Origin of the sequence: Pseudomonas sp. MWU13-2100, assembly GCF_023242365.1 — a bacterium.
In the GTDB taxonomy this organism is placed as follows: Bacteria; Pseudomonadota; Gammaproteobacteria; order Pseudomonadales; family Pseudomonadaceae; genus Aquipseudomonas.
In genome coordinates this window covers 1-57,230 of sequence record NZ_JALLIX010000038.1, presented here as the reverse complement: position 1 = coordinate 57,230, position 57,230 = coordinate 1, and the positions used below count along the sequence as shown (strand labels likewise).

Below are 57,230 nucleotides of genomic sequence, written 5' to 3'. Positions count from 1 at the left end.
GGCGTTCTTCAGCAGGTAGCCGTGGGCCCCCAGTTGCAGGCACTTCATCACGAAGTGGCTGTCGGTGTGCATCGACAGCATCAGCACCTTGCTGCACGGCGCGCGTAGCGACAGTTCCTTGAGCGCCGCCACGCTGTTCATGCGCTCCATGGACATGTCCAACAACACGATATCCGGCTTGAGCCGTGAGGCCAACTCGATCGCCGCCTGGCCATCGCCCGCTTCACCGACGACTTCGTATTCTTGTTGTTTCTCCAGCAGTGCCTTCATGCCCGCGCGAAACAGCGGGTAATCGTCGGCAAGCAGTATTCGACAAAGCATAAGCTCAAGCCCAATGACGCAAAGGGAAGGGCGCAGCCGCCTTGGCGGCGCTGCGGTGGTTTATGTCGGGTTCAAGGGCCGGATGCCTTGTATCTGGCTACTGAGCGAAACAACACGTCCACCGATGGCGAGTGCCGGTTGACTGGCGGGCCGTCGAGTGCCTTTCCGGCAGATGTTGAACGATGACAATTTCCAGGCCGTCATGCGATAGCGGTTGAGTCGGCTACTCACGCGACCTTCGCGTCGGCTACGGCCGCCGCCGGCGGGGCGTGGAAACAGCGGTGGCTTCATAGGCGTTCGTAGACCGCGGGGTCGAGCAGCCGCAGCGGTACGTCGAAGCCGTGGATGTTTTCCGCATGACCGATGAACAGCAGTCCGCCGGGACGCAATCGTTTGACCAAGCGTTGCACGATGCGCTGCTTTTCGTCGTTGTTGAAGTAGATCAGTACATTGCGCAGAAAGATCACGTCGAACAGCCCCAGGTCATCGGGCAGCGGCCGGACGAGGTTGATCTCGCGCAGTCTGACCCGTTCGCGCAGGGCGCCCTGGACCCGGAAGTGTCCGCCCATGTCACCCGTGCCGCCAAGGCAATGGCGGTGCAGCCAGTCCCGGGGAAAGTACTTGGCCTGCGCCATGTCGTAGATAGCGGCGGCGGCCTTCTCCAGCATGCTTTGGCTCAGGTCGCTGGCGAGGACCGACCAGTCGCTGTTGTGCAAATGCTCCTTGGCGACCATGGCCAGGCTGTAGGGTTCTTCGCCGGAAGAGCACGCCGCGCTCCAGAGTTTCAGCGGACCCTGCTGACCGGCCAGCCAGCTGCCGAGATAGTCGAAGTGCGGATGCTCACGGAAGAAATAGGTTTCGTTACTGATCAACAGTTCCACCAGCCGCCGCCGCTCCTCGACGTTTCGCGGTTGGTCGAGTAGGGACAGGTAGTCGGCGTAACTGTCGAATCGGTAATGCTGCAGGCGCACAAGCAGGCGTTCGGCCATCATCGGTCTTTTGGTCGGCGCCAGGATGATACCCGAGGCGTTGGCCATAAGCTTTTGCAGCTGGCGGAAGTCGCTGTCGTCCAGGGTGGGCAGCCTGAGCTCGCGGGACATTTCAGCAACTCCGGGCTTCGAACTGCACGGCGAGTAACGGTGCCAGATGCGCTGTGTCGGCGCCCGGCACACTGCGGAAGCCTGACAGGGGCAGATTCCATTGTTCGCCACTGCGCATCGCTCAGTCCTCGTCCGGGGCGGCGGGGTAGAGCGATTCCAGATTCAGCAGGATCAGCTGTTCGTGCACCCCGGGCGCGACCCGCGACACGGTGGTGGGTTGGTCGATGGACGACAGGCCCCGTTGGATCGCCAGGAGCAGTTGCGCGCCAGCGCAGTCCAGTTCGTTCAGGTCACTCAGATCCAGTTGCCAGGGGCCCGTCGGCAGCGGCAGCAGGGCGAGCAGTTGAGCGCGGGCCTGGTCGACCTCATTCAAGGTCAGTTCCCCCGTCAGCTTCAGTTGTGCGGGGATATCGCCCCTGGCGGATATCAGTGAAAACATGGCGTGGTCATCCGGACAACCCTTCCATGGCTACCGACCGTGGCTGTGGTCGGAGAAGGGACTGACTGACGAACAACCCGATACTACTCAGCCCGATGCCTAGCCAGACTCCAAAATAAATCCGCATCTCCTGCTTCCATTGCATAGCTCAAGGACAGCGGATCATATCGGTAGCATATTGATATCAATATCGGGATAACCCTTAATCCCAAGGGACCGAAGGCCCGGTTTTCGGGGATGTGGCCGGGGTTTGAAACGGGCTGCCGGGGTAGGTGCTAGAGCCGTCATTCAGCAACGGCGCTGGCTGCTGAGGGAATGGCGCAAAGGCTCTGATCGGCGGCTTCTAGGAATTAGGCTTAAGGTGCGGTATCGGAAAAGATGTAATGGAATGTAATTCCTTGGCTGTGTCACGGCCAGCCAGATAATCGCCGACACGCCGAGGCCCTTGGCGCCGAGACCTTCGCCGGCCCATGACGACATCGTCGACAGGCCCAGCCCAGCCCAGCCCAGCCCAGCCCGGCACCGAGCATGAGCCGCAGCAGGGAGAGAGCCGCGGCGACGGCAGCTACCCCTGAGTGAGTCGACGCATCGTGGCGGATGGCAGGTGGGGATTGAGTGTGCTCGATCATTGTTGCTCATGCTCCATGAATGAAAGACAGACAGCTTTCACGCAGAACAGAGCAGAGCGCATGCCAACCCGTTTTATGACTGAATTACCAGTGTTATCAACGGGTTGGATTTTTGAGAGGGTCTGAAGCCCATGCAAACTGCATGATCGGGCGCAGGCTGACGGGCTTCATGCATTGGCAGGACGGTCAGTCATCCCAATGCCGGCGATGCTTGCGATGACCGTAGCCATGGCCGCGATGCTCGCCGCGGTAGTCACGGCGATCGCCACGGTAATAACGACCTTCGCGTTCGCTGGAGTTGCCCATGTAGTTGCCCAGCGCGCCGCCCGCGCCACCGCCGGCCGCCGCGCCGAGCAGGGCGCCGTTGGTCCCGCCCATGTTGCGACCGACAACGTTGCCGCCGGCCGCGCCCAGGGCACCACCGATGGCGGCTTCGCCGCGGCTGTGTCTATTCGCGCCGACCGCGCTGCCGCCTGCGCCGCCGAGGGCGGCACCGATGGTCGAACCGGTGTTGCCGCCCAGCGACTGACCGACCGCCGAACCGAGTACCCCGCCCAATGCGCCACCGATACCGGCTTCGGCGGTACCACCGGCTGAGGCGAAGCCGCTGGCCAGGCTCAGGGACAACAAAAGAATCGACGAGAACTTCATGTGAGAAGAGCCTCCAAGGGATGACGGCGCGATCCTGAGGCTTGTGTAGGAATAGTTACAATGGAAATCCGACGAATAACATGGGTGGTATACAAAATCATAACTTACTGTTTTTACTGGGGAACTTAGTCGAGTTTAGTCAGTCTTAGTTCGCTTGAATCCGCCCGTTTTGCCTGTCCTGCGCTGCTGAAAAAGATTTTTCCGGACCTAGCGCCGGCTCCAGAAAATCGATTCCTTCCAGCGTTTTTCCATCCCATAGAACTGCTGCCGGTTGTCCAGGTAAGCGGCATAGATCCGTGCCAGCAGATCGGCATAGCCAGGCAATGCTTGCACGTCGCCTTGCAGTGCGGCATGTACGGCCTGGGCACACTGCTGGCCGCAGTAAAGGGCGGTGGCGATGCCTTGCGAGGACAGCGGATCGAAGGACAAGGCGGCATCGCCGACAGCGGCCCAGCGTGCGCCGTGGAACAGTGAAAGCCGCGCGCTGCTGGCGTCCATGCCATGGACCGAGGTGCCGGGGCGGTAGTCGTGGGCTTGGCACAATCGCCATAGCAGGCGCGTCTGTGCCAACTGCCGCCACAGACCTTCGCTGCTCAGCAGTTGCTGGCGATCCAGCAGGTCGAGATCGCTGAGATAGGTCACCAAGCGTTCCCCCGACGGCAGCAGCACGCTGTACCACCAGCCGTGCTCGACCGCCTCGACCAGGGTTCGGCCGTCCTGGTCGGAGCCTTTTGAACTGTGCAGCAACAGATAGAACGCCACCAGCCGATCATCCGTCAGGCGCTGCGCACCCTGCTGGCGGGCGAGCACGGCCGGGCGGCCGCCGGCGTCGATCAGCCAGCGGCTGTGGGCCAGCTGTTCGTAGCCATCGCGGGACAGTTGCAGCTGGAAACCGTCTTCGGCAGCTGTCTGGCTCAGTCGTGTGGAGGGGTGAACCGACACCCCGCCCCGTCGCGCCGCCGCGCGCAGTTGCTGGTCGAAAGCCGCACGGTCCAACTGATAACCCTGGCCGTGGGTATGAAAAATAAAGTCGTCCATGCGTGGCTCGTCCGAGCCCCACACGGAGACATTGCCGTAGCTGGTGCGATGCCCGGCGCCGAGAAAACCGTCGAGCACCCCCAGGTCATTGAGCAGCGAACGCGCCGAAGGCGGAAAACCCTCGCCCACCCGAAAGCGCCCGGCGGGCGCCGAGTCGGCTAGCAGCACCCGCCAGCCCAGGCGACCGAGGGTAATGGCGGTCGCCGAGCCAGCCGGGCCGCCACCGATGATGGCGACGTCGTAGTGCTCCATCTAGACCGGACGGTTTCCGGGTTTGACGGCGTGAGGGGCCTGCAACGCTTCTTCCGGGCTGCTGAAGTTGGCGCCTTTGGGCGGGCGTGGGCCTGCGCTCGGCGGACTGCCCGCCGCGGCAAAATCGGCGGCCAACTGGGCACTGGCCAAGGTCTGTGCCTGGGGAATGGCCGGGCCATAGCTGGCGACCATCATGGTGTCCGGGTACTGCGGGTTGCCGGGGACACCCTGACGCACTTCCAGCAGGCCCATGGAGCCGAAAATATCGACCATGGTCTGCATCTGCACGGCGGTCGGGGTCTTTTTCGGATAGTTGATGTCCAGCGGTGCGTTCCAGTTGCTGCGCTCGGCAAAGGCGTCGCGGCGTTGCTCCGGCGCCACCGAGGGGTCGATGACCAGCTCGTAATCGGCATCGCTGAGGACCTGGTTGGGCACGCGGGCCGGCCAGAAAGTCGAGGTGAACGGGTTGTAGGCCTGGTCGTAGCCGCCACGGCAATAGGCGGTGTCGGCCTGCCAGGGCAGGCCCATCCAGCGGTTCAGGTCGCCGGGGGCTTGTCCGTACAGTGGCCCGCCGACGGCCAGCGCCTGGGTCTGGTCCAGGGTCGCTCCGTAGTCGGGCCGCGGGCTGCCCGCCGGGCGTTGGCGAATACGCCAGGGCTTGGCGTACAGCGGCAGGTGACGCATCGGCCAGGTCAGTTCGCAGCCGGGGTGGAAGGCATCGGCCAGGCAGAAGTCGAGGGCCGCGCGGTCGAGCATCGCCGGTTGTTCGGCCAGAGGCACCGAGTCGAGGTGACCCGGCAGCGGCTCGCTGCTCCAGTCGGATTCAAAGTCGCCGGCGGCCCAACTGCTGAGGGTCAGGTACTGGGTCTGGGTAATCGCCGAATTCTGCCGTGGGCTCGGGTTGGGCACCGAGCTCATGGCATCGCCGTAGATCCACGGCCAGGGCAACACATTGCCATCGGTCGGATCGGGCAGGCGGAAGCTGTTGAGAATCTGCCGACGGGTTTCGGCGAACAGGTCATAGTTGCCCGGCGCCGGTTTGCTCGCCAGTTGGGCGATAAAGGCCGGGTCCTCGAAGTTGTAGCGGCCGTTGTGGCCGAACTGGGTGGCGAAGCCCTGGTTGACCCATTGCAGGCCCGACAGGCGCTGCAGGATCGGATAGACGTCATTGCGGAACGACACCGAAGTGTTCGGCGTCAGCCAACCGGCCTGGATAAACAGGTCATAGGTCAGGTCGTACAGGGTGCGCACGGCCTTGACCTGCGGTGCGTAGTTGGGGGGCGCGGTGACGACCCAGGCCGACTCCACCGGGATCGAGCGTCCGCCGATGCTGACCTGGGCACTGACCGGGCCATCGGAGGTGTCGTCGAACCAGCCGTCGGCGTTGATGAAGCTGTTGCCGTCGGCCGGGTTGAAGATCGGCGTGCCTTTGGGCGAGGCCGAGATGCCACGCCCGCCGAGGAACAGCAGTCGCCCCTGGGCGTCGGTGCGCAGTTCGCCGAGGTTGACCGGGGTGTCTTCGTATTGGCCGTTGAATTCGACGCCGCTCTGGTTCGGCCCGCTGATGCTTTGCAGGCCGCCGTCGATGGTCAGGGCCGCGCGGGCCTTGGCGTCGGTGATCTGCGCGTTGCGCAGGGGCAGCACCACGGTGGCGGCTTCGGGGATGTCCATCGCCAGTTGCCACTGGTACCACTGCGCCTTGCTGTTGGCGACATGGGCCGACCAGATGATGTCGGCATTTTCCACGGTCAGTTCAGCGACCACCTCTCCGGCCAGGTTGTAGCCGTACAGCCGGAACTCGGCGGCCTGGCGCTTCAGCGCGCCCTGGGCATCGCGATAGAACCCCAGGGGTTCGGGTCGCGGGGAGGTGACCAGGGGGCCGACAAAGTATTCCGCCTCGCTGTTGCCGACCCGCGCCACGCCGATGGCGGGGTGGATCGCGGCGCTGACGATGCGATTGTCTTTGCTGGGGGAGGAAGGGGTGTCGCCGTGGTAATGCGTAGTATGACCGGGCGTGATCGACATGAATGCTCTCCGCAATCCGTGCTGGGAGGACAGGCCCGATGGGCGGGCAGGGTCCCTGGGCGGGTGCTGCCCATCGCATTCGAATGAGTGGATGAAGAGCACCGCCCGCAGACTCTAGTAAAGGGCCGGCGGTTTGTCGAATGGCCTTTTGCTATTGCCCGGGCGGCTATCCGAAGCCCTGGTTATAGAGCGCTTCACGGGGCGTCGATCAGCCCGCCTTGGCCATGATCAGCCCGCTTTCGCTGGCTTGCTCCAGGACAATAGCGACGAATTTGGACGTCGGGGTGTGGCTGCCGTCGCCGATGCTTTCCAGCGGTACCAGCGGGTTCACTTCCGGGTAGTAGGCGGCGGCCTGCCCGGCGGGGATATCGAACGCCAGCAGGGTGAAGCCCTGGACCCGGCGCTCGCGGCCGTCTTCCCAGAGCGAGACGATATCGGCTTTCTGGCCCGGCTTGAAACCCAGGCGGATGATGTCCGCTTCGTTGACGAACAACACGTCGCGCTGGCCCTTGACCCCACGGTAGCGGTCATCGAGGCCATAAATGGTGGTGTTGTACTGATCGTGGGAGCGCATCGATTGCATGATCAGATGCGGCACCTTGCCGGTGGCATGGATGCGTTCGTGGATCAGGTCGGCCGGCAGGCTGTTCGAGCGGAAGTTCGCCCGGCCCGACGGAGTGTGCCAGCGACGTGTGCCGGCGGCGTTGCCCAGGTGGAAACCGCCCGGGTTCTGAAGGCGCTGGTTGAAGTCCTTGAAGCCGGGAATGGTCTCGGCGATCAGGTCGCGGATGCGCCGATAGTCGGCCACCAGCCAGTGCCAGTCCACCGGTTTGGCGCCCAGGGTCGCGGCGGCGATGCCGGCGATGATCGCCGGCTCCGAGCGCATCTGTTTCGACTGTGGCTGCAACTGCCCGCTGGAAGCGTGGACCATGCTGAACGAGTCTTCGACGGTGATGGCTTGCGCGCCTTCGCTCTGGATGTCGATATCGGTGCGGCCCAGGCATGGCAGGATCAGCGCTTCCTTGCCGTGGGTCAGGTGGCTGCGGTTGAGTTTGGTGCTGATCTGCACGGTCAACTCGCAGTTGCGCAGGGCTTCGAAAGTCCGTGGGCTGTCCGGGGTCGCCTGGGCGAAGTTGCCGCCCAGGCCGATAAACACCTTGGCCCGGCCATCCAGCATGGCGTGGATGGCTTCGACCACGTTATGGCCGTTGCTGCGTGGCACCTTGAACTGGAAGCGGCGCTCCAGGGTATCGAGGAAGGCCACCGGCGGACACTCGTTGATACCCATGGTGCGGTCGCCTTGCACGTTGCTGTGGCCACGCACCGGGCACAGACCGGCGCCCGGGCGGCCGATATTACCGCGCAGCAGCATCAGGTTGGAGATTTCCTGGATGGTCGCGACCGAGTGCCGATGCTGGGTGATGCCCATGGCCCAGCACATGATGACGTTCTTGCCTTTGACGTACATCCGCGCCGCCTGCTCGATCTCCATCAGGGTCAGGCCCGACTGCGCGACGATCTGCTCCCACGGGGTCTCATCGATGGCAGCCAGGTAGTCGAGGACATTGGCGGTGTGTTCGTTGAGGAAGTCATGGTCGAACACCGACGGTTCGTTCGCCGCCTGGGCCTCGCGCTCCCATTGCAGCAAGAACTTGGCCATGCCGCGCAGCAGCGCCATGTCGCCGCCAAGGGCCGGGCGGAAATAGGCGGTGTTGGTCGGCTTGTCGCCGTTGGTGAGCATTTCCAGCGGGTGCTGTGGGTGTTGGAAACGTTCCAGGCCGCGCTCCTTGAGCGGGTTGATGCAGACCACCTGGCCGCCACGGTTGACCGCTTCACGCAGCGGTTCGAGCATCCGTGGGTGGTTGGTGCCGGGGTTCTGGCCCCAGACGAAAATCGCGTCGGCGTGTTCGAAATCGTCAAAGGCCACTGTGCCCTTGCCGACCCCGACACTCTGGGCCAGGGCCACGCCGCTGGCCTCGTGGCACATGTTCGAGCAATCGGGAAAGTTGTTGGTGCCGAAGGCCCGGACGAACAGTTGATACAGGTATGCCGCCTCGTTGCTGGCGCGGCCCGAGGTGTAGAACTCGGCCTGGTCGGGGCTGGTCAGGTTGAGCAGGTGCTTGGCCACCAGGGCGTAGGCGGCTTGCCAACTGATGGGCTGATAGCGGTCGGTGAGCGGGTTGTAGCTCATCGGCTCGGTCAGGCGGCCCTGGTATTCCAGCCAGTAGTCGCTCTGTTCGAACAGCGAAGTGACGCTGTGCTTGGCAAAGAATGCGGCATCCACCCGCCGTTTGGTGGCCTCCCAGTTGACCGCCTTGGCGCCGTTCTCGCAGAACTTGACCATGCCGCTTTCCGGCGAGTCGCCCCAGGCGCAGCCCGGGCAGTCGAAGCCGCCGTTCTGGTTGGTCTTGAGCATCATGCGCAGGTTCTTCAGCGCGTTGCCGCTGGTCAGCCAGGCCTGGGCGACGCTGATCAGCGCGCCCCAACCACCGGCCGCACCCTTGTAGGGTTTGTAGCGCGGGGTGGGGGTCTGGTCGGCTTGTTGATGCTTGCTCACGCGGGTTTCTCCATCGCAGGGCTATAGACCCGCGGCGCATTCTTTTGCGGCAGGTGGATGAGATTGAGGTGGTGTCGACGCGCCCACTGCAGGGCCAGGCCGGTGGGTGACGACAGGCTGACCAGGGTCTGGATGCCGGCGCGCAGGACTTTCTGGATCAATTCGAGACTGCAACGACTTGTAACAATTGCAAGGCCGCCGGCAGTCGGGATGTTTTGCCGGATCAGCGCGCCGATCAACTTGTCCAGGGCGTTGTGGCGGCCGATGTCTTCACGGCCCAGCAGCAGTTCACCCTGGTCGTTCATGAAGAGGGCGGCGTGCACGGCCCCGGAATATTGCCCCAGGGGCTGGAAGGCGCTGATGCGTTGGCGCAGGCCGTCGAGCCAGGCGGCCGGCGGCAAGGGCGCGCCAGGCAGCACCTGGAGCTCGGGCAGTGCCTGTTCCAGCGCTTCCACGCCACATAGGCCGCAGCCGCTGGTGCCGGCCAGCTGCCGGCGTTGCTGCTTGAGGTTCCAGAACGCACGACTGGCGATTTCCACCTGGGCGTACTGGGCCGAGCCGCTGCCGCTGAGTTTCAGGTCGTAGATTTCCGAGGCGTCGGCAATGATGCCGCTGCCGATGCTGAAGCCGACGATAAAGTCTTCGAGGTCCGTGGGAGTGACCAACATCACCGCCTGGCTGATGCCGTTGTAGGCAATCGCCAGGGCCACTTCTTCGGCAAGTGCTGTCTCAGCGGTTTCGCTGCGATCGAGGTCGCTGTACTGGTAGCTCTGACTGGCGGCGGGCACGGCTGTCGACGCGGCAGGGAGCGCGCAGGTGGGGTCCTTGGCGTTCATGGGGGCATTACCGGCGGAATATCCAGTGTCAAGATTAGGCGCGACAAAGGGTCGCGTCTAATCGCTAGTACTGATCTACTGATAGAGCTCATCGATCAAGCCCTATCCGGTGATCGTTGGTAGAGGGCGAAACAGGCTTCCGCCAATGCCGAACGCGGTGCCCCTCGGCGCATGATCAGGCCGAGGCGGGCCAGGGTCCTGGCCTCGGCGATGGGTTGCAGGCGCAGGTGCTCGGTCAGGCCTTCAAGGCCGCCGTGCAAGGGCATGATGGCGCAGCACAGGCCACCATGAACGGCTTGCAGCAGTTGATGAACGGCATCGGTTTGCAGCAGCGGTTGCGGGGTCAGGCCGCGGCTGTGGAAGTTGTGATCGATGGACTGGCGAAAGTGCATGCCGCTGGTGAGCATGCCCAGGGGCAGCTCGATCAGCGCTTCCCAGCTCAAAGGTTGCTCGCTGAAGCTGAAAAAGCGCTGGTCGTAGAGCAGGCCCATGGCGGTTTCGTCCAGGGCCAGGGCCTCGAAGCGCTCGGTGTCCAGGTGCTCCAGGTAGGACACGCCGAGGTCCAGGCGGTTGCTCGCCAGTTGTTCGAGGATCTGCTCGGAGCTCAAGGACGAGAGTTCGAAGCGCAGGCTCGGGTGTTGCGGGTGCAGGCGCTGCATCAGTTGCACCGGATCGAAACTGGACAACGGCACCACGCCCAGACGCAGGGTGCCGATCAGATTGCCGCGACAGGCGGCGGCTTCGGCTTGCAGGCCGTCACAGGCCGCCAGCACGGTACGGGCCCAGGCCAGGACCCGTTCGCCGGGGGCGGTGAACCCTTCGAAACGCTGGCCACGGTTGACCAGGGGCAGCTCGAGCTCCTCTTCCAGGCTGCGCAGGCGCATGGACAGCGTCGGCTGGGTGATATGGCAGCGCGCCGCCGCCTGACCGAAGTGCCGGGTCTCGTCCAGGGCAATCAGGAATTTCAGCTGCTTGATGTCCATCGTCGCTCCACGGGCTGTACAGCCGTGGATTCTAGCGCGCCTGGACTATGCTTGTTGATTGGTGGATCGGAACCTTGCCGGGCGTCACCGATCAGGTCTTTCGCGTCTTGGCGTTTACATCCAGGGAGAAAGAGCCATGAGCCTTTTAGATACGTTCAAGAAGATATTGAAGCCAGAGTCATCTGACGATAAGCATCAGCCCGATAGCCATGTGCAAGCCCCGCCGGTAGAGGATCCGCCCGCTTCGTCGGAGCCGCTGTTCGGTATCTATACGGTGCAGCCGGGCGATACGCTGAGCAAGATTGCCGAGCGCGAATTGCACGATGCCGGCAGGTGGCCGGAAATCGCCGAGGCCAACCGGGCGACCCTGCCGGACCCGGACAAGATTAAACCTGGGCAGCAGTTGAAGATTCCTCGTTAGTGTATGGAGTACACGGACTGTGGGAGCGGAGCTTGCCCGCGAAGCTTTTAGCGTTCTCAAGGGCCTTTTCGCGAGCAAGCTCGGCTCCCACAGGGACTGTGTTCAGCCATGGCCGACCAGCATGGGTTCGGGCCGGCTCAGGGCCTGCAATATTTTTGAAAACAGCTCTATTACAGGCCTTCGACCAATGTCCGGTAGTTGCCCACGGCGGCGAACTCCTCGGTGCCCTTGGGCCCCTTGCGGCTGTCCGGTTCGCTGACCGCGAGCAGATGCGCCACGCCGAAACGCCGGGCGCTGCGCAGGATCGGCAAGGTGTCGTCGATAAACAGGCTGCGGGCCGGGTCGAAGTCGATGTCGGCCTGCAAGGCGTCCCAGAACTGCGGGTCTTCCTTGGCGAAACCGTAGTCATGGGAACTGATCAGTCGTTCGAAATATGGCGCCAGCTCGATCCGCTCCAGCTTCAACGACAAGGAGTCGCGGTGGGCGTTGGTAATCAGGATGACCCGCTTGCCGGCCTGGCGGATGGCCGCCAGGAAGGTATCGGCATCCGGGCGCAGGGCGATCAGATGCGCCGTCTCCAGCTTCAACTCACGCACCGGCAGCTTCAGCTCGGCGCTCCAGAAGTCCAGGCAGTACCACTTCAACTGGCCGGCATGGCCCTTGAACAACGGCGTCAGCTCCTGCTCGGCCAGCTCCCGGCTGACACCATGCAGCTCGGCATAGCGCTGGGGCAGGTGCTCCATCCAGAAGTGGTTGTCGTAGTGCAGGTCCAGCAGGGTGCCGTCCATATCCAGCAGAACGGTGTCGATGTCGCGCCAGGGCAATGCGGGCATGGGAAACTTCTCGAACGGTAAAAAGATTGGAGGCAACAGACAATCGGAAAGCCACGGTATAGTAACCCGTTCACGCCCAGGAGCCGCCCCATGCGCCAGAAACCCACCGTCCTCGCCCGCGAAATCGTCGCCAGCAGCCGTTTGTTCCGTGTCGAAGAAGTGCAACTGCGCTTTTCCAACGGCGTTGAACGGACCTACGAGCGTCTGGTCGGTCGGGGCGCCGGTTACGGCGCGGTGATGATCGTGGCGATGATCGATGCCGAGAATGCCTTGTTGGTGGAGGAGTATTGCGGCGGCACCGACGAATACGAGCTGTCCCTGCCCAAGGGCCTGATCGAACCGGGCGAGGACGTGCTGGCGGCGGCCGAGCGTGAGCTCAAGGAAGAAGCGGGTTATGGCGCGCGGCAACTGGAGCACCTGACCGAACTGTCCTTGTCGCCCGGCTATATGAGCCAGAAGATCCAAGTGGTCCTGGCCACCGATCTGTATGAGGAGCGCCTGGAGGGCGACGAGCCGGAGCCGATGCGGGTCGAGCGCGTCAACCTGCGTGAGTTGTCCGCCCTGGTGCAGAACCCGCAGTTCAGCGAGGGCCGGGCCCTGGCGGCGTTGTACCTGGCGCGAGACCTGTTGACCCAGCGTGGAGTCTTTCAATCGTGAGTGAGTTTTTTTCGAATCTGCCGCACCCCTACCTGGCCCCGGTGATCGATCTGGCGCGCCGGGCCGGCGAGGTTATCCTGCCGTTCTGGCGGGCGAATGTGCAGGTCATGGACAAGGCCGATGCCTCGCCGGTGACCGCCGCCGATATCGCCGCCCATCACCTGATTCTCGATGGGTTGACGGCGCTGGACCCGAGCATCCCGGTGTTGTCCGAAGAGGACGCCGATATTGCCCTGGCGGTGCGTGCCGGTTGGCAGCGCTGGTGGCTGGTGGATCCGTTGGATGGGACCAAGGAATTTATTGCCGGTAGCGAAGAGTTCACCGTGAACATTGCCTTGATCGAGCAGGGCCGGGTGGTGTTCGGCGTGGTGTCGATGCCGACCAATGGTCGCTGCTATTTCGGTGGTGCCGGCTTGGGCGCCTGGCGTGCGGATGCCGATGCGGCGCCGCTGCCGATCCGGGTCCGTGACGTGCCGGCGGCGGGGGAGGCCTTTACCGTTGTCGCCAGTCGCCGGCATTCGAGCCCGGAGCAGGAGAAATTGCTGGCGGGGCTGAGTAGCAGCCTTGGCGAGCTGGCGTTGGCGAATATCGGCAGTTCGCTGAAGTTCTGCCTGTTGGCTGAAGGCGCCGCGGACTTTTATCCGCGCCTGGCGCCGACCTCGCAGTGGGATACGGCGGCGGCCCAGGGGGTGCTGGAAGGCGCGGGCGGCGAGGTGCTGGAGTTGAGCGGCGAACGCTTCAGCTATCCGCCGCGCGAGTCATTGCTCAATCCGTTTTTCCTGGCACTGCCGGCCAATGCGCAATGGCGTGGGCAGTTGCCGGACTTGCTGCGAACACCCTAGAGATTTTTTGCTGGCCTTTAGGGCCTCTTCGCGGGCAAGCTCCGCTCCCACAGGTTTTGTGATCGACCGCCAAACTGCGGCATGACATAGGTCTTGTGGGAGCGGAGCTTGTCGGATCGCGGCACCGCCGCGAAAGAGGTCAGGACAGGCACCGGGCCTCTTCGCGGGTAAGCTCCGCTCCCACATTATTGGATTTTGCGTCGTACACGAAGGATCGCACGACTCAGATCCTGTGGGAGCGGAGCTTGCCCGCGAAGGCGGTGGGGCCGGCGCCGCAAGGTCAACGGGGCAGCCCCGTTCTTCCTGTCAGCGGTGCAGCACGTACTGCCCGCTGAAGCGCACCGCCGTGTCCTCGCTGCCTTCGTTCACCACCCGCGTCTCCAGGGTCAACCGTGCCCGTCCATACCGCTGGTAGGTCGCGAGGAATTTCTTCCAGACCTTCTCCTGCGGCGCATCGCAGATCGCCTGAGCATCTCCGGTCACCGGCAACGGATAACCGATCTGCCCCTCCTGAATCACGATATGCCCCTCCTCGATGCCGACCTCGCGCAGGCTCAGGTGCAGCCAGCCCCAGCCGGCCAGTACCGCGCCGCAATAGAGGCTGCCGCCGAACATGGTGCTCTTGTGGTTGACGTTGGGCTCCAGCGGCAGGTGCAGGCGCAACTGCCCGGCCTGCCAGTCGAGGACCTTCAGTTTCATGTCACGGGTAAGCGGAATATCGTGATGGAGGACGGATTCCAGGTAACGAGTGTCGCGGTTCATGCACTGACCTCTTGGCGGTGATTCATTCGAGTTCGTCGCTGGCAGCGCTGCCGACGCTGTCGAAGCTCAAACCGTGTTTACGCAGCTTGTCGTGCAGGGTCTTGCGCGGAATACCCAAAGCTTCGGCCAGGCTGCGCAGCGAGCTGTGGGAGCGCGCCAGTTCGGCGGCGATCAGGGACTTCTCGAAGTGCTCCACCTGCTCGCTCAAGCTGCTGCCCGGATGACCGGCGATGCTCGTATCGAGATTTTCCGGCGTATTGTCCAGGGCCAGCTCCAGGCCGAGGGCGAAGCGCTCCGCGGCATTCTGCAGTTCGCGGACATTGCCCGGCCAGGCATGCCGCAACAACAGGCCGCGTTGCGCCGGTTGCAGGGTATGGGGCGGCAGGCCGTGGCGCGTGCTGGCTTCGTCGGCGAAGTGCTGGAACAGCATCAGCGCGTCCTCACCGCGTTCGCGCAACGGCGGAATCCGCAACGGCGCGACGTTCAGGCGGTAATACAAGTCGGCCCGGAAGCGTCCCTGGTCGGCCGCCTGGCGCAAGTCTTCCTTGGTGGCGGCGATCACGCGGATATCCAGGGGGATCTGCTGGTTGCCGCCAAGGCGTTCGACCACCCGCTCCTGCAACAGCCGCAGCAGCTTGACCTGCACGTCCAGGCTCATGCTTTCGATTTCGTCGAGGAACAGGGTGCCGCCGTTGGCGAATTCGAACTTGCCGATCCGGCGTTTCTGCGCCCCGGTAAAGGCCCCCGGCTCATGACCGAACAGTTCGCTTTCCACCACCGACTCGGCCAGCGCCCCGGCGTTTATGGCGACAAAAGGACCGTTACGCCGGTTCGACAGGTCGTGCAGCGCCCGCGCCACGACTTCCTTGCCGGCGCCAGTCTCGCCGAGGATCAGCACATCGGCGCGGGTCGCCGCCAGGGCACCGATCTGTTCGCGCAGGCGCAGCATCAGCGGCGAGTGCCCCAGCAGTCGCGCACTGAGTTCCTGGCGATCGCTCAACGCCAGCCGCAGGCTGCGGTTGTCCAGTACCAGGCGGCGCCAGGCCAGGGCCCGGCGCACGCTGTCGAGCAGGGCGTCACTGGCGAAGGGTTTCTCGAGGAAGTCATAGGCGCCGGCACGCATGGCCTCGACGGCCAGGGGCACATCGCCGTGACCGGTGATCAGCAGCACCGGCAGCTCCGGGTCCTGGTCATGCAGCTCCTTGAGCAGCTCCAGGCCATCCATGCCCGGCATGCGGATGTCGCTGACGATCACCCCCGGCCAGTCGCGCTCGATCTGTGCGGCCAGGCCCTGGGCTTCGGCCAGCGGCAGGATCTTCAGGCCGGCCAGCTCCAGGGTCTGGCTCAGGGCCTGGCGCAGGTGGGGATCGTCGTCGATCAGTACCACCTGGATCTGGTGGTCGATTTTCATACACTCGAGTCCTCGGGTGGTTGCAGGCTGACCCCGGGCGCGCCGGCACGCATCCGCAGGGTGATCAAGGCTCCGCCTTCGCGGTGGTTGGCAAACAGCAACTCACCACCGAAGGCGCGCATCAGCGAATCGCAGATGGCCAGGCCCAGGCCGAGGCCTTGGGTCCGCGTCTTGGTGGTGTAGAACGGCTCACCGGCGCGGTCCAGGGCCTCCAGGCAGAAGCCCGGGCCATTGTCGCGAATCGTCAGGCTGACGCCCTGTTCGGAAGCTTGCGCACTCAACCAGAGCTTACGCGGCGGACCCTTTTCGGTGAGGGCATCGAGGGCGTTCGCCAACAGATTGCCGAGTACCTGGCGCAGACGGGTTTCGCCGGCCTGGACCCACAGGGCCGCCGCCGGCAGGTCACGGATCAGTTCGACTTCCATGGCCCGCCGGCGCTTGGCCAGCAAGGCCAGGGCGTCGTCCAGCGCCGGTTGCAGGGCCACGCTTTCCGGGGCATGCCGGTCGCGGCGGGCGAAGGCGCGCAGGTGGGCGATGATCGAGGCCATGCGTCCGGTCAGTTCGCTGATCAGCTTGAGGTTGCCGCGGGCGTCATCGGTACGTTGGTGGTCGAGCAGCACTTCGGCGTTTTCCGCGTAGCTGCGGATCGCCGCCAGCGGCTGGTTGAGTTCGTGGCTGATGCTCGCCGACATGGTGCCCAGGGCCGAAAGCTTGCCGGCCTGGACCAGGTCATCCTGGGCGCGTACCAGTTCCTGTTGGGCATGTTCGCGCTCCAGCACTTCCTGTTTGAGGCGCCGGTTGAGGCCCTCCAGGTCGCTGGTCCGTTCGGCCACGCGCATTTCCAGTTCGCGCCGCGCCTTGGCCTCGAAGGCGATCCGCTCCAGGTAGTGGCGACGCCGTTGCATCATCAGGCCGAGCAGCAGCATCAGCACCAGCAGGGTCGCGCCGCCGACCGCGACGACGGTGCGCACCGGGCGATCGACCAGGGTCCGAGGCGCGAGGATGCTCACGTTCCAGCCGGTTTCCTCGATCTGCTGGGTCTGGGTCAGCCAGGCATCGGGATTGAGGGACAGCGGCTGGGGGTTGCGGGTCGGATAAGGTTGCACGGCGGTGATCGCATTGCGCTCCTGTTCGCTGAGCACGCGGGTCGAGCGGAAGCGCCATTCGGAGTTCGAGGTGAGAATGACCACGCCGTTCTGGTCGGTCATCATCAACTGTTCCGGCGTCTTGCCCCAGAGGCTTTCGGTGCGGTCCAGATCGACCTTGACCACCAGCACGCCGATGATCTTTTGCCCTTCATGCACGGCCGCGGCAAAGAAGTAGCCGCGCTTGCCCGAGGTGGTGCCGAGGCCGAAGAAACGCCCCAGGCGCCCGGCCATGGCTTCGGTGAAGTAGGGGCGGAAGGCGAAGTTGCGATTGACGAAGCTGTCGTGCTTGTCCCAGTTGGAGGCCGCCAGGGTCTTGCCGTTGGTGTCCATCAGGTACATGACTTCGGCGCCGGTCTGGGCGCAGATGCTTTGCAACAGGCTGTTGGCGTTGCTCAGGCGCAGGCTCTGGTTCGGCTCCGCCAGGGCGTCACGCAGGGCCGGCAGGTCGCCGAGGATCTGCGGCAGGACCTCGTAGCGGTGCAGGGTGCCCAGCAGGTTGGCGACATAGAGGTCGAGGGTCTGGCGGTTCTGGCTGACCAGTTCATTGCGGTAGTAGCTCTCGGCCAGGTGTTCCAGCGGCCACAGCAGCGGCGCCAGGCACAGGAACAGCAGGGCGAGGCTACGCCAGCGGGGTCTGCGGGGAAGGGTGGGGCTCGTGGTCATGAAGAGAATGCGCCGGTAGGGTCCGACGCATTATGTCTCAGCCCTGCTCTGCAAGACACTCGCGTAATGCGGTATGCCAGTCAGGCTGGGCAACCTGCCATTCGCGCAACAGGCGGCTGCAGTCCAGGCGCGAGTTCAACGGCCGGCTGGCGGGCGTCGGGTAGGCGCTGGAGGGAATGGCCTCGAGCAAGGCACAGGGCTTGTTCAGGGCCAGCAATTGCTCGCCGATGGCCTGGGCAAAACCGAACCAGGAGGTTTCACCGCTGGCAGTCAGGTGATAAGTGCCCCAGGCCCCGGCATGGCCGGCCTGCCAGCGTTCGATCAGGGCCCGGGTGCTGTTGGCGATGGTCCCGGCCCAGGTCGGCGCGCCGATCTGGTCGGCGACGATACGCAACTCCGGTTTTTCCTGCAGCAGCCGTTGCATGGTCAGCAGGAAATTGCGCCCGTGATTGGAGTAGACCCAACTGGTGCGCAGGATCAGGTGCTGACCCCGGGCCGCGGCGATGGCCCGCTCGCCGGTCAGCTTGCTGTCACCGTAGACGCTCAACGGGTGGGTCGGGTCGTCTTCGGTGTAGGGTTCTTCCTTGCTGCCGTCGAATACGTAGTCGGTGGAGTAGTGGATCAGCGGTACGCCCAGGTCGGCGGCTTCCTGGGCGAAGACCCCCGGCGCCGTGGCGTTGATGGCGAACACCAGGTCGGGTTCGCTTTCGGCCTGGTCGACGGCGGTGTAGGCCGCCGCGTTGATGATCAGGTCGGGGCGCCGGGCCCGGACCTGCTGACGAATCTGCTCCGGGTGCGCCAGGTCGAGCTCGTCGCGGCCCAGGACAATCAGCTCGCCCAGGTCTTTGATCCGCTGTTGCAGCGCACGGGAGACTTGGCCGTGCGCGCCGCTGATGAGGATTTTCAGGGGTGGAGTGCTCATTCGAACAGGTCGGCCTCGTGCAGGGATTTACCGTTCAGATCCTTGGCCGACAGTTGGGGAACGCCGGCGAATTCCCAGTCGATGGCCAGGGTCGGATCGTCCCAGCGAATGCAGCGTTCGGCGCTGGGGGTGTAGTAGTCGGTCGTCTTGTAGAGAAACTCGGCGGATTCGCTGAGGACCACGAACCCGTGGGCGAAACCCTCGGGTATCCACAGTTGGCGGTTGTTTTCTGCGGACAGGCGCACCGCCTCCCATTGGCCAAAATGGGGCGAGCTGCGACGAATATCCACGGCCACATCCAGCACTTCACCGGCAATCACCCGCACCAGCTTGCCCTGGGTGTTTTCCAACTGGTAGTGCAGTCCGCGCAAGACCCCTTGCTGCGAGCGCGAGTGGTTATCCTGGACAAACGCAACGTCGAGCCCGGTCGCTGCCTGGAAGGCCCGGGCATTGAAGCTTTCATAGAAAAAACCACGCTCGTCGCCAAAGACCTTGGGCTCGAGGATCAGCACGCCGGGCAGGCGTGTTGGTGTTGCTTTCATTGCTGTTCCCCCGCGACGGTGAACAGGTATTGCCCATAACCGGTCTTGCCGAAGTATTTGGCCCGTTCCAGCAGATGCTCGCGGTCGACCCAGGCGTTCTGGTAGGCGATCTCCTCCAGGCAGGCGACTTTCAGACCCTGGCGGTGTTCGATGGTCTGCACGTACTGCGAGGCTTCCAGCAGGCTGTCGTGGGTTCCGGTATCGAGCCAGGCAAAGCCGCGTCCGAAGCGTTCGACATGCAGGTCGCCGCGTTTGAGGTAGGCGTTGTTGACATCGGTGATCTCCAGCTCGCCGCGAGGCGAAGGCTTGACCGCCTTGGCAATCTGGATGACTGAGTTGTCGTAGAAATACAAGCCGGTCACCGCATAGCTGGATTTTGGCTTGGCCGGTTTTTCCTCGATGGAGAGCGCACGACCTTCGCTGTCGAAGTCGATGACACCGAAGCGTTCCGGGTCCTTTACCCAATAGCCGAAGACCGTCGCGCCGCTCGGCCGTCGCGCGGCGTGTTTCAGCTGATCGCCAAAATGCTGGCCGTGGAAGATGTTGTCACCGAGGATCAGGCACACCGGATCGTCGCCGATAAAGTCTTCGCCGATCAGGAAGGCCTGGGCCAGGCCGTCCGGGGACGGTTGTTCGGCGTAGCTGAAGCGGACCCCGAACTGGCTGCCGTCACCCAGCAGGTTGCGATATTGCGGCAGGTCCTGGGGGGTGGAGATCACCAGGATTTCGCGGATACCGGCCAGCATCAGCACCGAGATCGGGTAGTAGATCATCGGCTTGTCGTAGATCGGCAGCAGTTGCTTGGAAACACCGAGGGTAATCGGGTGCAGCCGGGTGCCCGAGCCTCCCGCGAGGACAATACCTTTCATCATGCCAACAGTTCCTTATGATCCAGCGCGCCGAGGCGCTCGCCTTGATAGCTGCCATCCTGGACGCGACGGCACCATTCCAGGTTCTCCAGATACCATTGCACGGTCTTGCGCAGGCCGCTTTCGAAGGTCTCCACCGGGGTCCAGCCCAGCTCGCGCTCGATCTTGCCGGCGTCGATGGCATAACGCAGGTCGTGGCCCGGGCGATCCTTGACGAAGGTGATCAGGTCGGTGAATTTTTCCACCCCGGCCGGACGCACGGGCGCCAGCTCTTCCAGCAGGCCGCAGATGCCACGTACCACATCGATATTCTTCTGCTCGTTATGGCCGCCGATGTTGTAGGTCTCGCCCACCACGCCGTCGCTCACCACCTTGAACAGGGCGCGGGCGTGGTCTTCGACGTACAGCCAATCACGCACTTGCAGGCCGTCGCCATACACCGGCAGCGGCTTGCCGGCCAGGGCATTGAGAATCACCAGCGGGATCAGCTTTTCCGGGAAGTGGAACGGGCCGTAGTTGTTCGAGCAGTTGGTCAGCAGCACCGGCAGGCCGTAGGTGCGGTGCCAGGCGCGGACCAGGTGATCGGACGCCGCCTTGCTCGCGGAGTACGGCGAGCTAGGGGCGTACGGGGTGGTTTCGCTGAACAGGTCATCGACACCGTGCAGGTCGCCATACACTTCGTCGGTGGAAATATGGTGGAAGCGGAACCTGCTTTTCTCGGGTTCGGCCAGCTTCGACCAGTAGCCGCGGGCGGCTTCCAGCAGGCTGTAGGTGCCGACGATATTGGTCTGGATAAAATCCGACGGACCGTCGATGGAGCGATCTACATGGGATTCCGCCGCCAGGTGCATGATTGCATGGGGCTCGAAGCGCGCCAGCACTGCGCTGACGGTGGCCTGGTCGGCGATATCGGCCTGGACGAACTCATAGCGGCTGTCGGTGGCGATGCTGGTCAGGGATTCCAGGTTGCCGGCGTAGGTGAGTTTGTCCAGGTTAAGGACTTCGTGCCCGGTATGGCGAATCAGGTGCCGAATCAGGGCAGAGCCAATAAAACCGGCGCCGCCGGTGACTAGAATACGCATATCGGTGTGCCTTCTTCCTTAAGCAGACTCAAGCTGAATGGAGCATAGCTTGTGGGTAGGCGTTCGGCGGTGCAAGTGCCACGGCGATGTATCCGCTTTCACACGGTCGACTTTAATGCCGCGCTTGCGTCTTGCCGGCACCAATGGCGATATAGGCAACCAATAAAAACTTCAGGGAGTCGTTCCATGTTGCTCGCCACGTTGATTCACCGCGCCAGTTTGCCCAGCCCGGATATCTCGGCGCAGCAGGCGCTGAACCTGCTTGAGGAGCACTACGGCCTCTCTGGAACGCTGCGGGTGTTGGGCAGCCAGCAGGACCTCAATTACCGCGTCGACAGCGACAAAGGCCGTTTTGTCCTGAAAATCTGCCACGGCGACTACGCCACGCTGGAATTGCAGGCCCAGCATGCCGGCCTGGCTCACCTGGAGGGGCGCGCCGGCTTGCGGGTGCCGCGGGTGATTGCCGCGCGCAACGGCCAGGACCTGCTGTCCCTGGTGCTGGACGGCACGCCCGTGCATGTGCGGTTGCTGGAGTACATCGAAGGCCAGTCGCTGACCCATCTCAAGCATCTGGGCCGTGACCTGGTGGTCGGCCTGGGGCACCTCTGCGCGCAAATGGACCTGGCCCTGGCCGACTTCCAGCACCCGGGGCTGACGCGCACCCTGCAATGGGATCCCCGCCATGCCACGGCGCTGATCGAACACTTGTTGCCGGTGCTCGGCGACGCGGATCGGCAAACGCGAGTGCGTGACGCCGCCGCACAGGCCCAGCGCCGCCTGCAGCCTCTGGTCGAGGCCTTGCCGATACAGGCCATTCATCTGGACATTACCGACGACAACGTGGTCTGGCGGCGCGACGCCCGGCGCCACTGGCAGTTGCAGGGGGTGATCGACTTCGGCGACCTGGTCCGGACCTGGCGCATCGCCGACCTGTCGGTGACCTGCGCGGCGCTGCTGCACCATGCCGAAGGCGACCCCTTTGTGATCCTGCCGGCGGTCCAGGCCTATCACGCGATCAACCCATTGCGGCGCGAAGAACTGCTCGCCCTCTGGCCGCTGATCGTGGCGCGGGCGGCGGTGCTGGTGCTCAGCGGTGAACAGCAGGTCGGCATCGACCCGGGCAATACCTACAGCCGCGTCAACCTGGCCCACGAGTGGGAAATTTTCCAAGTGGCGACCTCGGTGCCATTCGAACTGATGGAAGCGGCGATCCTCACGTCCGTCGAAGAGCAGCTGGCGCCGGTGGCCGGCGAAGGTTTCGCGCCCTTGCTGCCCGGGCTGGTGGGCCGCGAGTTCGCCTTGATCGACCTGGGCGTGCTCAGCCCGCACTTCGAGGCGGGAAACTGGGAGCAGAGCGGTATCGACGAACGCCTGCTGGCCGAGGCGGCCGCGGTCCATGGCCTGGCGGCCAGCCGCTACGGGCAATATCGCCTGTCACGCACTCGGCCCGACAGCGCCAGCGAGCCGGACACCTTTCCCCTGCACGTGGCCTTGCAGGTGCCGGCTGGCACCACCGTGGAGTCGCCGTTTGCCGGGACCTTGCGGCTTATGGCCGACGGCGCTCTGGAATTGGCCAGCGCGCAACTGAGTGTGCGGCTCTGGGGCGTGAAAGCATCCCTCAGGCCCGGCGCTGCGGTAGTCAAGGGACAGGTGCTGGGCGAGGCTGACGGTGCCTTGCGGGTGCAACTGTGTCGCCACGCCGATCTCACTCCGCCGCTGTTCTGCACGCCGTCGCGGGCCGCCGCCTGGCAGGCGCTGTGCCCGTCACCGGCGAGCTTGCTGGGACTGGCCTGCGACGCCGAGCCCGAGTTGGACGCGGCGCAACTGCTGGCCAGACGGAATGCCAGCTTCGCCCGCACGCAAAAACACTATTACCTCGACCCGCCGCGTATCGAGCGTGGCTGGCGCAACCACCTGATCGACATGCAAGGCCGCTCCTACCTGGACATGCTCAACAACGTCGCGGTACTGGGCCACGGTCATCCGCGCATGGCCGCCGAGGCGGCGCGGCAGTGGTCGCTGCTCAATACCAACTCGCGCTTTCACTACGCCGCCGTGACCGAGTTCTCCGAGCGCCTGCTGGCCCTGGCGCCGGACGCCATGGACCGGGTGTTCCTGGTCAACAGCGGCACCGAGGCCAATGACCTGGCGATCCGTCTGGCCTGGGCCTACAGCGGTGGGCGCGACATGCTCAGCGTGCTGGAGGCCTACCACGGCTGGTCGGTGGCGGCCGATGCGGTGTCCACCTCCATCGCCGACAACCCCAAGGCCTTGAGCAGCCGCCCGGACTGGGTGCACCCGGTGACCGCGCCCAACACCTATCGCGGGGCGTTCCGCGGCAGCGCCAGTGCGCCGGACTACGTGCGCAGCGTGGAACACAACCTGGCCAGGCTGGCGGAAGAAAATCGTCAGTTGGCAGGGTTTATCTGCGAGCCGGTGTATGGCAACGCCGGCGGTATCTCGTTGCCGCCGGGCTACTTGCAGCAGGTCTATGCGCTGGTCCGGGCCCGGGGCGGCGTGTGTATCGCCGATGAAATCCAGGTCGGCTACGGGCGCATGGGCAAGTTCTTCTGGGGGTTCGAGGAGCAGGGCGTGGTGCCGGACATCATCACCATGGCCAAGGGCATGGGCAACGGTCAGCCGCTGGGCGCGGTGATCACCCGCCGGGAGATCGCCGAGGCCCTGGAGGCCGAGGGTTATTTCTTCTCGTCCTCAGGCGGCAGCCCGGTCAGTTGCCGCATCGGTATCGCCGTGCTCGATGTGATGGCCGAGGAAAAGCTCTGGGAAAACGCCCGGGAGGTGGGCGGGTATTTCAAGGCGCGCCTGGAGGCGCTGATCGACCGCTATCCGCTGGTGGGCGCGGTGCACGGCTCCGGCTTCTATCTCGGCGCGGAGCTGATCCGCAACCGCGAAACCCTGGAACCGGCAACCGAAGAGACCGCGCTGCTGTGCGATCGGCTGCGCGAGCTGGGGATCTTCATGCAGCCGACCGGCGACTACCTCAACATTCTCAAGATCAAACCGCCGATGTGCACCAGCCGGCGCAGCGTGGATTTCTTTGTCGACATGCTGTCCAAGGTGCTGGACGAAGGTTTGTAACCCGCAAGGAGCCGGCTTGCCGGCGATAGCGATAGACCGGCCAGTATAAATATCGATTCTTATCGGCAAAACAGACATACATCACATCTGTTTTTCATTTTTTATCTTTAAAAGCCGATTTTTATCGGCTATAAAGTCGCTATCGTTCCGGCCGGGCCGACCACGCCCGGCTATTCTCAATCTGTCATCGGTCGATGCCTGGAATCGCCCAGCGCATTCGCCCAGGAGATGATCCATGAGTCGTATCGTTACCGTCGCCGCCACCCAGATGGCCTGTTCCTGGGATCTCGAAGCCAATCTCGACACCGCCGAGAAGCTGGTGCGCGAAGCGGCCGCCAGGGGTGCGCAGATCATCCTGATCCAGGAACTGTTCGAAACCCCGTACTTCTGCCAGAAGCCGAACCCGGACTACCTGCAACTGGCGACCCCGGTGGAAGACAACGTCGCCATCAAACACTTCCAGAAAGTCGCCAGGGAACTGCAAGTGGTGCTGCCCATCAGCTTCTTCGAACTGGCCGGCCGTGCGCGTTTCAACAGCATCGCGATCATCGACGCCGACGGCAGCAACCTCGGGATTTATCGGAAAAGCCATATCCCGGATGGCCCGGGCTACCACGAAAAGTACTACTTCAACCCGGGCGACACCGGTTTCAAGGTGTGGAACACCCGCTATGCGAAGATCGGCGTGGGCATCTGCTGGGACCAGTGGTTCCCCGAGTGCGCCCGCAGCATGGCCCTGCAAGGCGCGGAAATCCTTTTCTACCCGACCGCCATCGGCAGCGAGCCGCATGACAAGAGCATCTCTTCCCGCGATCACTGGCAGCGCGTGCAGCAAGGCCATGCCGGCGCCAACCTGATGCCGCTGGTCGCCAGCAACCGCATCGGTAACGAAGAGCAGGACGGCTACGACATCACCTTCTACGGCTCCTCGTTCATCGCCAATCAATTCGGCGAGAAAGTCGAAGAGCTCAACCAAACCGAAGAAGGCATCCTGGTCCACAGCTTCGACCTCGATGAACTGGAACACACACGCAGTGCCTGGGGTTCGTTCCGCGACCGCCGGCCGAACCTCTACGGCGCACTGAAAACCCTCGACGGATCCTTGGAGTCCTGATCGCCATGACCACTTTGCACAGCACACCGCGCGCCGACGGCTTCCATATGCCCGCCGAATGGGCACCACAAACCCAAGCCTGGATGATCTGGCCCGAGCGCCCGGACAACTGGCGCCTGGGCGGCAAGCCGGCGCAGGCGGCCCATGCCGCCGTGGCCCGGGCCATCGCGCGTTTTGAACCGGTAACGGTGGCGGTGTCCGCCGCGCAGTACGAAAATGCCCGGGCCCGCCTCGACGTGCCGAATATCCGCCTGGTGGAAATGTCCAGCGACGACGCCTGGGTCCGCGACAGCGGCCCGACCTTTGTCATCAACGACCAGGGTGAAGTGCGTGGCGTCAACTGGGACTTCAATGCCTGGGGCGGTTTCGATGGCGGCCTCTACGCCCCGTGGAACCGTGACGAACAGGTGGCCGGCAAGATCCTCGAAATCGAGCGCTGCCCGCGTTACCGGACCGAAGGTTTCGTGCTCGAAGGCGGCTCGATCCATGTCGATGGCGAAGGCACGGTGATCACCACCGAGGAATGCCTGCTCAATCGCAACCGCAACCCGCACCTGAGCCGCGAGGCCATCGAACAGGTGCTCGCCGAGCACCTGGCGGTGGACAAGGTAATCTGGCTGCCGGACGGCCTGTTCAACGACGAAACCGACGGCCATGTGGATAACTTCTGCTGCTACGTGCGTCCGGGCGAGGTGCTGTTGGCCTGGACCGACGATCCGCAAAACCCCAACTACCCACGCTGCCAGGCGGCCATGAAGGTGCTGGAAAGTAGCCGTGACGCCAAGGGCCGCCCCTTTGTAGTGCACAAAATGCCGATCCCCGGGCCGCTGTATGCCACCCAAGAAGAGTGCGCCGGCGTGGACGCGGTGGCGGGCAGTCAGGAACGCAACCCTTCGGTACGGCTGGCCGGTTCCTACGTGAACTTCCTGATCGTCAACGGTGGCATCATCGCGCCGAGCTTCGATGACCCGCAGGACAGCGTGGCCAGGGAAATCCTGCAGAACCTTTTCCCACAACACGAAGTGGTGATGGTGCCAGGGCGTGAGTTGTTACTGGGGGGCGGAAATATCCATTGCCTTACACAACAACAACCTGCGCCACACAAAGGTTGAGTGGAGTTGTAACAAAAGATGCAATGCTACAAATGATGGCGCTTTCACATCGCTGCTGAGTGACCCCTTATCAAACCCGCAGCCCTTATGGACTGCGGGTTTTTTTAGGGTTTTCGACTGCTGAACTGGCACTTTGGCATAGCTCTTGTATCGGCTTCTTTTATATGACGGAGCGTTTTCTACAATTCGACGTTCTGTCATAAACCTTAAGTAAGTTAGCCGCTCATGAATCAGGAGAGCGCTGAGATGAACGTAGCCAGTGAGCGGGTTTCGCACCCTCTATCGGTGACGAGCGAGTCGCTTCAAGTCCTGGCTCAGTGGTTGAAAAGCAATGGAACGCGTACCACCCGTGCTCAGGATCCTCGTCGGATGATTGCCGACCGTTACCCCGCAGGCTTGTTCAGCGAAGCTGAATTGGAGGCCTTGCTCGGGGTTTTACAGGGTTAAAAGGACTTTACACAAAAACGCCGCTGGCCGGAGCGATCCGGGCAGCGGCGTTTTTTTATGGCTGTTCCCTGGGCATCAGATCGGTTGATTCGACCGCTTTTCACAATAAACCAGGTGTCATTCCGGCGTTTTTCAATGGGCCCCGAGCGACTAGTCTGAAGGCATCGAACTCATTGCTACCTTCGGGAGATCTGCATGGCTGCCTCGAGCGTCCTTCACTACATCTACGATCCGCTGTGCGGCTGGTGCTACGGCGCCAAACCGTTGATCCAGGCCGCCCGGCAGGTGTTGCCCGTGGTCCTGCACGGCGGTGGCATGATGGCCGGCAACAACCGTCAATTCGTCTCTTCGAACCTGCGTGACTACGTCATGCCCCACGACCGGCGGATTGCCGAGTACACCGGCCAGCCGTTTGGCGAGGCCTATTTCGAGGGGCTGCTGCGGGATTCGTCGGTGATCTTCGACTCCACGCCGCCGACCCGGGCGGTCCTGGCGGCCGAACAACTGCAAGGGCGCGGGTTGGAGATGCTGGGTCGCCAGCAGACGGCGCACTACGTCGAGGGGCAGCGCCTGGCCGATATCGAAGTCCTGCTGGCGCTGGCCGTTGAGCTGGGCTTCGAAGCGGAAGCCTTCAAGGCCGCTTTTGAACAAAACAGCGCAGCGGCGGCGGCAGAGCACTTCAAACAAAGCCGCGCCTTGTTGTCCCGTGTCGGCGGGCAAGGTTTTCCGACCCTGGCGCTGGAGCGGGAGGGGCGTTTCAGCCTGATCGATATCGGTCCTTACCTGGGCAAACCCGAGGCGTTCGCCGCCTGGCTCGGTCAATCGCTGAGGGCCGCCACCCCGGCCGCCACCGGGCCGTCCTGTGGCCTGGACGGCTGCTCTTCCTGAAAAAAACTGAGCGATGGAGGCTTCCAAGGTCGACTTGCGACACCTTTGCTGTCGGTGGTAGGCATGCCGATTTTCGAGGTTTTCCCGGTAATCCCTTATATTCACTGAGATTTCACGAAATTGACACACTAGTAGTGTCGCGGATAGGATTCACCCCACGCCTGTGGCTATACGCCATACACCTAAAATAATAAAAGGCCCGCTGCATCCATTGCAGGCGGGCCTTTTTGTTTTGCGTGAAAACCAACACACAACGTTTCAGCTCTAAGCCGCAGGGCGTTTCATCCAGCGATAAGGAAAAAAACATGTTGAACAAACGGATCGGTCTGCTCGCGTTGGGCATCCTCGGCGCTACCCAGGCCATGGCCAGTGACCAATCGGACTCCAAGGGTTTCGTTGACGACAGCCACCTGAACGTCCTGCTGCGTAACGCCTACATCAACCGCGATTACAAAAGCGGCAACCCGGACAAGATCGAATGGGGCCAAGCGGCCATCGGTACCTTCCAGTCCGGTTTCACCCAGGGCACTGTAGGCGTAGGCGTTGACGCTTTCGGTCTGTATGCACTGCGTCTGGACGGCGGCCGCGGCGAAACCGGCGCGCAAGGCATCGACTTCTTCAAGAAGGACAACAACGGCGATCCAGCCAAGGACCTGGCCAAGGGCGGCGCCGCGGTGAAATTCCGCCTGTCCAACACCGTGCTGACCTACGGTGACCAGATGCCGGCCCTGCCGCTGCTGAACTACGACAACTCCCGTCTGCTGCCGGAAAGCTATACCGGTACCCTGATCACCTCCAAGGAAATCCAGGGCCTGGAACTGAACGCCGGTCACTTCACCGCCGAGTCGCGCAAGAGCGCCGACGGTCGTGACAGCGGTGGCCTGAAAGGCATCGATATCCTGGGTGGTAGCTACCAGTTCACCAAGGAGTTCAAGGCGGCGCTGTATGCCTCCGACGTCGACGAAGTGCTGAAGAAGCAGTACCTGAACCTGAACTACGTGTTCCCGATCGCCTCGGACCAGTCCCTGACCCTGGACTTCAACGGCTACCGTACCCAGTTGGACCGTGGCTATGCAGTGGAGCAGAAGTCCCAAGGTCGTGACAACCGCATCTGGAGCCTGGCTGCCACCTACGCCCTCGGCGCTCACTCCTTCACCCTCGCTCACCAGAGCAGCACCGGTTCCAGCCTGCTGGGCTACCCGTACGGTGGCTACCAGAAGGATCAGGGTCGTGTTGGCGATGGCGGCAACACCATCAACCTGGCGAACTCCTACTGGTCGGACTTCAACGCTGCCGACGAGCGCTCCTGGCAGCTGGGCTACGGCCTGGACTTCGGCGCCTTCGGCGTTCCGGGCCTGACCTACAACGTGGCCTACGTCCGTGGCGACAACATCACCACCTCCACCAGCACCGGCGGTACCGAGCGCGAGTTCTTCAACCAGGTCAAATATGTGGTCCAGAGCGGCCCGGCCAAGGACCTGAGCGTGAAGCTGCGTAGCTCGATCCTGCGTGTATCGGAGAAATCCAGCGAGTACAACGTCAGCGGTAACGAAGTACGCGTGTATGTCGACTACCCGATCAGCGTGTTCTGATCGAGCGACATGGTTGTAGCGACCTGATCCCAGGTTGAAAATAAAACGCCCCGACTGGTTCGGGGCGTTTTTGTTTGCGCGCGCGGTTGCGAGTAATCTTTGGGCTTTGTGCGCCACTATCGCGTTTCAACCTGGCCCCGTATGACGTTCCGGGTAAAAAAATGCGCAAACCCCAATAGACATTGCGTTCCGTGGATAAGGTACTAGCTTTATGCCTGCACGGATCGCTGCTGTTGGATACTCATGCCATTGCGCCTGCCTCCCGCCTCTTTCCTGTGCCCAAACCACGAAGTTCACGGTTGCTCCGCAGGAGAAACACCATGACAGGAATGCGCAAGGACAGGTCCCGTTATCCATACTCGCTGGGGCTGCTGGCCCTCACGGTAATGGGGGCCGCCACCACGGCACAGGCAGTGGAAGCCTCCCGGCTGTTCAACAACCCGCCGGCCCTGGAACAGCAGGCCCCTACGGCCAAAGTCGTGGAGGGCACGCTGTTGCTCAAGTCCAATGCGGCCTTCCAGGCGCCGCAGCCCCATGTCGGGCGTGAACGGCAGTTGGACCTGAGCATCAAGTACACCAAGAATCATATCCACGACCCGGCCACCAACGAAGACGTGCCGGTGTTGTTACGCAGCTACGTCGGTACCGGCGTCGACCCCAAGGCGCCGTTCATCGCGCCGACCATCGATGTCACGCCGGGCGACACCGTGCGCATCACCCTCAACAACCAGTTGCCGGCCGACCCCAGTTGCACCGCCCATGACAGCCAGCCGGATGTGCCGCACTGCTTCAACGGTACCAACCTGCATTCCCACGGGTTGTGGGTCAGCCCCACGGGCAACAGCGACAACGTGCTGCTGTCGATCAACCCCGGGGTCAGCTTCCAGTACGAATACAACATCCCGGCCGACCACCCGGCGGGGACTTTCTGGTATCACCCGCATCGTCATGGTTCCACCGCGATCCAGGTCGCCAGCGGCATGGCCGGGGCGCTGATCATCCATGGCGATCGCAAGCCGAGTCGCGACGCCAATGGCGATATCGACACCCTGCTCAAGGGCGCTGATGGCCGCTCGTTCAAGGAGCGTTTGCTGGTGTTCCAGCAAATTCCCTACGCATGCAAGGACCCGGCCGGCAACTTCCGCTACAAGCCCATGAAGGATAAGGACGGCAATATCGTCAAGGACAAGGATGGCAAGGACAAGATGACCCTGGACTGGACCTGCAAGCCGGGCGAAGTGGGGGTTGTCGAGTCGTTCGACCAACTGCAGCCCTCCAGCTGGACCGACTCGGGGCGCTACACCAGCGTCAACGGTCTGGTGCAGCCGATCTTCACGGATGCCCGGCCCGGTCAGGTCGAACGCTGGCGCCTGGTTCACGCGGGGATCCGCGACACCATCCGGCCGCTGTTCCGCAAGCTCAAGGACAACGCCAAGGCGGACAGTGACAAGGGCATCGCGGCGCTGGCCTCCGCCGACTTCATCAAGGAGAAATGCACCGGCCAACCGATCGACTACCAGGTGATCGCCTCGGATGGCCTGACCATGGAGCAGGCCCAGAGTCGTCAGGTCATCACCCTGCAGCCGGGCTATCGCAACGACCTGCTGATCATCTTTCCCGAGCCGGGACGCTACTGTGTGACCAATGAAGCTTCCACGGCCTCGGGCGGTGTCGGCCAGGAGGCCAGCGGTCTTCAACTGCTGGGCTTTGTCGATGTCGGACCTGGGCCGAAAGTGGCGGACACCAAGGCACGCCTGACCCAGGAACTGGTGGCGGCGGCGGAGCGCAATATGCCGGCGGACATCAAGGCCAGGGTGGTGGCGGACCTGAAAAAGGACCTGCGGTTTGACAAGTTCATCCCGCACCCGAGCATTACCGACAGCGAAATCAAGGGTGAGCAGAAACTGGTGTTCCTGATCGACTTCAAGGATCCGGACCACACCAAGTTCGCCGTGGGCACTACCGCGGAAAATGCCGTGCCTTATCAGCCGGGGGTGGTTGATCGTCATCTGAAGTTGGGGGACGCGCAAACCTGGGTTCTGCAGTCGGCGTTTGCCAGTCATCCGTTTCATATTCATGTGAACCCGTTCCAGGTCGAGAAAATCATCGGTCCGGATGGGGTGGATCTCAGTGAGCCTGGTGCGGTGGACAAGACCGACAAGAACGACGCGCAATATGCGGGGATGAAAGGGGTGTGGAAAGACACGCTGTTCGTCAAAGGCAAAACCGATAACAGCGGCGTGTACACCTTGTATGTGCGGACCCGCTACCAGCGCTATATCGGCGAGTTCGTGCTGCACTGCCACATTCTTGATCATGAGGATCAGGGGATGATGCAGAACGTGAGCATCGAGCTGCCGGACGGGGCGGGTGGGACTACGATGGGGGCGCATCATTGAGTCGAAAGAGATCAGCTTTTTCTGCTGGCTGAGACATGAAGTGATGGTCGATATCGGCCCTCCTCGCGGCGACGTAAGGAGGGTCGTATCATTGCCGGGCTTGCAATATGTGGAATTATGCCAATAATCATAATTATGTTTTTTTACATAATTCGGCATAACCATGACGCCTGACCGTCTCTACTTCCCTCGCGCGGTCCTTGCCCAGCAGGTATTGATGGGCTTCGAGAACCAGCTCCAGCAGGCCACGACGCTGTTTGCCCCACGTCGTAAAGGAAAAACGCAATTTTTGCTGCGCGACCTTGTCCCTCTGGCCGAAGCGCGCGGCTTTGTGGTGGCCTACGCGGATCTTTGGTCCAACAAGGACGATCCTGAACGGGTGATCTGCGCGGCGCTCGCCAAGGCGCTGCACGAAACCAGTCTGCTAACCCGGATTGAAACCTGGTGGGCCAGGCCAAAGCGTTCGCTCAAGGGCATGAAGGTCGGTTTGGGAATGGACTCTGCTTCTGCGGAAGCCGAGCTGGCGGAGGCCGGGATTCCTTCCATCCATGAGTTATTCGAACGCTTCAACATCGCGGGCAAGGGCAAGGCGTTGTTGATCGTTGACGAGGTGCAGCACCTGGCCACCCGCCCGGCCTTCGAAAACTTCACCGCCACACTCCGTTCCTTGCTGACGACCAGCCAAGGCAGCGTTTTCGCGGTGTTTACCGGTTCTTCCCAGGATGCTCTGACGAACATGTTCCGGCGCAGCAAAGCGCCGTTCTATCAGTTTGGTTCGCAACTGAACTTCCCTGATCTGGGCAGAGAGTTTTCGGAGCATTTCGGTCGGCTTTACCGGGAAACCACGGGCAAGGCTTGGGACGTGGAGCAGGCCTATCGCCTGTATGTCGCCCGGGGCATGACGCCGCATTATCTGCGTACGCTGTTTGCCACGAGCCTGACCCAGGGAATTCCGGTAAAGGAGGCCGACAAGATTGTCTGGGCGGGGATGGTGGACGAAGGCCAGTTCACGACATTGCTGCAAGACTTGCCGCCACTGGATCAATTGCTGCTCAGGGGCATTGTTACCGGGGAGTCGCTGTACGCCGATGAGTATCGACGCTCCCTGGCTGATGAGCTGCCGAGCGGGTTGGTACCGACTACGCAGCAGGTACAGGCCGGGTTGGAGCGGATGCGCAAGCGCGATCTGATTGCCAATCTTGGGCACGGGCAATGGTCGGTTGAAGAGCAGGCGCTGGAGAGTTTTTTGCGCGGGGTTTATCGAGGTGGGGAAGAGGAGTAATTGGGGGATGGCTCGTTCGCCTGTCTGTATCATCCAAGCCTCCCCCCTCTTTTCCTAGGCTATCTAGGGCTGTAAACGCCGCACCGCCCAGCCGTCGGGGGTGCGGTCATAGCGCAGCCGTTCGTGCAGGCGGTCCTGGCCGTTGCCCCAGAACTCCACCGACTCCAGGCGCAGCTCGAACAGGCAATAACCGTCCGGGCGTGGCAAGGGCGCCTGGGTGCCTGACAACGCCTTGGCCCTGGCGCGCAGGGCTTCGACATCGGTCAGTTCTTCGCTCTGGCGCGACACCGCGGACATCGGGTGGGTCACGTGGGGGCGTCCTCGCCAGGCGGCGTCGGCCCGGGCCTCGCTGAGCCGTTCGGCGCGGCCATTGAGCACGATCTGCTGGCTGGTCTCGCGCCAGTACAACACCCCGGATGCCCAGGGGTTCTCGACCAGCTCGCGACCTTTCTGGCTGCCGGCATGGGTGCTGAACACCAATCCGGCGTCCGACACTTCAGCGATCACCACGATCCGCGTCGAAGGCCGTCCCCGGGCGTCCGCCGTGGCCAGCGCCAGGGCCTTGGGCTCGCGTACGCCATAGCGCCGGGCCCGTTCCAGCCAATTGTTCAACACGACAAAGGGCGTGGCGGGCGGCGTTGCGAACTCCGGAAACGCGGCCTCGATGGTGCCTGTAAGGGATTCCGACAGCAGATGTGCGCTCATGGGGTTGCTCCGATGATCTGGATATTCAAATGAAAGCCGTACCCTGGGCAAAGGCCACGCCATTGCCCGAGACCTGCACGGCGGTGACCGTCTCACCGTAGCCCTCGGCCCTGGCGAACATCAGCGACGGCCGACCGATTTCCACACCCTGGAGGATTTCGATCTGTTGGCCGTAGTCGACCTGGGCATGACGGATCAGGTGAATTGCCAAGGGCCCCGCCGCCGAGCCGGTGGCCGCGTCCTCGACCACCCCATAGGCCGGCGAGAACATCCGGCTGCGCCAGCGTCGGCCAGAACCGGCGAAGCAGTTGATGGCCATGTCGTGGAACTGCCCCAGCGCGCGATGATCGGGGTTCAACGCCGACAGCGCCGCGACGCTCTCCAGGCCGACGAATACATGCCGGGGGCCATTGCGATAGATCTCCACCGGAAAGGTCGAGCCGCCGATCCCCAGGGCCCGGAGCAATTGCGGCATGCGCTCGAACGTCTCCCAGGTCGGAATCGGCTGCTGCATGCTGCACGCCACCACCCGGCCATTCTGGCGCTCCAGTGCGAAGGGGATGGTGCCCATCTCGGTTTCCAGTTGCAGATGGTCCTTGTCGGTTTCGGCGCCCAGGGCAATCGCCGTGCCCAGCAGCGGATGACCGGCGAAGGGCAGCTCGTTGACCGGGGTGAAAATCCGGATGCGCGCATCACCGCCATAACGTGGGGTCAGGACGAAGGTCACCTCGGACAGGTTCATTTCCCGGGCAATCTGTTGCATGCGCTGGGCGGGGAGGTCGTCGCTGTCAAAGAACACCGCGACCGGGTTGCCCTCCATCGGGACGCTGGCGAATGCGTCGATCACTACATACCTGTGCATGGCTTGCTCCATTGTGTTCAAGGGGGGCGACGGTTTACGCCGACAGGGCGTGGCGCATCAGGTCGGCGATGATGCGTGGCCCTTCCTGGGTCAGTACCGACTCGGGGTGAAATTGCATTGAGGCGAAATGCGGCCCGCGCAGCGCATGGACCTCGCCGGTTTCCCGGTCGCGGCTGACCTGCACCAGCCCGAGGCCGTCGACTTCGATACGGTCCTCGCGGCTCTGGGCGGCGAAGGTGTTGTAGAAACCGACCCGCTCGTGGGCACCGAACAGGTCGATTTGCTTCTGCACGCCCTGGTTGGGAATGGTCCGGCGTCGCAGGTCCAGGCCCAGGCAGCGGCTGAGCACCTGATGACTCAGGCACACCGCGAGAAACGGCCGCTGCTCATCCAGCAGCGAGCGGATGGCCACATGCAGGTGATCGATCTTCGGTTGCTCGAGCGCCGTCGGGTTGCCCGGCCCCGGGCCCATGATGACGATGTCGTAACCGTCGAAGGCATAGGCGTCGTTGTAATTGCGCACGCTGACCGCCAGCCCGAGGGCACGCAGTTGCATGGCGATCATCGAAGTGAAAGTGTCCTCGGCATCGACGATCAGCACCCGCCGTCCCGACAGATCGGCCTGGGACTGCTGGCGTTCCAGTGCATCGCTCAACCAGAAATCGGCGATCAGCGCATTGCGGCTGGCCAGGGCGGCACGCACCTGGATATTCGAGCCGAAGCGCGCCGGCGCCTGGTTTTTCAGCGCCGCGATCAGCCCGGCGGCCTTGGCCCGGGTTTCGGCGGCTTCGGCCTGGGGCTCGGAATGCCGGACGATGGTCGAGCCGACGCTGATCTTCAACTGGCCTTCGCGGTCGATATCGGCGGTACGGATCAGAATCGCCGAATCCAGCGTGCGGGCGCCTTGCGCGTCGCTGCCGATCAACGCGGCAATGCCGCTGTAATAGGCGCGGCCCTTGGGTTCGTGGCGGCGGATCACCCGGCAGGCGCTTTCCAATGGACTGCCGGTGACGGTGGGGGCGAACAGGGTTTCGCGCAGGATGTCGCGCACATCGCGGCGGGTGTGGCCTTCGATAAAGTATTCGGTGTGGGCCAGATGGGCCATTTCCTTGAGATAGGGCCCGAGTACATGGCCGCCGTCGTCGCAGATCCGCGCCATCATCTTCAGCTCTTCGTCCACCACCATGTACAGCTCGTCGGCCTCCTTGCGATCGGCGAGAAACTGCATCACTTCGGTCAGGTTCGGGCCTGTCGGCGGATAGCGGTAGGTGCCGCTGATGGGGTTCATCACCGCCAGGCCGTCCTTGAGGCTGATATGCCGCTCGGGTGATGCGCCGACGAAAGTGCGCTCGCCGGTGTGGATGATGAAGGTCCAGTAGACGCCCTTTTCCCGCTCCAGCAGATGGCGAAAAAAGGTCAGGGCGCGGCTGATCCCGTAGTCGCCGATATCGGCCATGAAGGTGCGCTTGATCACGAAGTTGGCGCCTTCGCCGCTGCCGATCTCGTTGTCGATCACCCGGCTGACAATCTCCGAATAGGCCGCGTCACTGAGGTCGAAGCGTTCGTTGAGCAAGGCGATGGGCACTTCGGGCAGGCGTTCGAGCAGGGTGTCGAGGCCGATCTGGGCCTGCTCGGCCACCTGCAGGGCGAGCAACGGGGCCTGGTCGTCGACCGCCTCGAAGCCGCGTTCGGCGATCTGCCGGTAGGGAATGATCACCAGGGTTTCCAGGCGGGCTTCGCCGGTCAGTGGTTCGCGCAACTCGATCCGGGTCAGTGACGACGGCAGCGAGACTTCGCCGAGCAGCACATCCACCAGGCCCGGGCCATGGGATTCCGGGCGGTACAACAGGGCGAAGGGCGGCGGGTCGGCGCGCAGGACCTGGGCGACAAGGTGTTCGGCGGCCAGGCTCATGGCAGCACCTCCTCGGTGGTGACCACCATGGCGCAACGGCTGGCGGCGTATTCCAGGGCCATCCAGTGATGTTCCTTGCTGAAGTCGGCGATGGCGTCGGCCACCAGGAACGGCTGGATATCGTTCGAGTAGGCGTCCACCGTGGAAATCAGCACCCCGACATGGGCGTACACCCCGCAGAGGATCAACTGGTCGCGACCATGGGCGCGCATACGCTCCAGCAGGTCCGAGTTGAAAAACGCGCTGTAGCGCCACTTGGTCAGCAGCCAGTCGCCGGGTGCCGGCTTGAGCGCGTCGACCACCTCGCGGTCGGCGGGGCTGGCCTGCATGCCGGCGCCCCAGAAGTCCTTGAGCAGTCCGCGCTGGGCCTCGGTCATGCTCCCGGGCTGGGCGGTGTAGGCCACCGGAATACCCCGGCTCGCGGCCCATTGGCGGATACGCGCGGCATTGCTGATCACCTCGTCACGCAAGGGCGTGGGCAGCGGGCGGAGAAAGTAGCGCTGCATATCGTGGATCAGCAGCACGGCGCGCTGCGGGTCGATCCGCCATTGGGCCAGATTGGCCGGCAGCTCGTGGGCGGTGGGCAGCGCGTAGGGGGTGATCGCGGGAATACCGGTCATGGCAACAGACTCCTGTCAAAAAGTTGCATGGGTGGCAGCGGGTGGGTTCTTCCAGGCCAGCACGGTGGTGATCGCCTGCCAGGGCGTCAGTCGCGGGTCGCACAGGCTGGTGTAATGGGTGCTGACCTGGTGAAGCCCGGCGGCATCGGACGCACACTCGGTGACATCATCCGGAGTGGTCTCCAGATGCAGGCCACCGGCGATCCCGCCAGCCGACAGCACCGCATGTTTGAAGGCACTGACTTCCCGGGCGATGGTCTCGACCATGCGGGTCTTGTTGCCACAGGGCGCGAGGATGGTGTTGCCGTGCATCGGGTCGCTCAGCCAGATGACCTTGTGCCCGGTGGCGCGGACTGCCTCCACCAATGGCGGCAAGCGTTCCGCGACCTTTTCGGCGCCCATCCGCGCGATCAGCGTCAGGCGTCCGGGCTCGCGGGCCGGGTCGAGGCGTTCGCAGAGGGTCAGCAACTGCGCCGGGGTCATATCGGGGCCGACCTTGCAGGCCACCGGGTTCAGCACCTCCGACAGCAGGGCGACATGGGCGCCGTCCACCTGGCGGGTGCGTTCGCCGATCCACGGCCAGTGGGTCGAGCCGAGAAAGGTCCGGCCCTGCTCATCGTCGCGCAGCATCGGCAATTCGTAGTCGAGCAGCAGCATCTCGTGGCTGGTCCAGACCGGCGAGCCGCCAGGGGCGAGACGGTCCTGCCAGCCCAGGTGTTCCATGATCTCGCGGGCGGCCTGATAGCCTTTGAGCAGGCGTTGCGGATCGGGTTGGCGGCTGTCGGAATGGGCGACGTGGCTATTGACCATATCGCCGCGATACGCCGGCAACTCGATCTCGCCAATGCGTTCGCTGGGTTTGGAGCGCGGCTTGGCATACTGCCCGGCAATGCGTCCGACGCGGATCACCGGTTGCTGGGTGACCAGGCCGAAGGCCCCGGCGAGGATCTCCAGCACCGCGCTCTTGCGGGCCACGGCGCCGTGCTGGTTGTCGTTGATATCCTCGGCGCAATCGCCGGACTGGATGACCTTGCCTTCGCCTTCGGCGACTCGCGCCAGGAGTGCGCGCAGAGCCAGGATGTCCTGGGCCCTGATCAAGGACTGGCTGTCTCTCAGGTGTTGCTGTACGTCCCTCAGGCGAGAGAGATCGCTCCACTGGGGTTGCTGCAGTGCTTCACAACCCAGAACCCGTCGCACAATCGTTTCCATGATGAGACCCCTGGCGCAATGCCGTTAGGTGGGTATGCCTTCGCGTTTGATTTCGGGCACCGGGATATTCAGCGCCCGCAGTTGCTGGAACACATTCATGAACTCGCGGTTTTGCTTGATCTTGCCGTCCTCGAGGGCGAAGGAATGGAGGAAGTGGTTTTCGTAGTAGCCGTCCGGGTAGCCGGGAAAGAGGATCTGCCCGTGGCCTTCGCACTCGACCCAGAAGTGGTTCGGGTCATCGGTTTCGAAGATGCGCACGTCATACCATTCCCAGTCCGGGAAGCACTTCAGCGACCAGACCGCGTGCTCGGCGAGCTTGTCCTTGCCGCGAATGACAATCGGCGCGCCGGTGTCGGTGGTCCACAGGCCGCCGCTGCCGTCTTCGGTAAACAGTTCATGGCGGCGCAGGCGGGCGGGGCCCTTGGTCTGCATGTACTGCTCGACCACCTGGCGGTTCTTGCGGCGAAGCTCGGTACTGCTTGCAAACCCATCGTGTTTGTCTGGATTGGACATGGTCTTGCCTCTGTTGTGGATTAAGCGGGTAGGCCGGCGCGGCGAATGGTCGGCACGGGAATGCCGAGGGCGCGCAGTTGCTGGAAGGGGTTCATGAACTCGCGGTTGCGCTTGATCCGCCCGTCCTCGAGTTCGAAGGAATGGATGTAATGGTTCTCGCAGTAGCCCTTCGGGTAACCGGGCATATTCACGCTGCCGCGGCCGTCGCTTTCGACCCAGAAGTGGTTCGGGTCGGCGGTTTCGAAGATCCGCACGTTGTGCCACTGCCAGTCCGGGAAGCACTGGTCCAGCCAGACACCCAGGGCCGCCAGCTTGACGTGGCCGTGGAAGACCAGCGGGGTGGCGCTGGCGGTGTTCCAGGAACCGCCGCAGCCGTCCTCGGTAAACAGCTCGTGACGGCGCAGGCGGCCGGCGCCGTGGCTGTGCATGTACTGCTCGACGGTGGCGCGGTTCTTGCGCCGCAGTTCCGCGGCGTCGGCAAATCCGGTTTGGAGTGCGGTAGTTGGCATGCTCATGTTCCTTTGGGCGTGTTCAAGTCGCCGGGTGGTTCAGCCATGCAAGACACTTTCATGACGGCGACAGTGATTTTCGTGGTTTATATAGCGGGCCTGATCCAGGAGAATCGGGGTTAAATGTAAGCGCTATGTAATAAATAATACCGTTCGGTCACAGAAGGACTGATTATCCCCGTTGGGACGAACTTTCTTGGGGGGGATTTATACAGGGGGACGCTTGGAAAAGTTAAGCTACCAGATTTTGTAGGTGTGAAGTCTTTACGCCCAGCTTAACCTCCGCGCGCTGTTTGGATAGGAGGCCAAACATAGGCCTTGCGCCATCACTGGGCAATGCCGCAATCGCAGAAGGCCATTAACTAAATATGAAAGTAGGTCGCTCTATAGTTAGCGCAAAAGGTTATGGCTTTTTTACGGTTGTCCCCATTGACAGCGCGATCAGCTGGACTAGGATGACAAACCGATTCTCATCTTGGGTAGCTAAAATGGAATTAGCACAGCTTTGGGTTTGGGATCTTTACTTCTATTCGCTTTTTGCCAAAGCCATGAACATGGAGGAGTTTACCGGCATCGCGCTGAACGCCATCACCGATCTGAAATTCGATTTTTATGCTTATGGGCTGTGCAGCCTCACGCCGTTCATGCGGCCGAAAACCCACCTGTACAGCAACTACCCGGCGCAGTGGGTGGAACGTTACCAAAGCATGAACTACGCGGTGGTCGACCCTACGGTGAAGCACAGCCGGCTGGCCTCGACGCCGATCTTGTGGAGCGACGACATCTTCAAGGGCAGCCCTGGCCTGTGGTCGGAGGCCAATGATTCGCAGCTGCGCCATGGGCTGGCCCAGCCCTCGTTCAATGCCCGAGGGCGGGTGGGGTTGTTGAGCCTGGCGCGTAAAGACAAGAAGATCGGCGCCCAGGAGTTTACGGAGCTGGCACCTATCACCAAAGCTTTTGCCGATGCCGTCTATGCCAAGTTGTCGGATCTGGAGGGTATGTTGGAGCGGGATAATGATGTCGTGTTTACCGAGCGGGAAAGCGAAGTATTGCGCTGGACGGCGGATGGCAAGACGTCAGAAGAGATTGGCGTGATCATGGGCGTGTGTACGGATACGGTTAATTATCATCACAAGAATATTCAACGCAAGATCGGCGCGAGTAATCGGGTGCAGGCGGTGACCTATGCGGTGGCGCTGGGTTATATCTAACTAAGGTTCGATGCTTGTTGCGGAACAGGGTTGTCAGGCCTGTTCTGCAACAGGGCATTCGGCGTGTCAGGCGATTTGTTTTAATTCCTCGTGCATAAATAACGCGGGCGCAAGACTGCTGAAATGACGTTTACGCTCCGTCGGCAGTTGTATCGCGACAATCTGTTCATCCTGATGGCGGATCATCTCGCCGAGGCGTTCATAGTGGACGCCGTTCTTTCTGTAGTAGCGCTCCATGATCTTGCTGACAATCCCGACGATATATTCGGCACCGGCGTGATGCGCGGTTTCCAGGCACTTCCAGAACAACGGCATGGCCAGCTCCGGGCTTGAGGTGGTGAAGCGGGTCATTTCCCAGATAAAGGCGCTGGCTGGCACACCCTCGGCGCAGGTGTGGCTGAAGACACCTTCGAGCAGGTTGGGGGCGGTGGTGGGAGTCAGTCGGGCACAGCCGATCAGTTCGCGGGCCGGGTTGAGGGCCAGGAGGTAACGAGCGTGGGCGTGGTCGTAGGCGTCCCATTCGCACCCCGGTGCATCCGGCGGCAGGGGCAGTTGCCAACCCAGCTTCTCGACAAACTGCTGATAGCGGTATCGGCCGAGTGACAGCCGCAGACTGTCGCTCATTGAGGACAGGGTGTGCTCTTCCATGTGCATAAGGGCTTCTCTATCGATAAAGGACGGCGGGCGTCGATTTATATAGAGCAGAGGTGGGGGTTTGGCACCTACCAGATCTGGTAGGGGTGGGGCTTTGGGGGGCGGTCTTAGATGGTGGGGCGATTAGAGCGTTTCACTGTTTGGGGCGGTTTCAGCGTTTGCTGAAATAGGGGGAATGAGTGAAACCGTTTGCTTGACCTCACGTGCGGCTCAGCAGCGTTCAACCAGGATGCGAAATTGCCTTCTTAAAAAACTCATATTTCCCACGGGTTTCAGGCATGGGAGAATATTGCGTGCGCCAAACGCCAGGGCTACTGTTCAAGTGTCGCTGCAAATTCAGCGATACGGGCTTGGACACCCGGGGAAATACAGGGCGCACAGCGCCGCGAAAGCGGCTTTTTTGTCTTCGCTTTTTATGGCGAGCTGTGTGCGGGACACTTTCGAGTGTGCCGGGTTACCTGTTTTCCCGGTTGTCCAACCTGCGCACAGTTCGCCACCCATTCGCTTGGACACGAACGTGGTGAACTCCTTTCACAAACAGGAGATTCAACATGGACAAGAAACTCGTTCCCGATCCGCCGGTCGTTCGTAAAGCTCCCAGTGCAGCGGAGAAAAGCATGTACCTGAGTAAAGTCGTTGAGGTCCCCTTCAGCAACGGGGAGCCGGAGCCATCCAGCACGGCTCGTTTGCTCGATACCCTCGCGCTCACTTGCTCCAAACCAGTCATCCCCGAAGATCCCTGCAAGCCTACGCTGTTTGCCATACAGCCTGGCGTGACTGCCCAGGATGCGTTGGCCTACGTGTCTCGATTGCTCGAAACGGCGGAACTCAATGGTGATGAGATCAGTCTTCATACCAACCCCGTCGAGCGGGCGCTGTTCTGGGGGATGCTGCATTCGGTGGAGGTAGCGCGTGCGGTGGTGGATGCCCTGCTTGAGGGGGCATCCCCGTCTCATTAGACATTGCCCATTTTGGACAACCATCCGATTGATTGAGGTGGCATTGGTTGGGGATGTGATCAGTAGATTGGACCGCCAGCCACACACATGAAGCAGTATCTGATACTCCGGAAACGCCAAAGCCCCGCATTCCGAGGCTTTGGCGGTAAGGTTCGGCACCAGGAGTCGAATATAAACCTAACTTATTGTTTTTATTTAATATTTATAAAGATTCTTAAATTTCTATCTCTAAATTTATCCTGAAATCTAGCACATCTCTCTCATTCGAAGAGTGCGATGCCAGCTGCGCCTTTGCTAGCTGCTTGCAAGGTAGACCAAGCTTTAGCTACTGTCTGGCAAGTGGCCAGCTCCTTGGGTCATGTAACCCTTGGCCAGCGGTGAGGCTTGACTAGCATGGATGCAAATAATCCGCTTAAGCGATTAAGCTCATTAATATCAGCCTCTTACACATCGATAGTTCTAATTTTGTTGATAGCTAACTGACTATTTTATGTCAGGGGCTAGATGTGTCTGATATCTAATTGCGGCGCAATTTATTTTAATACAAGGATAGGTTTATGAAAGTAGTAAGGATCGAAGTTAATAATTTTCGCTTGCTGAAGAGGTTCTCTCTTGACCTCGAGAGCAATCTTTCTCTGGTGTTGGGTAAAAATAATAGCGGAAAGACTTCGCTGCTCTCTGCATTAGAGAAGTTTATAAATTCTTCTGAAAAGCATAAAATAGTTTTTGACGATTTCAACGTCGATTTAAAAGCCGCCTTAATTAAATTGGTGAGCGGGGCTGACCCGATAGGTCCAGAGAATGCCTATATCCCCTTGGGTATAACGTTAAAGTTATATATTGAGTACGATGGTATCGATAATTTGTCGCCAGTAAGCCAGCTGATAATGAGCTTGGATCCTGATGATAATCATATAGTGCTTGGGTTTGAGTATCTGGTTAGCTATCCGCAGTTAACGGCGATGCGGAATGATTACAATGATGTAAAAGAAAAATATGACAACGATTCGAGTTTGTTTCTTAAGGAAAATCAACACATTTACTTTGATCAAGTCAGGAAGAAAAGTTTTTCCTATAGTGATCCGGATGTGTTCACAGACTTAACTAAAGAAAATATTAGTTTGGCTGATGTTATTTCATTTAGATCTATCGGTGCGAAGCGGAGTGTTACGAATAAAGATAATGATAAAACACTCTCTTCTCAGACTGCAATCATATACAAAAAAACATCTGAGAACCAAGAGCAGCAAGAGGCTGTCGAGGGCTTTAAGAAGCAACTGCGTTCGACGGATAAGGAACTGAGCGAAATATATCAGGATATGTTTTCTGGGTTATTGGGGAAAGTTGCAAAGTTTGGCGGATCTAGATTGTCTGAGACGCATATAAAGATTGCATCCACCCTGCAGCATCGAGAACTGTTGGATGGAAATACAACTGTGATGTATACCCACGATACCCATGATCTTCCAGAACACTTTAATGGGCTTGGCTATATGAATCTAATCAGCATGATTTTTGAAATAGAAATGCTGATGACTTCTTTTCGGAGATCTAGTAAAGAAAATCCTGCTGCAATTAATTTACTTTTTATTGAGGAGCCGGAAGCGCATACACATCCTCAGATGCAATATACTTTTATAAAGAATATAAAGTCCCTGTTGAAAGAAAGCAGGGTGAGAGAAGATGGAGTGGAGATTCATCTTCAAACGATTATCAGCACTCACTCATCTCATATAGTGGCAGAGTGTGATTTCGACGATATCAAGTATTTGAGGAAGTCACCTCTTGCTAACAGTGTGGACGCAAAAAATCTTAAGGCGCTCAAGTCGGAGTATTCGTCCGATGATGTGAATGACAATGCCCAGGCTGAACTACACTACAAATTCCTTAAGCAATATCTTACGCTGAACAGAGCCGAGCTATTTTTTGCTGATAAAGCAATACTTATCGAGGGTGATACTGAGAAGATTCTTCTACCAGCAATGATGAGAAAGTTTGACCAAGAGCTTCCTGATGCTGGCGCTATACCTCTACTTTCACAGAATATTTCAATTGTGGAGGTAGGAGCACATGCTCAAATTTTTGAAAAGTTTATCCATTTTATTGGTATTAAAGCTTTAATTTTGACTGATATAGATAGCGGGATTAAAGAATTGCTTTTTGAAAAGGATGGAGTTACTCCCCAGCTATACAAAAAAGGCACTCAGAAAATAGAGACTATAAAATGTCGTCCTGATGACCCGGCGGCAGACCATACAGCTAATGGATCGTTAATATTTTATCACGGCAAGGTCAGAGAGGATTTGGGCTACTTTACCTCCCTTAATATTGAAGGTAAGGCTTTATCTAAAGTCGGAGGCGAATGGAAGGTCGATGTCGATGGCTGTGTTTTTCTAGCATATCAGACCAAAGACGATGGCTATCATGGAAGAAGCTTCGAAGATGCATTCTTTTCGCTAAACAAAGCACTACTTGGAACTGACTCTGAAAAATTTCCATCTCTAACGCCTAAGTGGTTCAACAAATATATAAATGGCGAGTGCGATGCATTTGAGTTTGCAGAGAAGGCAGTTGGCAAAAAGCCTTCGTTAGCGATTGAAATCCTGCTTAATAGTATACCTGATAAAAAATCCGACTTTTCCAATTGGAAGACTCCTCACTATATCCAAGAGGGCCTGGAATGGTTGCGCAAATGAAGAACTTAGAGGAGGTTAGTGACGAGGCGAAAAAGATTCTTGATACTATCAGTGAGGGTAAGAGTTTTTTACTGAGTGGCGGTGCTGGAAGTGGTAAAACTTACTCTTTGGTAGAGGTTATAACGAATCTGGTTACCCTCAAGCCTTTGGCACGCGTAGCGTGTATTACCTACACCAACGCTGCGGTGCGGGAGATTGAGGGCAGAGCCAGCCATCCAAATCTGCACGTTTCTACGATCCATGACTTTCTCTGGGGAGTAATCAAACATTTTCAAGTAGAGCTAAAGGAGGTTTTGTTAGCGCTGATTAATGATGACGAAATGTCAGGGTTTAAAGTTTTAGATGGCAACGGCGAACCAGAAAAATTAGATACTATTGAGGGAGATGTTAGGTATAAGGAGTACGTAAAATTTAGGGAGGGGGTAATTTCACATGATGAAGTTATTGTACTTGCTAACGAGATGTTTAAAAGGTACGACAAACTGTGCCGGATACTGAAAGATTGTTATCCATATATCATGGTGGATGAGTATCAAGATACTCAGGCGGAAGTTGTAGATATACTTCTTACGCAGTTGACTAGAGTTGGTGATCCAAATGTTATTGGTTTTTTTGGCGATGCAATGCAGGCAATTTATGATGAAGGCGTTGGTGATTTAGATGCTTACAAAGGGGAGGGGGTTGGGCAGGTTAGAGAAATAAAGAAAGAAGAAAATAGAAGAAATCCAAAAAATGTAATCGATTTGGCAAACAAACTTAGGAATGATGGGCTTTTCCAAGTTCCTTCTAAAGATTTAAATGCTCCAAATATGACCAGTGAAGGTGGTGTAAAAGATGGTCATATACAATTTCTATATTCATCCAATGATGACGTTAATATTGTAAAAGAATATTTGGGTTGGGAGTTTTCCGAGTCATCAGGCGCGAAGGAACTAAATCTCACTCATAACCTTATCGCTGCCAAAGCAGGGTTTAGTGAGTTGATGAGGATTTATGATGGCGATAAGATTTTAGAGTATGTCCGTAGGATCAAAAGTTATATTAAGAAAAATGAGCCTGCTTTTAACTCCGAGGGAAAAACGTTCGGAGAAGTATTGGCCGAGTTGAAGTATGAAAAAACTGGTAAAGCCTTAAAATACGTTGATCCGACAGACGGCATGGCGATATATATTGCAGAACACCAAGCTATATATGATCGAGCGCTGGATTTCTCATATGGTGAGCTGGCTTCTTTATATATTGACAAAGACCAGCTTATAGACGATCAGAAATCTGATCGAAGTGAGCTGGGGCGTGGCGGTGGTAATAGGGATGACCTGATAAAACATTTATTTAAAATACAAAAAAATGTCCAGCTTTACTTGGATGGAAGTTTTAATGAGTTTCTTCGCGTAACTGAACATGCGGTCACATCTAAGAGTGATAAAGTTAGACTGAAGGAGAGGATTGTCAATTTATCTAAAGTCGATGATAAAACAGTACAGCAAGTTATCGATGAGGCAAATGTAAGTGGCCTTGTTAGGGTTGACGATCGCCTTCAATCATTTATAGAGTCGAAACGTTATATTTATAACCAAGTGGCCTCGCTTCCATTCTCTCAATTTCAGAAATTATTTGAATATCTTGAAGGATTTACACCATTCTCTACTCAGCATAAAACCAAAGGTCGAGAATTTCCTGATGTTCTGGTTGTTCTGAACAATGGGCGGTGGAACTCCTATAACTTTGATTATTTGTTTGCTGATCGTATGGATAAAGAAAGTGTGGTGAATAGGACGCGTAAAATTCTATACGTATGCTGTACCCGTGCAAAATCAAATTTGGCTTTATTTTATCACTCCCCATCTGACGCAGTTGTTGAAAAAGCGAAGGACTGGTTCGGCCATGAAAACGTAAAAAATCTAGATTAGCTTGTGATGCTGGAAGGCAGTGCCTGATATATCTGGGGGTCTGGATAAGTCAGGCAGTGCTAATAAAGTTCAGACGCATATTTAATCGGTGACACTTTTAGTTAATTTTTAACGTTTAAATGCTGTAGTTGTAGTGTGTTCCAGTATCGTAATCGTACAGAGAAATATTTTTTCCATTTATGGTTCCGCTAAAATATTTTTTTGTGTCGTAGTCATAGCCATCAAATTTCTTTCCGTTCATTTTGAGATTTACATGTTTTGAGTTGTTGTAGTCATAGAAGTCTAGTGAGTTGTTGTTGCTTCCAGAAAAGAAGCTAGATGTTGTATAGTCATACCCTTCAACTTTACCGTTTGAGATGCTAGCTGAAATATTCCTATGGCATGAAGTCGAGTAGTCGTAAATAGAACTTATTTTTTTCTGATTTTTGGCAGCGCCGACTATGGCGGCGACCCTAGCTCGCGTTGTTTCTTTCATGTGTCAAATCTCCATTTTTTACTTAATCGCATAGCAATTAACTCTGCAGTCAGCTTATAGTAATAACGTGTGGACGCGGCTCGATGTCGTATTTTGCTGCACAAAAACCATAGCACATGCTTTCTTTGCCACGTCCATGGATTGTCTCGGTGCCAGCGCACAGCTATAGCTGCTTGGATGGCTTTTGCTTGGTGTAGGTGGCGCTGACGTGTCGTTTGCGATCCGCTCGTGACTCCCGCGAGGAATACCTCCATATCGAATGGCTTGCTCATGCTCGGCCACCGATGTAAGCCGAAACTACGTCGATACGACCGTGCCCCAGCTCATAGCTGATTTGTGCGCGTGCCTCCTGATCGAGGTGTTTGTCGAGCTGGTAGCAACTACCTCCCTTGATTGGCGCAAGTTGGTTTGTAATCTGCTCATACCGTTCGCATGCGTAGGCCGCACGCAATTCGTGGAATCCCTTGAGGTTGTGCGCGTGAAGGATGTCCCGTGCAGGGCGGATGATTCGCTGTTGAAAGTCTATGTAGCTTTCGTTGAGTGCAAGCAAGTTGTCGCTTCCGACGGGAGAGGCCTGCTCGGCGTACGTGAGCGCTTCACGAATATGATTATCCACCCAGATCCAACGAGGCGCCGATGCACCTGAGCGGCCACCTTTGGTGCCATCTTGAATGTTGATCTTGCCGTATCGTTCGGCTTCCCTTTGCAGTCGAGGAAGATCAGCCAAAATGGCCTCTCGCAGGCGCATGCCGGTTGCTCGCGCCAACTGAGCGATGGCCGCGGCGCGCGGCTGCAGATGTTTGGAGAGGACGTCGACTATACGTTTTACGTGATCGCGGTCCTGGCCTTGCGGAGGCATGGTGCGGACGCTGGTGCGCTGCATCCCAAGCGCCTTGCTCGGACTCGCCATCCTTACATACTGATCACCGCGAAGCGCTGCCATGGTTCTGTTGACGCTGGACAATCGGTTTTGCGCAGTCGCGATGGCAAGCTCACCATGTTCAACTTGCTGGCGTAGGTACCCGGCGTAGTCCAGCAAAGTCTGCCGATTGATCTTCCTCGCATCGTTGAATCCCGGCCCACCTTCGGACAGACACCAGCGCACAAACGCCCGCCAACGATCACTGTGCGCTTTGACCGTGCCGTAATGCCCGCCGCCAAATAGATCTTTCAGCGCCTGCGGCCCGGCATAACTCAGTTGTCGCCCATAGCCAAAATTGCGTCCATCTCGCCTGCCCACCAGTGCCATGATCGAACACCTCTTGAAGCCAAAACTTTTAAAACCTTCCCCACGTCATCCCGCCAAGAATGTTGAGTGTTATCAGGGATCAAGGCCCCTGCGACCGATCGTGTCCCGGGAAGTGGTGTAACTGAACCAACCGAAGGCGCCCAGCGGGCGAAAGAGGTTGGTCATCGTGGTTTTTGGCTAACGTTGAGTTTGCGAAGACCAAACCTTCACCAGGAAAACCACGATGACCAAGTCCACTATCGCATTGACCGAGCTGGTTGAGAAAGGGGCAGACGCCGATCTGCTCAAGCAAATGATTCAGTTCGTTGCCCAGCGCATGATGGAACTCGATGTCGAAGGCCTCTGCGGCGCCGGCTTCGACGTCAAAAGCCCAGACCGGGTGAACAGCCGCAACGGCTACCGGGATCGCCTGTGGCAAACCCGCGCCGGAGACGTCGACCTGAAGATCCCCAAGCTGCGCCAAGGCAGCTATTTCCCTGGCTTCCTTGAACCTCGGCGCACCGCCGAGAAGGCCACGGAGAAAAGGTGACCGATTTATTTTCTACCTTTGTCGAGTCTTCCGATCTGATTGACAGTCCCGCCGCCCATATCTATCAGCTCATATCCGAAATCTAGCTACAGGCCTTGCATCACTCTGCACTTGGGAAACGTCGAACAGCCCCAGAATTGCTGCCCCGCCTTCGGGCCAGAATTCACTGTGCGGATCACTAGAGCACTACCGCATTTCGGGCATTTCCGCTCGGCTGTCGGGTCGCTACGGCGTTTCAGATTTTGCACATGTTCGCGGTGGGTCGCGAGGGATGGCGTGCGCCGGCTGGTTTGCAGGGCCTGCATGAGGCCGTCGACCTCGGCCTCCGTGAACACCCTCTGCTGGAATGACTTGATGTAGCGAATAAAGCCAATGCCCTGGGTCACGTTGGCCGGCATCTGAGTCTTGAAGGTACTGCCGCCGACGAAGGTGATGACCGAGTGCAGGTGCTCGGCGCTGACGCCAAGGGTGGTTTCCAGGGCTTTGAGGTGTTTGTAGTTCTGCCGCAGCGGGTTCTGGAACTTGAACAGGCGCCTGTAGAGCTTTTGCGTCCACTGTGGCTGCTGCTCGCTGCCAAAGATCCAGCCGCGCATGTTCTTCGTTTCCAGCACGAAGACGCCGTAAGGCGAGAGGAAGACGTGGTCGATCTGCGTGGTGCCGTCAGGTGTGCTCAGGGTGACGTTGTGCAGGCGGCGGTAGGTCTGCTTATCCAGTTGCCAATGGGCGAACAGGCGCACCAGGAGTTCGCCGATGTACCCCTTGGCCCAAGGCGTCTTGAGCAGGCCGATCAGCAGTGCCGGCGGGATCAACCAGCCAAACGTGCTCCAGAGCTGCGCGATGATGGGGGTGAAATCCATTTCTTAACCTTCAGCAATTCAAAGAGTCCTTCAGCGCGGAGTGCTTGTAGCACCGCTAGCGGCTGTTTTGGCGGTGGTGATGCAGGTGTTACAGGTCGCGAAGCTAGCGACCAACAAAGCATGAGCCATCATATTGATATTGTCGGTGTTTAGACAGCCGGAATTGACCAGGCGCTTTCCGTGCGGGAGATGCTGCATTCGGGGGAGGTGACGCGCGCGGGGTGGATAGGATCTGCACCTAGGTAGGCATGGCAGCCAAGAATAAGTCTGGTTCTCTTTAACTGGTCTTGTTAAATTTTATTGTTGCTCGAGTTTAACGGAAATGCTCGACTCGTTTGAGTTTTGGCTTGCGCCAGGCAACCTGGTTGAGGCGAGAGCAAGTTTGCTATTGTTTTTGTGTGCTTTTTGTAAATAGGTTGTCCCACTCCTGAATCAAGAATATGTCGCGATAATTCCTTTCGCACAAAGATTGAAGTTTGTTGAGTTGTTCCTGGTCTGTTTTAGACAGGTTTTTGATTTCGACAGCTGGGCATTCGTCTCTTTTTTCCAGCGTGGGCATTAAAAGTTTGTTTGAGTGCAGCATTCTAAATGCCGGGGCGCTCAATTGGTCGCCGGCCTTTGACGTAAAGTGAATCGGGGCACTGACGTCGATGATTTCGACAGCCCACTTTCTAATATCATCATCTCCACCCGTGCGGGGTTCTTGTAAGATTTTCAGAGCCATTTGGACGTAATCTTTACGTATTCCGGTTTCTGAAATCGAACGTTGCGCACTCCAGCCAGCCGCTGCAATTATCAAGGGTATTACTATTAAGGCAAATGTTTGTGCCAGCTTATAACTCTTGTCAAGCGTCGATTCGGCAAGCGCCTTTTTTAATGGGGTTTTATAATGTCTTCTGAGACGAAGGTGGTTTTGCAACGGTATATTCCTTTCCGTAGGAAGCTCATATTTTCTGCCTTTGCCGAATCCATCGATCTCAGCAATGGTCCATGGTACCCAAATCTATAAGCTCATGTCCGAAAGCTAACTATAGGCCTTGCCTCACTCTGCACTTGGGAAATTTCGAACAGCCCCAGAATCGCTGTCCTGCCTTCGGGCCTGAGTTCACCGTGCGGATCACCAGGCCGCTGCCGCATTTCGGGCATTGCCGCTCGGCGCTTGGGTCGCTACGGCGTTTCAGGTTTCGCACAGGTTCGCGCTGGGTCGCAAGGGATGGAGTGCGCCGGCGGGGTTGCAGGGTATGCATGAGGGCGTCGACCTCGGCCTCGCCTTAACCTTCAGCAATTCAAAGATTCCTTCAGCGCGGAGCGGTTGTAGCGCCGCTGGCAGCGGTTTTGGTTTTGGGCGCGCAGGTGCTACAGGTAGCGAAGCCAACGACCAAAGAACGCGGTGACCATGATGGGCAGCACCTTTATCAACGCTCAGCAGATCGACTACGAGCAGTTCCGCGAGGAAACACTGGGTATCGTCCGCTATGTCAAAAATCACTCGCAACCCAAGGCCGCTCCATGACCTCTATGCGGGACGCAAGTCCGACGCCGAGTTGACGGAAATGGTGTTGCTGATGCTGGGCGTGGAGAGCGCCCCCCTGTCCGGCAAAGGCCCCGAGGTGGGAGCGCAATCGGGTAACAATGGGGTCGCCTGGCCATAAACATATCCATTTGCCTATCGCTTATCGTTAAGGGGGAAACGCTGCCCTGTCTTTCATGGGGCTCGTTCACCCAATTACCCCTTCGAATTTATTTTCTATCACATGTTCAGCCGAAAATACCGGGTCTCCATCCAGCGAGCATATAAGCATCGTGGCGAGCTGTCCTTCACCCTCCGCTCTGCTGAATACGTTCAATAGGTCCATGTCCGATGAGTAACGGATGGTGTAAATCGCATTATTTTTGCGTTCAATTCCATGATAGGTCAGCTCTGCTTGAGGTTGGCTTGGCACCCTGGCACAGGCAGAACATAAAATTACAACAATCATAAGCAAGAAGCGCTGCATCATTTCGAAAGCACCTCGTAAATGCTTTGCGTTATGATTTTATAGGCTGAGTCGCCATTGTTGAGCTTTGCTGTCAGCAGGGTAATTGCTTCCGCGTGGTTCGTGTCTACGCGGGTGTTGATGTCGGGGCCGGCGGTTATTTTCCACTTCTCCCCCATCCAAGCCACAAAGTCTGTAAAGTTAGAGCTTGAAGGGTGGGCTACAACATTTATCCATTTTTTTGCTATCGGTGCAGGTGTGTTGCTATAGATGTTCGAGCTGAACTCCAGAGTCGGGCTCTCCCCGACGGGGTCTAGCGTCACCAGTATCCGTACGTCATACCCTCGGTCGCTGAGAATCTTTGACAAGTGAGCGCCATTCCAGCCACCTAAGCTATGGCCCACAATGTAGATCACTGTTCTTTTATTTGGGATCACCGCGATGACATTTTTTTCTATATTGTCGTTGCCGAAAATTTCATAATACCCTAGGTATTCTACGTCGAAGTCTTTTTGTCGTTCTGGTTTTATGTTGCTGAAGGAGGATTTTTCCAAATAAGGTTTCGCGGGTTGAATGTTGTAGTTCGGCCCGCTACCTAGAAATCTCTTTTTGTCACCTGCTCCATCTATTAGAAACACAACCACCTTGATTACGGGTGACGGTACTGGAACCAGTTTGATTTGAGCGTCATTGACCGGTGTCAGTGTATGGGTCGTTGCAAGGCTCACTGTATTTCCGTTAGGCAGCACTATTTTTTCCGCTTCCATGGAATCAATCCTCCCCAAACAGCTTGATATTCTAAGCTAGGTGGGATGCGATCATATGGGTGTGGCCCACCGAATCACTCTCAACATGTTCATTACTACCGTCGGCGCGTTAAATACCATAAGGGTAAAGAGAACGCATTTATTTTTCCTCAGACTACCTGCCTGGGCAATGAGCCGTTGGTGGCTGCGAGGTCTGATCTCCCTCGTAAAAAGGCAACGCCGCCCGAAGGCGGCTTCAATTGACACGCAGTCGAGCTTGCATCGCCCTTTCTGCGCCGCAGGATCAACCAAGCGCGGGATCACTTGATTGCAATCACCGGCGACGGTCCTCGGACCACCGTCCGGTGGCAAGCGGCGGTGCTGCGCGCCATCAGCGAACTGATGCGATACAGCGCCACCTGCATATCGGGATTTCGCCATGTTCAAGGTCACCCCCAACCAGCGGAGCGAGATCGAACACGGGGCGTTGTTGATCAGGATGCCTCTTCATTTTCAACGTCGATAGACACCTGGTCGGCAAAGGCTATCTCAAAATTGATATGACCTACCGAGCCCAGATGATCGTCTCGCTGGGGTACACGACATCGACCGACGATGCTGATCTGCGGCATGAAAGGACGCGTTCGGCGCCTGAAATTTCGGGGAAAATGAAATAAGACATGCCTGCTGAAAGGCCTTATTTGTGCCTGTTTTAACCTGATGAAACGTATCAGCCAGCAACAAAAATCCATTTATATTGAAAAAAACAGAATTTTCTCTTGATCCTGAAAACCCATTGGCCTACAGTAAAACCACTGTATAAACATACAGTCAATTAGCGAGTACTTATCTGAATGTTTGAATCCATGAGGTAACACAAATGAAAACCATTACTGAAAAACTTGGACAGCTCCCCCACCAACCCAGCCTCTGGACACGCGCCGATGCGTTGAAAGTTCATGCGGATGATCCCACCACAACCCAGCCGCTGGTCAGCGCCGATTTCCCGGTGTTGAACAACGAAGTCTTCATTTGGGACACCATGCCGCTGCGCGACATGGACGGTAACATCGCCTCCGTCGATGGCTGGTCGGTCATCTTCACCTTGACCGCGGGTCGTCATCCGAATGACCCGGAATACAAAGATCAAAACGGTCACTACGACATCGTCCGCGACTGGAACGACCGCCACGGTCGGGCAAAGATGTATTTCTGGTTTTCCCGTACCGGTAAAGACTGGGAGTTCGGTGGCCGCGTGATGGCTGAAGGCGTTTCGCCAACCACTCGCGAGTGGGCCGGTTCTCCGATTCTGTTGAACGATAACGGCGATGTGGATTTGTACTACACCGCCGTTACACCGGGCGCGACCATCGTCAAGGTACGGGGTCGCGTGGTCACCACTGAACATGGTGTCAGCATGGTGGGCTTCGAAAAGGTGAAACCGCTGTTTGAAGCGGATGGCAAAATGTACCAAACCGAAGCGCAAAACCCGTTCTGGGGCTTCCGTGATCCATGGCCGTTCCGCGACCCAAAAGACGGCAAGCTGTACATGCTGTTCGAGGGTAATGTGGCCGGTGAGCGCGGGTCGCACAAGGTCGGTGAGGCAGAAATCGGCGATGTGCCACCAGGCTATGAAGACGTTGGTAATTCGCGCTTCCAGACCGCCTGCGTCGGCATCGCCGTGGCTCGCGACGAAGACGGAGACGACTGGGAAATGTTACCGCCGCTGCTGACCGCAGTGGGCGTCAATGACCAGACCGAACGTCCGCACTTCCTGTTCCAAGATGGCAAATACTACCTGTTCACCATCAGCCACACGTTCACTTATGCCGACGGTGTAACCGGCCCGGACGGTGTGTATGGTTTCGTCGCCGATGAGTTGTTCGGCCCTTACGTGCCGCTGAACGGTTCCGGCCTGGTACTGGGCAACCCGTCCTCCCAGCCATTCCAGACCTACTCGCACTATGTGATGCCGAACGGTCTGGTGACCTCGTTCATCGACAGCGTACCAACCAATGAAAGCGAAACCGGGATGCAAATGCGTATCGGCGGTACCGAAGCGCCGACGGTGGGCATCAAGGTCAAGGGGCAGCAGACTTTTGTGGTGGCCAAGTATGACTACGGTTATATCCCCCCGATGATTGATGTAACGCTGAAGTAAAACTGGAAACACATAGGGCCTTCAGGCACCGGGTTTGACTCGATAACAAACTCGTTGTGGATATGATCGAGATATCCGCGCGCCTGACTCACTGCGACTTGATCGGGAGCCGCATTGAACAATGCGTAACACGACCCTTCGTCACTGGCTGCACGGATGCAGCCAGTGGCGGGTCTCCCCCCTGAGCGACACGCTTTATCTAATTCCCCGCCGCGTCCATCAGCCTCTTATGACACTTCGAGTGCCTGCCGTTTGTTCAGGTTCCAGGCAGTGAGTGACAATCCCAAGGCCACGCTGTCAGTCATTTTTTTTGATTGAGGAGTCAGACTCAACAGCCAAGAGCACAGAAGCCTACACATCCCCGATTTTTGATTGGCTTGCGACTATGGATCGTCAACGGTCTAAGCCTTGGATAAAAACGGATATTTTACTTTATCAATTTATATCCGAAAACTGGCTACAGGTTCTGTCTCACCTACCTTATTGCTACTCGCGAAGATTCGTTCATCCCAAGGCAGCAGCGCCCGCCAGAAATAAAGGGGTTAAGAATCGGGCTTAACTGAAATCAGAAAATCTAAAAAACTATCAGAATGGGTAGGTTTTTTAGCGTCGGAAAGCTGTTAAATTTCGATTGCCTTGTCACGCTGTTTACTGCAAATGAAACGCTGGGCTTTTAATTGCTGCAACGAAGTTTGTAGTGAGAGAGTGTTCGGTGTTGTTCATCGTTTTTTGAAAGAAGTTAATGTGACTGGCAAAGATAAAACCTAACTGCTCAATGTCGGCTCGGGCACTGCCACTGTAATGCAGCTCCATAACCCACAGAGGCTGGATGACTATAACAAGACGGACGACAAGGTACGGCTACAGGGGCATCTGTGATTCGATGAAATGAGGAAAGAGGATTGAACATGAAGTCTGATTTGGCGTATGACTGGTTGTTTCTGGCGGGTATCGGCAACTCCGGGCCAACTCATTGGCAGCGCCATTGGGAGGCCGAGCATCCCAATACCCTGTGGCTGGAGCATCGTGACTGGGATAGCCCCAGCCGTGACGAATGGGTCGGTGAGTTGCAGCAATTGCTTTCGACCTGTCAGCGCCCGGTAGTGGTGGTCGCTCATAGCCTGGGCTGCCTGTTGCTACTGGAGTGGGCGGCGGAATATGCGCCAGCTCCGAACAAGGTTTTGGGGGCATTTCTGGTGGCGGTGCCTGATCCTCGTAGTACCAGGTTCCCCCAGGAAGCCACTGGCTTTCGCCCGGCCGAGGATTTTGCCAACCGCTTGCCGCTGAGCATGGTCGCCAGCGAAAACGACCCTTATGGCGCCTTGGAATATGTCCAGCACAGCGCCCGGCAGTTGGGGTGCGAGTATGTGAACGTCGGGGCACTGGGGCACATCAACGGCAAGTCGCAGTTGGGTTACTGGCAGCCGGGATTCAGCCTTCTACAAGATTTTACTCGGTCGTTGATAGCTTGAGTCGCTCTGCGCAGTCGTCCGACCGGGCGTCTGCGTGGTCCTACCGATCAGGCCGACGATATGTCTGCACGCACTACGCCCTTGTCCACATCTCACCTTTTTGTCTCAGCGTTATCATCCTGCTTCGGGGGGCGCGGCGTTCAGTCAATCGCCTCGTATTCCATCTAGACCTGGATGATCTGCATGGACAATGCTTGCACCACTGCGGCGCTACGGCTGGTCACGCCGAATTTCCTGCGAATGTTCTTGAAGTGAAAATCCACATTGGCTTCCGAACAGTTACAGATGTTGGAGATTTCCCAACTGGTTTTGCCAATTGCGCTCCATTGAAGAACCTCTTTTTCACGTCTTGTCAGTCGAACTGCATTGGCCGTCTTGGGTATGCAGAGAAATCTCAGAGCGCTTTGCAAAGCGGTGTCCCTGAGCCAGGAGAGTTCGCGCCAATTCGCCTGGATCACCATTTTGGCGGCGTGCTCATCGACCCCATCGATGCTCAAGCCAAAAGTGCCGAACTGGCCTTGGGGACCATGCAGGGCCAAGGTCACACCATTGATCAGCCCATGGCTGCCAGCTTGTTCGCGCAGCTCCCGCTGATTGCTACTGGTGTACAGCCGATCGGTCCATATCACCGGCAGAACACTGTGCATGCAGTGCCGCTCCAGCGGATCGATCTTGGCATAACCGGCGCGATCATAGGCCTCGGTCCAGGATGTCGGGAAATCGCCGATGACCAGGGCGCTGCGACCGTCGGCCTGGACGCTGGATCTCAAACAGAACAGAAAACGGCTAAATCCCAGGCACAAGACCCGCTCCTTCATGCAAGCACGCCATTCGTTAATTGTGCTGATCCGATTGAAGTCCGAGAACGATTCGATAGGTGATGGTGTTGCTGTCGAAAGGCCACAAGCTGGCCGGCGGCAGCCTCCCTGAAGATGCTCTTCAGGGCGCGTGGGTGTCATTGGCACTGGCCGTCAACCACAGGTGCAGCTCCGTCTTGAGAAGCTCGCCATAGTTGTTCCTGAGCAGTACGTTGCGCAGCTCTGTCGGGTAGATCGGCGCATCGCCATAGATGATGGTCTTGATGCCCTT

50 protein-coding genes and 3 pseudogenes (1 of these 53 running past the window's edge) are annotated in these 57,230 nt (G+C 59.1%); 19 read left to right on the top strand and 34 right to left on the bottom strand.

Annotated elements, in window-relative coordinates; genetic code table 11:
- From M5B99_RS22745 to M5B99_RS22700, 10 genes and pseudogenes are all read right to left on the bottom strand, one after another.
- Window positions 1-321, bottom strand: the start of a protein-coding gene (locus tag M5B99_RS22745) for a response regulator transcription factor (RefSeq protein WP_248806117.1). 336 nt of this gene lie to the left of the window's left edge; the window shows 321 of its 657 coding nt (coding positions 1-321); the start codon lies at window positions 319-321; the stop codon falls past the left edge of the window.
- A gap of 287 nt (window positions 322-608) precedes the next feature.
- The gene (locus tag M5B99_RS22740; protein WP_248806116.1) at window positions 609-1,421 is read right to left on the bottom strand and encodes a CheR family methyltransferase; all 813 of its coding nucleotides are present in this window, start codon (window positions 1,419-1,421) and stop codon (window positions 609-611) included.
- Between the two features lie 121 nt (window positions 1,422-1,542).
- Window positions 1,543-1,860 carry an STAS domain-containing protein gene (locus tag M5B99_RS22735; RefSeq protein ID WP_248806114.1) on the bottom strand — a complete coding sequence of 106 codons (318 nt, stop codon included), beginning with the start codon at window positions 1,858-1,860 and terminating at the stop codon, window positions 1,543-1,545.
- A 402-nt stretch (window positions 1,861-2,262) separates the two neighbouring features.
- Window positions 2,263-2,489, bottom strand: a pseudogene (locus tag M5B99_RS22730) (hypothetical protein); the annotation flags it as partial.
- A gap of 186 nt (window positions 2,490-2,675) precedes the next feature.
- Window positions 2,676-3,140: a hypothetical protein gene (locus M5B99_RS22725; protein ID WP_248806112.1), complete on the bottom strand. Its 465-nt coding sequence runs from the start codon at window positions 3,138-3,140 to the stop codon at window positions 2,676-2,678.
- 207 nt (window positions 3,141-3,347) lie between these two features.
- Window positions 3,348-4,430, bottom strand: coding sequence for an NAD(P)/FAD-dependent oxidoreductase (locus tag M5B99_RS22720; RefSeq protein ID WP_248806110.1), 1,083 nt, complete (start codon window positions 4,428-4,430; stop codon window positions 3,348-3,350).
- Window positions 4,431-6,455: a LodA/GoxA family CTQ-dependent oxidase gene (locus M5B99_RS22715; protein ID WP_248806109.1), complete on the bottom strand. Its 2,025-nt coding sequence runs from the start codon at window positions 6,453-6,455 to the stop codon at window positions 4,431-4,433.
- A gap of 208 nt (window positions 6,456-6,663) precedes the next feature.
- Window positions 6,664-9,012 (bottom strand): FdhF/YdeP family oxidoreductase, encoded by a 2,349-nt coding sequence (locus M5B99_RS22710; RefSeq protein ID WP_248806108.1) that lies wholly within the window; start codon window positions 9,010-9,012, stop codon window positions 6,664-6,666.
- Complete coding sequence (fdhD, locus tag M5B99_RS22705; RefSeq protein ID WP_248806107.1) at window positions 9,009-9,848, bottom strand: formate dehydrogenase accessory sulfurtransferase FdhD; 840 nt, start codon at window positions 9,846-9,848, stop codon at window positions 9,009-9,011. Before fdhD ends, M5B99_RS22710 begins: the two co-directional genes overlap by 4 nt.
- Window positions 9,849-9,943: 95 nt before the next feature.
- Entirely contained in the window at window positions 9,944-10,831 is an 888-nt protein-coding gene (locus tag M5B99_RS22700; protein ID WP_248806106.1) for a LysR family transcriptional regulator, read from the bottom strand.
- Window positions 10,832-10,967: 136 nt separating this feature from the next.
- Between M5B99_RS22700 and M5B99_RS22695 the strand changes: the two genes are divergently transcribed.
- Window positions 10,968-11,252: a LysM peptidoglycan-binding domain-containing protein gene (locus M5B99_RS22695; protein WP_248806105.1), complete on the top strand. Its 285-nt coding sequence runs from the start codon at window positions 10,968-10,970 to the stop codon at window positions 11,250-11,252.
- A gap of 170 nt (window positions 11,253-11,422) precedes the next feature.
- Here M5B99_RS22695 and yrfG read toward each other — a convergent pair whose 3' ends face one another.
- A complete protein-coding gene (gene yrfG / locus M5B99_RS22690) occupies window positions 11,423-12,085 on the bottom strand; it encodes a GMP/IMP nucleotidase (RefSeq protein WP_248806104.1) in 663 nt (220 codons plus the stop codon).
- 90 nt (window positions 12,086-12,175) lie between these two features.
- Between yrfG and nudE the strand changes: the two genes are divergently transcribed.
- Entirely contained in the window at window positions 12,176-12,742 is a 567-nt protein-coding gene (gene nudE / locus M5B99_RS22685; protein WP_248806102.1) for an ADP compounds hydrolase NudE, read from the top strand.
- Entirely contained in the window at window positions 12,739-13,584 is an 846-nt protein-coding gene (gene cysQ, locus M5B99_RS22680; RefSeq protein WP_248806101.1) for a 3'(2'),5'-bisphosphate nucleotidase CysQ, read from the top strand. Before nudE ends, cysQ begins: the two co-directional genes overlap by 4 nt.
- Window positions 13,585-13,890: 306 nt before the next feature.
- On the opposite strand, the gene M5B99_RS22675 is transcribed toward cysQ, so the two are convergent.
- Genes M5B99_RS22675 through rfbB form a run of 7 tightly spaced genes read right to left on the bottom strand, consistent with a single transcriptional unit; the run spans window position 13,891 to window position 20,983 of the window.
- The gene (locus M5B99_RS22675) at window positions 13,891-14,346 is read right to left on the bottom strand and encodes a YiiD C-terminal domain-containing protein (RefSeq protein ID WP_248806100.1); all 456 of its coding nucleotides are present in this window, start codon (window positions 14,344-14,346) and stop codon (window positions 13,891-13,893) included.
- A gap of 22 nt (window positions 14,347-14,368) precedes the next feature.
- Window positions 14,369-15,757 (bottom strand): sigma-54-dependent transcriptional regulator, encoded by a 1,389-nt coding sequence (locus M5B99_RS22670; protein WP_248806099.1) that lies wholly within the window; start codon window positions 15,755-15,757, stop codon window positions 14,369-14,371.
- A complete protein-coding gene (locus M5B99_RS22665) occupies window positions 15,754-17,568 on the bottom strand; it encodes a sensor histidine kinase (protein ID WP_248806098.1) in 1,815 nt (604 codons plus the stop codon). Before M5B99_RS22665 ends, M5B99_RS22670 begins: the two co-directional genes overlap by 4 nt.
- 37 nt (window positions 17,569-17,605) lie before the next feature.
- Window positions 17,606-18,490, bottom strand: coding sequence for a dTDP-4-dehydrorhamnose reductase (gene rfbD, locus M5B99_RS22660; RefSeq protein WP_248806097.1), 885 nt, complete (start codon window positions 18,488-18,490; stop codon window positions 17,606-17,608).
- A complete protein-coding gene (gene rfbC / locus M5B99_RS22655; protein WP_248806096.1) occupies window positions 18,487-19,032 on the bottom strand; it encodes a dTDP-4-dehydrorhamnose 3,5-epimerase in 546 nt (181 codons plus the stop codon). The genes rfbD and rfbC overlap by 4 nt, the downstream gene beginning before the upstream one ends.
- Window positions 19,029-19,904, bottom strand: a complete 876-nt coding sequence (gene rfbA, locus M5B99_RS22650; RefSeq protein WP_248806095.1) for a glucose-1-phosphate thymidylyltransferase RfbA — start codon at window positions 19,902-19,904, stop codon at window positions 19,029-19,031. The genes rfbC and rfbA overlap by 4 nt, the downstream gene beginning before the upstream one ends.
- The gene (gene rfbB, locus M5B99_RS22645; protein ID WP_248806094.1) at window positions 19,901-20,983 is read right to left on the bottom strand and encodes a dTDP-glucose 4,6-dehydratase; all 1,083 of its coding nucleotides are present in this window, start codon (window positions 20,981-20,983) and stop codon (window positions 19,901-19,903) included. Before rfbB ends, rfbA begins: the two co-directional genes overlap by 4 nt.
- Before the next feature lie 186 nt (window positions 20,984-21,169).
- Here rfbB and M5B99_RS22640 point away from each other — a divergent pair, with 186 nt between their 5' ends.
- The 8 genes from M5B99_RS22640 to M5B99_RS22605 all read left to right on the top strand — a co-directional run bounded on the left by M5B99_RS22640 (window position 21,170) and on the right by M5B99_RS22605 (window position 32,916).
- Window positions 21,170-24,082 (top strand): aminotransferase, encoded by a 2,913-nt coding sequence (locus tag M5B99_RS22640; RefSeq protein WP_248806093.1) that lies wholly within the window; start codon window positions 21,170-21,172, stop codon window positions 24,080-24,082.
- Window positions 24,083-24,317: 235 nt separating this feature from the next.
- Window positions 24,318-25,196 carry an N-carbamoylputrescine amidase gene (gene aguB / locus M5B99_RS22635; protein ID WP_248806092.1) on the top strand — a complete coding sequence of 293 codons (879 nt, stop codon included), beginning with the start codon at window positions 24,318-24,320 and terminating at the stop codon, window positions 25,194-25,196.
- Between the two features lie 5 nt (window positions 25,197-25,201).
- Window positions 25,202-26,308 carry an agmatine deiminase gene (gene aguA, locus M5B99_RS22630; protein ID WP_248806091.1) on the top strand — a complete coding sequence of 369 codons (1,107 nt, stop codon included), beginning with the start codon at window positions 25,202-25,204 and terminating at the stop codon, window positions 26,306-26,308.
- Between the two features lie 246 nt (window positions 26,309-26,554).
- A complete protein-coding gene (locus M5B99_RS22625) occupies window positions 26,555-26,755 on the top strand; it encodes a hypothetical protein (protein WP_248806090.1) in 201 nt (66 codons plus the stop codon).
- Window positions 26,756-26,950: 195 nt separating this feature from the next.
- Window positions 26,951-27,643, top strand: coding sequence for a DsbA family protein (locus M5B99_RS22620; RefSeq protein WP_248806089.1), 693 nt, complete (start codon window positions 26,951-26,953; stop codon window positions 27,641-27,643).
- A gap of 305 nt (window positions 27,644-27,948) precedes the next feature.
- The gene (locus M5B99_RS22615; RefSeq protein ID WP_248806088.1) at window positions 27,949-29,235 is read left to right on the top strand and encodes an OprD family porin; all 1,287 of its coding nucleotides are present in this window, start codon (window positions 27,949-27,951) and stop codon (window positions 29,233-29,235) included.
- A 320-nt stretch (window positions 29,236-29,555) separates the two neighbouring features.
- Window positions 29,556-31,634 carry a multicopper oxidase family protein gene (locus M5B99_RS22610; protein WP_248806087.1) on the top strand — a complete coding sequence of 693 codons (2,079 nt, stop codon included), beginning with the start codon at window positions 29,556-29,558 and terminating at the stop codon, window positions 31,632-31,634.
- A 163-nt stretch (window positions 31,635-31,797) separates the two neighbouring features.
- Entirely contained in the window at window positions 31,798-32,916 is a 1,119-nt protein-coding gene (locus M5B99_RS22605; protein WP_248806086.1) for a hypothetical protein, read from the top strand.
- 63 nt (window positions 32,917-32,979) lie between these two features.
- On the opposite strand, the gene phzG is transcribed toward M5B99_RS22605, so the two are convergent.
- Genes phzG through M5B99_RS22570 form a run of 7 tightly spaced genes read right to left on the bottom strand, consistent with a single transcriptional unit; the run spans window position 32,980 to window position 39,246 of the window.
- Window positions 32,980-33,621 carry a phenazine biosynthesis FMN-dependent oxidase PhzG gene (gene phzG / locus M5B99_RS22600; protein ID WP_248806085.1) on the bottom strand — a complete coding sequence of 214 codons (642 nt, stop codon included), beginning with the start codon at window positions 33,619-33,621 and terminating at the stop codon, window positions 32,980-32,982.
- Window positions 33,622-33,646: 25 nt separating this feature from the next.
- Complete coding sequence (locus tag M5B99_RS22595; protein WP_248806084.1) at window positions 33,647-34,483, bottom strand: PhzF family phenazine biosynthesis protein; 837 nt, start codon at window positions 34,481-34,483, stop codon at window positions 33,647-33,649.
- Window positions 34,484-34,517: 34 nt separating this feature from the next.
- Window positions 34,518-36,395, bottom strand: a complete 1,878-nt coding sequence (locus tag M5B99_RS22590; RefSeq protein WP_248806083.1) for an anthranilate synthase family protein — start codon at window positions 36,393-36,395, stop codon at window positions 34,518-34,520.
- Window positions 36,392-37,015, bottom strand: a complete 624-nt coding sequence (locus tag M5B99_RS22585) for an isochorismatase family protein (protein WP_248806082.1) — start codon at window positions 37,013-37,015, stop codon at window positions 36,392-36,394. Before M5B99_RS22585 ends, M5B99_RS22590 begins: the two co-directional genes overlap by 4 nt.
- Before the next feature lie 15 nt (window positions 37,016-37,030).
- Complete coding sequence (locus tag M5B99_RS22580) at window positions 37,031-38,224, bottom strand: 3-deoxy-7-phosphoheptulonate synthase (RefSeq protein WP_248806081.1); 1,194 nt, start codon at window positions 38,222-38,224, stop codon at window positions 37,031-37,033.
- A 24-nt stretch (window positions 38,225-38,248) separates the two neighbouring features.
- Window positions 38,249-38,737, bottom strand: coding sequence for a PhzA/PhzB family protein (locus M5B99_RS22575; protein ID WP_248798022.1), 489 nt, complete (start codon window positions 38,735-38,737; stop codon window positions 38,249-38,251).
- Window positions 38,738-38,757: 20 nt separating this feature from the next.
- On the bottom strand, window positions 38,758-39,246 hold the full coding sequence (locus M5B99_RS22570) for a PhzA/PhzB family protein (RefSeq protein ID WP_248806080.1): 489 nt from the start codon (window positions 39,244-39,246) through the stop codon (window positions 38,758-38,760).
- A gap of 488 nt (window positions 39,247-39,734) precedes the next feature.
- On the opposite strand from M5B99_RS22570, the gene M5B99_RS22565 reads away from it, so the two are divergent.
- Complete coding sequence (locus M5B99_RS22565) at window positions 39,735-40,457, top strand: autoinducer binding domain-containing protein (protein ID WP_248806079.1); 723 nt, start codon at window positions 39,735-39,737, stop codon at window positions 40,455-40,457.
- Between the two features lie 66 nt (window positions 40,458-40,523).
- Here the strand turns inward: M5B99_RS22565 and M5B99_RS22560 are convergent, their stop codons facing one another.
- Entirely contained in the window at window positions 40,524-41,111 is a 588-nt protein-coding gene (locus M5B99_RS22560) for an acyl-homoserine-lactone synthase (protein ID WP_248806078.1), read from the bottom strand.
- Between the two features lie 617 nt (window positions 41,112-41,728).
- Between M5B99_RS22560 and M5B99_RS22555 the strand changes: the two genes are divergently transcribed.
- From M5B99_RS22555 to M5B99_RS22545, 3 genes are all read left to right on the top strand, one after another.
- Window positions 41,729-42,070, top strand: coding sequence for a hypothetical protein (locus M5B99_RS22555; protein WP_412548757.1), 342 nt, complete (start codon window positions 41,729-41,731; stop codon window positions 42,068-42,070).
- Window positions 42,071-42,627: 557 nt separating this feature from the next.
- Entirely contained in the window at window positions 42,628-44,766 is a 2,139-nt protein-coding gene (locus M5B99_RS22550) for an ATP-dependent nuclease (RefSeq protein ID WP_248806076.1), read from the top strand.
- Window positions 44,751-46,676 carry an ATP-dependent helicase gene (locus tag M5B99_RS22545; RefSeq protein ID WP_248806075.1) on the top strand — a complete coding sequence of 642 codons (1,926 nt, stop codon included), beginning with the start codon at window positions 44,751-44,753 and terminating at the stop codon, window positions 46,674-46,676. Before M5B99_RS22550 ends, M5B99_RS22545 begins: the two co-directional genes overlap by 16 nt.
- Window positions 46,677-46,791: 115 nt before the next feature.
- Here the strand turns inward: M5B99_RS22545 and M5B99_RS22540 are convergent, their stop codons facing one another.
- Window positions 46,792-47,151: a hypothetical protein gene (locus M5B99_RS22540; protein WP_248806072.1), complete on the bottom strand. Its 360-nt coding sequence runs from the start codon at window positions 47,149-47,151 to the stop codon at window positions 46,792-46,794.
- Between the two features lie 268 nt (window positions 47,152-47,419).
- Complete coding sequence (locus M5B99_RS22530) at window positions 47,420-48,400, bottom strand: integrase domain-containing protein (protein ID WP_248806070.1); 981 nt, start codon at window positions 48,398-48,400, stop codon at window positions 47,420-47,422.
- Between the two features lie 223 nt (window positions 48,401-48,623).
- Between M5B99_RS22530 and M5B99_RS22525 the strand changes: the two are divergent.
- Window positions 48,624-48,914: pseudogene (locus M5B99_RS22525) on the top strand (transposase); the annotation flags it as partial.
- A gap of 101 nt (window positions 48,915-49,015) precedes the next feature.
- On the opposite strand, the gene M5B99_RS22520 reads toward M5B99_RS22525, so the two are convergent.
- The 3 genes and pseudogenes from M5B99_RS22520 to M5B99_RS22510 form a co-directional block, all read right to left on the bottom strand.
- Window positions 49,016-49,786 (bottom strand): nuclease-related domain-containing protein, encoded by a 771-nt coding sequence (locus tag M5B99_RS22520; RefSeq protein ID WP_248806069.1) that lies wholly within the window; start codon window positions 49,784-49,786, stop codon window positions 49,016-49,018.
- A gap of 385 nt (window positions 49,787-50,171) precedes the next feature.
- Window positions 50,172-50,705 carry a hypothetical protein gene (locus tag M5B99_RS22515; RefSeq protein ID WP_248806068.1) on the bottom strand — a complete coding sequence of 178 codons (534 nt, stop codon included), beginning with the start codon at window positions 50,703-50,705 and terminating at the stop codon, window positions 50,172-50,174.
- A gap of 109 nt (window positions 50,706-50,814) precedes the next feature.
- A pseudogene (locus M5B99_RS22510) lies at window positions 50,815-51,054 on the bottom strand (topoisomerase DNA-binding C4 zinc finger domain-containing protein); the annotation flags it as partial.
- A gap of 207 nt (window positions 51,055-51,261) precedes the next feature.
- On the opposite strand from M5B99_RS22510, the gene M5B99_RS22505 reads away from it, so the two are divergent.
- Window positions 51,262-51,438, top strand: coding sequence for a hypothetical protein (locus M5B99_RS22505; RefSeq protein WP_248806067.1), 177 nt, complete (start codon window positions 51,262-51,264; stop codon window positions 51,436-51,438).
- Window positions 51,439-51,504: 66 nt separating this feature from the next.
- Here the strand turns inward: M5B99_RS22505 and M5B99_RS22500 are convergent, their stop codons facing one another.
- Complete coding sequence (locus tag M5B99_RS22500) at window positions 51,505-51,786, bottom strand: hypothetical protein (protein WP_248806065.1); 282 nt, start codon at window positions 51,784-51,786, stop codon at window positions 51,505-51,507.
- On the bottom strand, window positions 51,783-52,529 hold the full coding sequence (locus M5B99_RS22495) for an alpha/beta hydrolase (protein WP_248806064.1): 747 nt from the start codon (window positions 52,527-52,529) through the stop codon (window positions 51,783-51,785). The genes M5B99_RS22500 and M5B99_RS22495 overlap by 4 nt, the downstream gene beginning before the upstream one ends.
- Before the next feature lie 859 nt (window positions 52,530-53,388).
- Between M5B99_RS22495 and M5B99_RS22490 the strand changes: the two genes are divergently transcribed.
- Entirely contained in the window at window positions 53,389-54,669 is a 1,281-nt protein-coding gene (locus tag M5B99_RS22490; protein WP_248806062.1) for a glycoside hydrolase family 68 protein, read from the top strand.
- 908 nt (window positions 54,670-55,577) lie between these two features.
- A complete protein-coding gene (locus M5B99_RS22485; protein WP_248806061.1) occupies window positions 55,578-56,141 on the top strand; it encodes an RBBP9/YdeN family alpha/beta hydrolase in 564 nt (187 codons plus the stop codon).
- Window positions 56,142-56,305: 164 nt separating this feature from the next.
- On the opposite strand, the gene M5B99_RS22480 is transcribed toward M5B99_RS22485, so the two are convergent.
- Entirely contained in the window at window positions 56,306-57,100 is a 795-nt protein-coding gene (locus M5B99_RS22480) for a helix-turn-helix transcriptional regulator (protein ID WP_263860619.1), read from the bottom strand.
- Window positions 57,101-57,230: the final 130 nt, after the last annotated feature.

Bases quoted from the DNA above. Each gene is read 5' to 3' on its own strand.
- M5B99_RS22585 (WP_248806082.1), bottom strand. From the start codon at position 37,015: ATGACCGGTATTCCCGCGATCACCCCCTACGCGCTGCCCACCGCCCAC.
- M5B99_RS22620 (WP_248806089.1), top strand. From the start codon at position 26,951: ATGGCTGCCTCGAGCGTCCTTCACTACATCTACGATCCGCTGTGCGGC.
- M5B99_RS22735 (WP_248806114.1), bottom strand. From the start codon at position 1,860: ATGTTTTCACTGATATCCGCCAGGGGCGATATCCCCGCACAACTGAAG.
- M5B99_RS22505 (WP_248806067.1), top strand. From the start codon at position 51,262: ATGTCAAAAATCACTCGCAACCCAAGGCCGCTCCATGACCTCTATGCG.
- M5B99_RS22485 (WP_248806061.1), top strand. From the start codon at position 55,578: ATGAAGTCTGATTTGGCGTATGACTGGTTGTTTCTGGCGGGTATCGGC.
- M5B99_RS22670 (WP_248806099.1), bottom strand. From the start codon at position 15,757: ATGAAAATCGACCACCAGATCCAGGTGGTACTGATCGACGACGATCCC.
- M5B99_RS22610 (WP_248806087.1), top strand. From the start codon at position 29,556: ATGACAGGAATGCGCAAGGACAGGTCCCGTTATCCATACTCGCTGGGG.
- fdhD (WP_248806107.1), bottom strand. From the start codon at position 9,848: ATGAACGCCAAGGACCCCACCTGCGCGCTCCCTGCCGCGTCGACAGCC.
- rfbD (WP_248806097.1), bottom strand. From the start codon at position 18,490: ATGAGCACTCCACCCCTGAAAATCCTCATCAGCGGCGCGCACGGCCAA.
- M5B99_RS22725 (WP_248806112.1), bottom strand. From the start codon at position 3,140: ATGAAGTTCTCGTCGATTCTTTTGTTGTCCCTGAGCCTGGCCAGCGGC.
- M5B99_RS22740 (WP_248806116.1), bottom strand. From the start codon at position 1,421: ATGTCCCGCGAGCTCAGGCTGCCCACCCTGGACGACAGCGACTTCCGC.
- M5B99_RS22545 (WP_248806075.1), top strand. From the start codon at position 44,751: ATGGTTGCGCAAATGAAGAACTTAGAGGAGGTTAGTGACGAGGCGAAA.
- rfbC (WP_248806096.1), bottom strand. From the start codon at position 19,032: ATGAAAGCAACACCAACACGCCTGCCCGGCGTGCTGATCCTCGAGCCC.
- M5B99_RS22480 (WP_263860619.1), bottom strand. From the start codon at position 57,100: ATGACACCCACGCGCCCTGAAGAGCATCTTCAGGGAGGCTGCCGCCGG.
- aguA (WP_248806091.1), top strand. From the start codon at position 25,202: ATGACCACTTTGCACAGCACACCGCGCGCCGACGGCTTCCATATGCCC.
- M5B99_RS22500 (WP_248806065.1), bottom strand. From the start codon at position 51,786: ATGATGCAGCGCTTCTTGCTTATGATTGTTGTAATTTTATGTTCTGCC.
- M5B99_RS22605 (WP_248806086.1), top strand. From the start codon at position 31,798: ATGACGCCTGACCGTCTCTACTTCCCTCGCGCGGTCCTTGCCCAGCAG.
- M5B99_RS22490 (WP_248806062.1), top strand. From the start codon at position 53,389: ATGAAAACCATTACTGAAAAACTTGGACAGCTCCCCCACCAACCCAGC.
- M5B99_RS22700 (WP_248806106.1), bottom strand. From the start codon at position 10,831: ATGGACATCAAGCAGCTGAAATTCCTGATTGCCCTGGACGAGACCCGG.
- M5B99_RS22580 (WP_248806081.1), bottom strand. From the start codon at position 38,224: ATGGAAACGATTGTGCGACGGGTTCTGGGTTGTGAAGCACTGCAGCAA.
- rfbA (WP_248806095.1), bottom strand. From the start codon at position 19,904: ATGATGAAAGGTATTGTCCTCGCGGGAGGCTCGGGCACCCGGCTGCAC.
- rfbB (WP_248806094.1), bottom strand. From the start codon at position 20,983: ATGCGTATTCTAGTCACCGGCGGCGCCGGTTTTATTGGCTCTGCCCTG.
- M5B99_RS22615 (WP_248806088.1), top strand. From the start codon at position 27,949: ATGTTGAACAAACGGATCGGTCTGCTCGCGTTGGGCATCCTCGGCGCT.
- M5B99_RS22665 (WP_248806098.1), bottom strand. From the start codon at position 17,568: ATGACCACGAGCCCCACCCTTCCCCGCAGACCCCGCTGGCGTAGCCTC.
- M5B99_RS22595 (WP_248806084.1), bottom strand. From the start codon at position 34,483: ATGCACAGGTATGTAGTGATCGACGCATTCGCCAGCGTCCCGATGGAG.
- M5B99_RS22720 (WP_248806110.1), bottom strand. From the start codon at position 4,430: ATGGAGCACTACGACGTCGCCATCATCGGTGGCGGCCCGGCTGGCTCG.
- aguB (WP_248806092.1), top strand. From the start codon at position 24,318: ATGAGTCGTATCGTTACCGTCGCCGCCACCCAGATGGCCTGTTCCTGG.
- M5B99_RS22715 (WP_248806109.1), bottom strand. From the start codon at position 6,455: ATGTCGATCACGCCCGGTCATACTACGCATTACCACGGCGACACCCCT.
- M5B99_RS22640 (WP_248806093.1), top strand. From the start codon at position 21,170: ATGTTGCTCGCCACGTTGATTCACCGCGCCAGTTTGCCCAGCCCGGAT.
- M5B99_RS22555 (WP_412548757.1), top strand. From the start codon at position 41,729: ATGTACCTGAGTAAAGTCGTTGAGGTCCCCTTCAGCAACGGGGAGCCG.
- M5B99_RS22575 (WP_248798022.1), bottom strand. From the start codon at position 38,737: ATGTCCAATCCAGACAAACACGATGGGTTTGCAAGCAGTACCGAGCTT.
- yrfG (WP_248806104.1), bottom strand. From the start codon at position 12,085: ATGCCCGCATTGCCCTGGCGCGACATCGACACCGTTCTGCTGGATATG.
- M5B99_RS22530 (WP_248806070.1), bottom strand. From the start codon at position 48,400: ATGGCACTGGTGGGCAGGCGAGATGGACGCAATTTTGGCTATGGGCGA.
- M5B99_RS22550 (WP_248806076.1), top strand. From the start codon at position 42,628: ATGAAAGTAGTAAGGATCGAAGTTAATAATTTTCGCTTGCTGAAGAGG.
- M5B99_RS22675 (WP_248806100.1), bottom strand. From the start codon at position 14,346: ATGAACCGCGACACTCGTTACCTGGAATCCGTCCTCCATCACGATATT.
- nudE (WP_248806102.1), top strand. From the start codon at position 12,176: ATGCGCCAGAAACCCACCGTCCTCGCCCGCGAAATCGTCGCCAGCAGC.
- M5B99_RS22695 (WP_248806105.1), top strand. From the start codon at position 10,968: ATGAGCCTTTTAGATACGTTCAAGAAGATATTGAAGCCAGAGTCATCT.
- M5B99_RS22590 (WP_248806083.1), bottom strand. From the start codon at position 36,395: ATGAGCCTGGCCGCCGAACACCTTGTCGCCCAGGTCCTGCGCGCCGAC.
- M5B99_RS22560 (WP_248806078.1), bottom strand. From the start codon at position 41,111: ATGCACATGGAAGAGCACACCCTGTCCTCAATGAGCGACAGTCTGCGG.
- M5B99_RS22540 (WP_248806072.1), bottom strand. From the start codon at position 47,151: ATGAAAGAAACAACGCGAGCTAGGGTCGCCGCCATAGTCGGCGCTGCC.
- M5B99_RS22625 (WP_248806090.1), top strand. From the start codon at position 26,555: ATGAACGTAGCCAGTGAGCGGGTTTCGCACCCTCTATCGGTGACGAGC.
- phzG (WP_248806085.1), bottom strand. From the start codon at position 33,621: ATGAGCGCACATCTGCTGTCGGAATCCCTTACAGGCACCATCGAGGCC.
- M5B99_RS22565 (WP_248806079.1), top strand. From the start codon at position 39,735: ATGGAATTAGCACAGCTTTGGGTTTGGGATCTTTACTTCTATTCGCTT.
- M5B99_RS22570 (WP_248806080.1), bottom strand. From the start codon at position 39,246: ATGCCAACTACCGCACTCCAAACCGGATTTGCCGACGCCGCGGAACTG.
- M5B99_RS22520 (WP_248806069.1), bottom strand. From the start codon at position 49,786: ATGGATTTCACCCCCATCATCGCGCAGCTCTGGAGCACGTTTGGCTGG.
- M5B99_RS22495 (WP_248806064.1), bottom strand. From the start codon at position 52,529: ATGGAAGCGGAAAAAATAGTGCTGCCTAACGGAAATACAGTGAGCCTT.